Annotated in this window: 38 protein-coding genes and 1 tRNA gene (1 of these 39 running past the window's edge); 16 read left to right on the top strand and 23 right to left on the bottom strand. The window is 62.4% G+C overall.

Translation table 11 applies throughout. The annotated features are described in order from the left end of the window. On the bottom strand, positions 1–464 hold the 5' portion of the coding sequence (locus tag VHD36_07500; protein ID HVU87149.1) for an outer membrane beta-barrel protein. Its footprint begins 1,021 nt before the window's first position; only the first 464 of its 1,485 coding nucleotides appear in the window; it begins with the start codon at positions 462–464; its stop codon lies off the left edge, out of view. A 358-nt stretch (positions 465–822) separates the two neighbouring features. Here VHD36_07500 and VHD36_07495 point away from each other — a divergent pair, with 358 nt between their 5' ends. Then, a complete protein-coding gene (locus tag VHD36_07495; GenBank protein ID HVU87148.1) occupies positions 823–1,671 on the top strand; it encodes a transporter in 849 nt (282 codons plus the stop codon). Positions 1,672–1,942: 271 nt separating this feature from the next. On the opposite strand, the gene VHD36_07490 is transcribed toward VHD36_07495, so the two are convergent. From VHD36_07490 to VHD36_07445, 10 genes are all read right to left on the bottom strand, one after another. Next, positions 1,943–3,331, bottom strand: coding sequence for a DUF1501 domain-containing protein (locus tag VHD36_07490; GenBank protein HVU87147.1), 1,389 nt, complete (start codon positions 3,329–3,331; stop codon positions 1,943–1,945). A 663-nt stretch (positions 3,332–3,994) separates the two neighbouring features. Beyond that, complete coding sequence (locus VHD36_07485) at positions 3,995–6,856, bottom strand: TlpA disulfide reductase family protein (GenBank protein ID HVU87146.1); 2,862 nt, start codon at positions 6,854–6,856, stop codon at positions 3,995–3,997. 1 nt (position 6,857) lies between these two features. Beyond that, a complete protein-coding gene (locus tag VHD36_07480; protein ID HVU87145.1) occupies positions 6,858–7,961 on the bottom strand; it encodes a squalene--hopene cyclase in 1,104 nt (367 codons plus the stop codon). A 31-nt stretch (positions 7,962–7,992) separates the two neighbouring features. After that, complete coding sequence (locus tag VHD36_07475) at positions 7,993–8,847, bottom strand: hypothetical protein (GenBank protein HVU87144.1); 855 nt, start codon at positions 8,845–8,847, stop codon at positions 7,993–7,995. A gap of 29 nt (positions 8,848–8,876) precedes the next feature. Continuing rightward, positions 8,877–9,866: a hypothetical protein gene (locus VHD36_07470; protein ID HVU87143.1), complete on the bottom strand. Its 990-nt coding sequence runs from the start codon at positions 9,864–9,866 to the stop codon at positions 8,877–8,879. A gap of 80 nt (positions 9,867–9,946) precedes the next feature. After that, positions 9,947–13,216 carry a hypothetical protein gene (locus VHD36_07465; GenBank protein HVU87142.1) on the bottom strand — a complete coding sequence of 1,090 codons (3,270 nt, stop codon included), beginning with the start codon at positions 13,214–13,216 and terminating at the stop codon, positions 9,947–9,949. Positions 13,217–13,745: 529 nt separating this feature from the next. Further along, entirely contained in the window at positions 13,746–15,944 is a 2,199-nt protein-coding gene (locus VHD36_07460) for a hypothetical protein (GenBank protein ID HVU87141.1), read from the bottom strand. Continuing rightward, positions 15,941–17,962: a BatA domain-containing protein gene (locus VHD36_07455; GenBank protein HVU87140.1), complete on the bottom strand. Its 2,022-nt coding sequence runs from the start codon at positions 17,960–17,962 to the stop codon at positions 15,941–15,943. The genes VHD36_07460 and VHD36_07455 overlap by 4 nt, the downstream gene beginning before the upstream one ends. Beyond that, positions 17,959–18,870: a DUF58 domain-containing protein gene (locus VHD36_07450; protein HVU87139.1), complete on the bottom strand. Its 912-nt coding sequence runs from the start codon at positions 18,868–18,870 to the stop codon at positions 17,959–17,961. The genes VHD36_07455 and VHD36_07450 overlap by 4 nt, the downstream gene beginning before the upstream one ends. A 75-nt stretch (positions 18,871–18,945) precedes the next feature. Next, complete coding sequence (locus VHD36_07445; GenBank protein ID HVU87138.1) at positions 18,946–19,974, bottom strand: AAA family ATPase; 1,029 nt, start codon at positions 19,972–19,974, stop codon at positions 18,946–18,948. Between the two features lie 262 nt (positions 19,975–20,236). On the opposite strand from VHD36_07445, the gene VHD36_07440 reads away from it, so the two are divergent. After that, the gene (locus VHD36_07440; protein HVU87137.1) at positions 20,237–20,572 is read left to right on the top strand and encodes a hypothetical protein; all 336 of its coding nucleotides are present in this window, start codon (positions 20,237–20,239) and stop codon (positions 20,570–20,572) included. A gap of 128 nt (positions 20,573–20,700) precedes the next feature. Here the strand turns inward: VHD36_07440 and VHD36_07435 are convergent, their stop codons facing one another. The 3 genes from VHD36_07435 to VHD36_07425 all read right to left on the bottom strand — a co-directional run bounded on the left by VHD36_07435 (position 20,701) and on the right by VHD36_07425 (position 24,126). Continuing rightward, a complete protein-coding gene (locus tag VHD36_07435; GenBank protein ID HVU87136.1) occupies positions 20,701–22,902 on the bottom strand; it encodes a hypothetical protein in 2,202 nt (733 codons plus the stop codon). Positions 22,903–23,116: 214 nt separating this feature from the next. Beyond that, positions 23,117–23,797, bottom strand: coding sequence for an SdpI family protein (locus VHD36_07430; protein ID HVU87135.1), 681 nt, complete (start codon positions 23,795–23,797; stop codon positions 23,117–23,119). Continuing rightward, positions 23,797–24,126 (bottom strand): metalloregulator ArsR/SmtB family transcription factor, encoded by a 330-nt coding sequence (locus VHD36_07425; GenBank protein ID HVU87134.1) that lies wholly within the window; start codon positions 24,124–24,126, stop codon positions 23,797–23,799. The genes VHD36_07430 and VHD36_07425 overlap by 1 nt, the downstream gene beginning before the upstream one ends. Positions 24,127–24,454: 328 nt before the next feature. Between VHD36_07425 and VHD36_07420 the strand changes: the two genes are divergently transcribed. From VHD36_07420 to VHD36_07405, 4 genes are all read left to right on the top strand, one after another. Next, positions 24,455–25,318, top strand: coding sequence for a hypothetical protein (locus VHD36_07420; GenBank protein HVU87133.1), 864 nt, complete (start codon positions 24,455–24,457; stop codon positions 25,316–25,318). Positions 25,319–25,415: 97 nt separating this feature from the next. Beyond that, positions 25,416–27,452: a hypothetical protein gene (locus VHD36_07415; GenBank protein HVU87132.1), complete on the top strand. Its 2,037-nt coding sequence runs from the start codon at positions 25,416–25,418 to the stop codon at positions 27,450–27,452. Between the two features lie 115 nt (positions 27,453–27,567). Continuing rightward, positions 27,568–28,095 carry a PaaI family thioesterase gene (locus tag VHD36_07410; GenBank protein HVU87131.1) on the top strand — a complete coding sequence of 176 codons (528 nt, stop codon included), beginning with the start codon at positions 27,568–27,570 and terminating at the stop codon, positions 28,093–28,095. A 1,075-nt stretch (positions 28,096–29,170) separates the two neighbouring features. After that, complete coding sequence (locus VHD36_07405) at positions 29,171–32,368, top strand: efflux RND transporter permease subunit (GenBank protein ID HVU87130.1); 3,198 nt, start codon at positions 29,171–29,173, stop codon at positions 32,366–32,368. Positions 32,369–32,499: 131 nt separating this feature from the next. Here the strand turns inward: VHD36_07405 and VHD36_07400 are convergent, their stop codons facing one another. The 5 genes from VHD36_07400 to VHD36_07380 form a co-directional block, all read right to left on the bottom strand. Beyond that, entirely contained in the window at positions 32,500–33,894 is a 1,395-nt protein-coding gene (locus VHD36_07400; protein HVU87129.1) for a DUF1501 domain-containing protein, read from the bottom strand. A gap of 136 nt (positions 33,895–34,030) precedes the next feature. Continuing rightward, positions 34,031–34,525, bottom strand: a complete 495-nt coding sequence (locus VHD36_07395; GenBank protein ID HVU87128.1) for a hypothetical protein — start codon at positions 34,523–34,525, stop codon at positions 34,031–34,033. Positions 34,526–34,635: 110 nt separating this feature from the next. After that, a complete protein-coding gene (locus VHD36_07390) occupies positions 34,636–37,425 on the bottom strand; it encodes a DUF1553 domain-containing protein (protein HVU87127.1) in 2,790 nt (929 codons plus the stop codon). Between the two features lie 53 nt (positions 37,426–37,478). Next, a complete protein-coding gene (locus VHD36_07385; protein HVU87126.1) occupies positions 37,479–38,606 on the bottom strand; it encodes a mandelate racemase/muconate lactonizing enzyme family protein in 1,128 nt (375 codons plus the stop codon). A 282-nt stretch (positions 38,607–38,888) separates the two neighbouring features. Then, entirely contained in the window at positions 38,889–39,332 is a 444-nt protein-coding gene (locus VHD36_07380; protein HVU87125.1) for a GyrI-like domain-containing protein, read from the bottom strand. A gap of 165 nt (positions 39,333–39,497) precedes the next feature. Here VHD36_07380 and VHD36_07375 point away from each other — a divergent pair, with 165 nt between their 5' ends. The 3 genes from VHD36_07375 to VHD36_07365 all read left to right on the top strand — a co-directional run bounded on the left by VHD36_07375 (position 39,498) and on the right by VHD36_07365 (position 45,212). Next, on the top strand, positions 39,498–39,890 hold the full coding sequence (locus VHD36_07375; GenBank protein ID HVU87124.1) for a hypothetical protein: 393 nt from the start codon (positions 39,498–39,500) through the stop codon (positions 39,888–39,890). A 476-nt stretch (positions 39,891–40,366) separates the two neighbouring features. Further along, positions 40,367–41,950: a citramalate synthase gene (cimA, locus tag VHD36_07370; protein HVU87123.1), complete on the top strand. Its 1,584-nt coding sequence runs from the start codon at positions 40,367–40,369 to the stop codon at positions 41,948–41,950. 187 nt (positions 41,951–42,137) lie between these two features. Further along, positions 42,138–45,212 carry a class I tRNA ligase family protein gene (locus VHD36_07365; GenBank protein ID HVU87122.1) on the top strand — a complete coding sequence of 1,025 codons (3,075 nt, stop codon included), beginning with the start codon at positions 42,138–42,140 and terminating at the stop codon, positions 45,210–45,212. Between the two features lie 211 nt (positions 45,213–45,423). Here VHD36_07365 and VHD36_07360 read toward each other — a convergent pair whose 3' ends face one another. From VHD36_07360 to VHD36_07350, 3 genes are all read right to left on the bottom strand, one after another. Then, entirely contained in the window at positions 45,424–46,950 is a 1,527-nt protein-coding gene (locus tag VHD36_07360) for a nucleoside permease (GenBank protein HVU87121.1), read from the bottom strand. Positions 46,951–47,292: 342 nt separating this feature from the next. Then, the gene (locus VHD36_07355) at positions 47,293–48,219 is read right to left on the bottom strand and encodes an alpha/beta hydrolase (GenBank protein HVU87120.1); all 927 of its coding nucleotides are present in this window, start codon (positions 48,217–48,219) and stop codon (positions 47,293–47,295) included. Between the two features lie 43 nt (positions 48,220–48,262). Further along, the gene (locus VHD36_07350; protein HVU87119.1) at positions 48,263–49,309 is read right to left on the bottom strand and encodes a DUF1559 domain-containing protein; all 1,047 of its coding nucleotides are present in this window, start codon (positions 49,307–49,309) and stop codon (positions 48,263–48,265) included. Between the two features lie 679 nt (positions 49,310–49,988). Here VHD36_07350 and fliW point away from each other — a divergent pair. From fliW to VHD36_07320, 6 genes are all read left to right on the top strand, one after another. Next, on the top strand, positions 49,989–50,423 hold the full coding sequence (fliW, locus tag VHD36_07345; protein ID HVU87118.1) for a flagellar assembly protein FliW: 435 nt from the start codon (positions 49,989–49,991) through the stop codon (positions 50,421–50,423). Positions 50,424–50,724: 301 nt separating this feature from the next. Further along, positions 50,725–50,970: a carbon storage regulator CsrA gene (gene csrA, locus VHD36_07340; protein ID HVU87117.1), complete on the top strand. Its 246-nt coding sequence runs from the start codon at positions 50,725–50,727 to the stop codon at positions 50,968–50,970. Between the two features lie 287 nt (positions 50,971–51,257). Beyond that, positions 51,258–51,533: a hypothetical protein gene (locus VHD36_07335; protein HVU87116.1), complete on the top strand. Its 276-nt coding sequence runs from the start codon at positions 51,258–51,260 to the stop codon at positions 51,531–51,533. A 392-nt stretch (positions 51,534–51,925) separates the two neighbouring features. After that, a complete protein-coding gene (locus tag VHD36_07330; GenBank protein HVU87115.1) occupies positions 51,926–54,013 on the top strand; it encodes a S9 family peptidase in 2,088 nt (695 codons plus the stop codon). Positions 54,014–54,231: 218 nt separating this feature from the next. Further along, on the top strand, positions 54,232–54,729 hold the full coding sequence (locus VHD36_07325; GenBank protein ID HVU87114.1) for a DUF1569 domain-containing protein: 498 nt from the start codon (positions 54,232–54,234) through the stop codon (positions 54,727–54,729). Positions 54,730–54,990: 261 nt separating this feature from the next. Further along, the gene (locus VHD36_07320; protein ID HVU87113.1) at positions 54,991–55,641 is read left to right on the top strand and encodes a PEP-CTERM sorting domain-containing protein; all 651 of its coding nucleotides are present in this window, start codon (positions 54,991–54,993) and stop codon (positions 55,639–55,641) included. A gap of 116 nt (positions 55,642–55,757) precedes the next feature. On the opposite strand, the gene VHD36_07315 is transcribed toward VHD36_07320, so the two are convergent. Further along, complete coding sequence (locus VHD36_07315; GenBank protein ID HVU87112.1) at positions 55,758–56,435, bottom strand: hypothetical protein; 678 nt, start codon at positions 56,433–56,435, stop codon at positions 55,758–55,760. 927 nt (positions 56,436–57,362) lie between these two features. Between VHD36_07315 and VHD36_07310 the strand changes: the two genes are divergently transcribed. Further along, a tRNA-Lys gene (locus VHD36_07310) sits at positions 57,363–57,435 on the top strand. Positions 57,436–57,671: the final 236 nt, after the last annotated feature.

Below are 57,671 nucleotides of genomic sequence, written 5' to 3'. Positions count from 1 at the left end.
GGATTCGACGTGTTGCCGAGGATGCCGCCGTCGATCCAACCGCGAATGCGAATGGGACCGCTTTGTGGCAGTACGCGGTTGTAGGGATCGGTCCATACGGCTTTTAGCCGGCACGTCGGGCACTGGCACCGTGCCGCGCACGCCGGACGAGAACCGACCCGGCAACCACCGCTGCAACTGTCGCTGACCACGCAGCCCTCGTCGCCGTCGTACTCGAGCGCTGCGCGAGCGCCCGAGAGCCCACCAGGGCCGATCATTTCCGGATCGCCGAACTCGTGCGGTTGCGCGGTCGCGCCGTCGACGTGCGGCGGGGCATCGTTTGAAAATTCCGCCGCGCCGGCGACCGGTGGTTCGGGTGGCGCTTCGTCGTCCAGATTCACAATCTGGGCAGGCAGTCGCGCGACGGCGAGAAAGCAGCCGCACGCAAAGACAATCGCGCGCAAGCAGGGCAAATACGACGACATTGCTGAGCCGTCTCCGTGGGTCTGGAGCGCCGAAGTCCGCGAAGTAGTCGGACGCGATCAAGCTGCCGGCCGGCGGCGAGTGTCTTTGCGGGAAGACAGCAGGCCGCCGGCATGACGATCGTGCCGGTTGTAAGGGCAGTATCGGCGGTGACGGTTGTGCCGCTGGAATCGGTGTGACAGAAATTCACTTCGCCTCTTGGCGCGCCACAGCCAGGGGAAAATCGGCAAACTTTGCGGGCACGCCGGCGATGCCAGCAGCCCGGATCATCGCCGGCAAACTCCGAACGGGCCGGCGTCCGCTGGTCGAAGAATCCCTTGGCGAATCGCAGTCTCGTCCGTTTCTCGCAAGGAAGGGTGCGTGCATCGGCTCAATTGCCTGCCGATCAGGAGCTTACTGATCATTGCCGCGGCATGCACGATTCTCGACGGAATCGAGCGCGCGCACGCCCAGGATGCGCGCGGACGCCCCACGACTTTCAACCCGCCCGGCAACGAGTTGGAAACCGACCGCGATTCGTTCACGCCCGCCACGAGCACGGTCGGCACCTCGCGCGTGATCGTCGAATCGAGCTATTCGTTCATCGCCAACCGTAACGTGCCCGATGCCAACAGCGTGCCCGAGCTGCTCGTGCGCACGGGCATCACCGACCGCTTTGAAATCCGGCTGGGCTGGAACTACGAAGCGGGCGGGCCCACCGGGGCTGTCTCGGGCAGTGACCTGGGAGACGAAGATTTCGTCACCGAGAAGGAATCGCGCGTGCTCTACGGCTTCAAGTTCGAGCAGAACCAGCAATCGGGTTGGATTCCCGAAAGCTCCGTGATCCTCGAGGGCTATACGCCGACGTCGGGCCCTTCGACCTTCTCGCGCCTGGTCCTGGCCGAGGTGTTCGGCTGGAACCTTCCCAACGGGTGGCAATGGAATTCTTCGCTGCGCTTTGGGTTGAATGACAACCGCGTCGACAGCTTCAACCAATGGGCTCCCTCGACGGTCTTGAAAATTCCTTTGAACGATCGCTGGGCGGTCCATGCCGAGTACTTCGGCGTCGTCACGTCCGGCAGAGAACCATCAACCAGCCAGCAATACATCAGCTTCGGCGGGCACGTGCTGTTGACGCCGAATTTCGAACTCGGCGGTCGCTTCGGCTTTGGCCTCAACGAGCAGACGGCGAAATTCTTCAACAACATCGGGTTCGGCTGGCGATTCTGAGCAATCCTTGTGGTGCAGCCGTCTCGGCTGCGCCGACGAACGAATGCATCCGCCGATTACACAGATTTCGCGGAGGGAATGAGACGATCTGAATCGCGCGCGATCTTTTCCTGAAATCTGCGTCAATCTGCGAAATCTGCTCAGTAAATCGCCCGGAAGCCAACGTCGAAACATAACCGCCAACGCATATTTTCATGCCTTCGGGTGCCGCTCGGGCGGCATGAACACTGTGGATGACTTCTTCAGCCTTCGCGAATACCGTCTCTCAGCGCTACGCCACGGGATGCAACTCCGCGATCGGCGCGCCGTCATTGAGGATGGGGATCGGGCGGCCGGCGAAATTGGGGATCGCCACGCGCGCGGCATCGATGCCCAGGTGGCGGTACATGGTGGCCAGAAAATCTCCGACGCCGAAGCGGCGGTCTATGACTTCCTCGCCGCGGCGGTCGGTCCCGCCGATGACCTGCCCGGTGCGTATGCCGCCCCCGGCGAAGAGCATGCTGTTAGCATTGGGCCAGTGGTCACGGCCCGGCTGCACGGTTCCCTGCGGGCCGCTCGCTACGCCGCCGCCGCTGCTGGCGACGTACGAGATGCGCGGCGTGCGGCCGAACTCGCCCGTGACCACGACCAGCACGCGGCGGTCCAGCCCACGCTCGTAGATATCTTCGACCAGGGCCGTCACGGCCTGATCGAAGACCGGCAGCCGGAAAGCGAGCGCGTCGAAGACGTGATGGTTCACCGCATGGTCGTCCCAGTTGGCGACGCGGCCGCACAGCGGTCCGTCGAAGGTGGTGGTGATCAATTCCACGCCGGCTTCGACCAGGCGCCGCGCCATCAGGCATTGCTGGCCCCACGCGTTGCGGCCGTAGCGATCGCGGACCCGATCTTCCTCCTGGCTGATGTCGAAGGCGCGCTGCGCCTCCGAGCTGGTCAGCAGGCTGAGGGCTTGCGCCTCGAACGAATCGATCGCCCGCATGTTCGACGAGCTGTCGATCTCGCGCCGCATGCGGTCGAACGACTGGCGCAGCGCCACGCGATTGCTCAAATGGCGGGCGTCGTCCGTGGTGCGGACGCCGATATTCGGAACCGAAAAATCGGGGCGGCTGGGGTCGCCCGTGACGCGAAACGGATCGTACCGCGCGCCCAGGTAGGCCGATCCTGCGATCACGAAGCCGTCGTAGCTCGAGATGCCGTTGACACCGACGAAGTTGGGAATCTTGCGCGCCGGGTCGAAGCGCAAGTAGTTGGCGACCGTGAGAAAGTCAGGGAACTCGGGCTTGGGCTTGTCAGCCGGTGAGGGGTCACCGGTGAGTAATTGCAGCGAACCGGCCGGATGCCCGCCGCCGGTATGGGCCATCGATCGCAAGATCGTGAAGCGATCGGCGATCGCGGCGTGACGAGGCAATAGCTCGCCCAGCCGTAAGCCCGGCACGCGGGTGTCGATCGTGCCGAACGGCCCGCGAAAGTCGGTACTCGCCTCGGGCTTGGGATCGTACGTTTCCAGATGGCTGCCGCCGCCGCGCAGCCAGACGAGAATCAGTGCCGTGCGCGGCTGCGAAGCGTTGGCTGCGCCGGCCGCCGCGCGCAATCGCAACAGCCCCGGCAGCGACAGGCTGCCAAGCCCTGCGAGTCCGAAGCGTAGGAGTTCGCGGCGATTCACTGATTTGGTAGGCGTGCCGGGCGAGTAATGAAAGCGGCGGGGTGTGCTAGCGAGGTCTTTTACGATCGCACAATTCGTGAGCTGGAACAAGTGCGGTGGGTCTCGGGTGATTAATTTGTGCAGCAACAGGGATTTAGCGGAGCGCGTGCATCAAGCCCCCAACCAATCATTGGTGGCGGTGCTTGGGGCCGTTATGGCGCAAACTCCGCTTCTGGGCTTAGCGTGATTGCCGAAACATTTACCGCTTCCGGAAATAGCGCCTCGGCCCTTTCTACATCGTCCCCCGAAGCCCCAAATGGAAGGAACACGTCTCCAATAGCTTCGTCTCCTAACCACACTCTCCACACTGGTATCGTCGCAGCACTGCTCGGCTCGCCCGGCGCATGATCTGCTATCCACGCGGCTGTGTTTGACCTGCCGCCATGTTCAACTAGCCACTGCCGATACGCCCGTCTCTCCCAGATGGGCATCATGGCACACAACCATACGGCAACCAACGTCACCACGACCAACATTGTCCCTGTTCCAAACTGGAACCATCGTCGGCGGGTGGGCCTAGTGATAGGCATCGATCGGTGGGCCGTCATCAAACGGTTACCATTTGAGGCTTTACAGCTAATCGACCGTTGCACTGGTGGGCAGCCACCAGCGGCACCAGGTGTGCTACTTTGCTTCTTTATCTTCCGGCGTCAGCACAGCGCGAAGCGCAGCTCGTAATTGCTCATCAAAATGGTTGCCGGCGCCGACGAAGAGGCGCTGCACCACGCCGTCGCGGCCGACGATCACGGTTTGTGGAATCGCGTTTGCGCCGTATTGCTCGGCGACGCGCCCTTGCCGATCTAGCGCCACAGGCATGTCGAGCTGCAGTTGCGTGAGTGCCGTGCGCACCTGGTCCGGCGTCTCGGCCAGGTTCACGGCCACGAGCTTTACGCCCTGGTCGGCGAATTCGCGCGCCACTTTGTCGACCTGCGGCATCGCCTGCCGGCAGGGTCCGCACCAGGAAGCCCAGAAGTCGAGCACCAGGACGTGGGCCCGGTTCTCGGCCAGGACGAACTTCGTGCCGTCGAGCATGTCGAGCTGGAAGTCGGGGGCCTGTTTACCGACGAGCGCGGAGTCGAGCCCCGACGCTTCGCCTTCTCCTCCTTCGCCGTCGGGGTTGGCGAGCGGTTCGGCCGCGGCCGTCAGTTGCCACTGATGGAAGACAAGCGACGCCGCCTCGGCCTCGATGGCCGTGCCGAACAGCAACTCGTCGATCTGCCCAACGTCGACGTGGCAATTGCCCAAAAGCTCGCTCGTGCCGGAGAGGACCGAGCCCTCGAATCGCGTGGCGAAGAAGGTCAGCCGATTACCGTCCCCTTGTAACGCTTGCACGCGCGTGCCAGGCAGGACGGCCGCGGGCGCCGCGGCTTCGGCCGTGTCGGGGTGCAACCAGATAATCCGCGCAATGCCGGCGCGCGGCACCGTTTTCTTTTCCAACCGCACCTCGACCGCGAGCTCGGTCTCGTTCATCGTCAGCAGCCGGCAACGCAGATAGTCGCCGTCGTCGGAGCGGATCAGGTGCGTCGGCGGATTGTCGCGCTGCATGCGCGGAACCGTTAGCAGCCGCTCCTTCTTCTGCCGGGCGATGCTCGTCGACTTCGCCTCGGGCATCAACTCGATCGCCTGGATTTGTGCGTGCGGTATGAACGTCGCATCGCTGATCGCGGACTTGAACGTGACGCCGTTCTCGTCGATCTGCGTCACCAGGCCCGGAATCGTGTCACCGAAGCGGAGGTGCAATACGGCCTCACCCTTTTTCGGCTTGGGTCCGCCGGTGGGTTGAAGCGCATCGGATTGCGCGGCCTTTTGCCCACCGGCTTGAGCACCCGCCTGGGCCACGACGCCTGCTCGCAAGCCGCCACCAGCTGCCGCGGCGCCCACGGCGCGGGCCGGCTGCACGCCCTTTTGGACAAGTGATTTGGGCGTGGGCCGATCGCGATAAACAACCCGCCCCGAGACGTTGGCCGCCAATGGGCTGCCGGCCTTGGTATTGCGCGGCTGCCAGACCAGCGCATTAGCTGCGCCGTCGCCCGAGTTCGCGAGTGCGCCGCGCAGTGCCAGCCCATCGATTTCCAGGCGTCCTTCGCGGCTCGGTAGCGGCAAATCCTTGGGCGGCTCTTGATCCGACGCATGCCCCACCAGGGCGTACAGCGAATCGAGCGGTGCCGCGATCGATTCTTTGATCCCTGCCGATTGCAGCCAGATCTTGCCCTGTTCGATCTTGATGAGCGTGCCGCTTGCGCGACCGCCGGCGGTGAACAGGGCGCTGATCACTTGCGTGGGATCAACGGGCTTTGCTTCCGGGGCGAGAACGATGTCTTGCACCTGATTCTCGGCCAGTTGCTTGTCACCTTCGTCGGTGTGAACGAGGAATTGTTTTTGAGCGGCGTCGAACGATTCGACGTGGCCGTAGATGACGGTCCCATCGGTAATGTGCAGCCGGGCCTTTTCGGCCGTGACGGCGTGCGGCGCTTCGCCGTTCCAGCGACCGACGCGCAGGCGCTCGACGCGGATATCGCCACTCTTGTTCGTCAATTGCAAGCCGCCGTGAACCTGGGGCTTGCCGCTGGCTACGCGCAGATCGGCCAGCTTCTCGCCAAACGGCGACAACACCATCATGCGGCCGTTCTCCTGATCGATCATGATCTGCAAGTGAATCCGGCCGGGCCCCGGCTCGATGCGCGTCAAGGCCGTGACGTCCGCTTCCCGCTCGGTCTCGCGCCAGGCGACGATCTTGCTGTCCCACACGTCGAGCCGGAACGCGCGAAGCACCGACTTGGGATCCTCGCCCACGCCGAAGGCCAGATCGAAATCGGGCTTGGTCTTCCACGACAACTCGATCTCGTAGCGCGCAAGCGCCGGCGTGCCGAAATCGCGGCGGATCACGGCGCCGATCTCGTCCGAGACCAAATGCCCTCGATCCTCGCGCCAGGCGCTGTTGCTGCCCGACACTTTCCAACCGTCCAGCCCGTTGGGTCCGGCGAAAATCAGCTCGATGGCCTTCATCCGATACAAGCGACGCAACACGCTACGATCGATGTGCAACGGGCCGAGCCCCGCGGCATCGAAGACAAGCTGCTGCTTGTCGAGTTCCAACAGCTCGCCGAAAAAGGCGTCTCCACCCGATAGTTCGACGCCGTATTCGCCGGCCGGCTGGGGAAGATTAGCGTTCACCGGAAAGTGCACGGTCCGCAGCGCCGCGATCGGAAACTCGAGCGGCGCGGCAAACGCGGGCGATGCCCACAGCAGCTTTTCCGGGCCGACCGAATCGGCCAGGTGGCCCGTTGCTGAATCGCGATCTTGCAGGTGCAGCATCGGCTGCCGCTGGGCATTCGCGGCGTCGTCGGCTGCGGCGAGTTGCCCCGTGCCCGCGATGAGCAAGCAGCAGGCCGCCACGACCGCCGGGACAACGCGGCCCGCGCTTCGGCAAAAACGGCGGCGCCGTTGCAACTCGCTCGCCCTTTCCTCAGTGCATCGATTAAGCATTCTATCGCTCGTAAATCGGTAGGAAGCGGTAGTTCACGGCCAGGGCGAGCATCGACAGCGACGTGCCGATCGTCGGCCCGAATTGCCCACGCACGCTGCCGTCGGCGGCTTGCGCGGCTTTCAATTGGCGCACCAGCAGCTTGTTCCATTTCTCCCACGCTTCGACATCCCCCTGGAACAAAGCCTGGGCCTGGTAGTAGCGCGTGTATTCGGCGTACTGGTTGGAATTATTTTCCAGCCGAGAAGTGAGGAATTGCAGCGTCGCCTTGAACTGCGGCAGATCTTTGCGGCGGGCGACGGAATAGACGAGCGTGGCAATCGAGACCCGGGCGAGCGATTCGTCAAAGCCGCCAAAGCCCCCCGCGTACGCGACCTGGCCCGCGTCGGACGTCATCTGCGTGTAGTACTTGATCGCCTTTTCGATCGCTTCATCGGGGATCTCGATGCCGGCGTTGCGCGCGGCCAGGAGGCCCACCAGTACGGCGCCGCTGACCGAGGTGTCGGCATCGCGGCTGTCGGGCGAGTAGCGCCAGCCGCCGACCTGGTTCTTGTTTTGCGAGGTGAGCGCGCCGCGCACGGCCAGTTCCAACGCCTCGCCAATCGAGCGGCGGTTTGATTCCGACCCGGTCCATAGGTTGCGATCGTCGACGGTACCATAGGCCTCGGCCAGGGCCAGCGTGGCAAAGCCGTGATGGTACATGCTGTTGCCCATGATGCCGGTCGACGCGCTTTGCTGGCTGATGATGTTGCGCAGCGCCCGGCGGACACTATTGGCATAGAGACCGAAATTCGGATCCTCGCCCGACGCCAGTAAGACCATCAGTGCCATGCCGGTGATTCCCGGCCCTTGCTGGCCGCCGCCTTGCCAGTCGCCAGCCTCGGTTTGCGAGGTGACGAGATATTGCAGTCCGCGATCGTAAATCTCGCGCACGTCCCGCGGCACGGCCTCGCCGATCTTGATCGTCGGAGGCTGGGCGTGGGCGCTTGACGCGCCGCCAAGGACAAGAACCAAGGCGCCGATAGCCAGCACCACGAGAGATCCCGGATTGCGCACGATCTGGTTTGTCGCGTCGGGCGTGGTAACCTCCTCATCACGGTTTTTCATCGTACGGTCCATTGATGTATCGTCGTAGTTACTATTGCCCGCGGGCTTGGGCGATCGCATCCGCCTCGAGGCGGGTCAGCGATCCCTGCGAAATCAGCATCTGCTCGTATTCCGTTCGCGTCGTATCCAGGCCGTCGACGATTTTCCATTGACGGTCATCCAGCACCTGTCGGAGCTGCGTCCTCGGCAAACTCAAGACGCGATAGAAGGCATAGAACGAATCGCCTCCGACCGGCGACGGTTCGAGCACGGCGCTCGCGGCAGTCTCAAGCGCGTCATTGGCAATCGCCTTGGTAACCAGCCCCGCGATCGCCTCGTGTTGAGCGGTCGTGAGCGGCACGCTTTCCTCGAACCACACGAGGGCGCCCTCGATCGCGGCCTGGCGGCGAAATGCCAGCCGCTCTGCGCGGATCTCCTCGATTCGGGCATGCTGCTCGACATTGATCGTGGATTGCAAGGTCTTCGCAAAAAAGGTCCCCTGGCCCAACAGCTCGCGATAGATCCGCCTCTGAAACCTGGCCGCCTGGCTCCAATTGTCTTGTTGTGGATTCGGGTCATTCGCCGCAGCGACAAAGCATTCGCGCAACCGTTCCGCCTCTTCGAAGATGTGCCGGAGCTCGACGTTGGCGGCGAGACGCAATTTGTCGTGTTGCTCGGCGTTCAAGTCACACACGCGCCTGACTTCGCTCACGATCAGGTCCGTGCGCGATTCGATTTGCGCCCGAGCGGACTGCGCGTTAACGAACCCACCAAAAATCCAATTGTCGAAGGCCGCAGGATCGACCTCGGGAACGTCGGGCTCCTCGTCAACTTGGATAACCAGTTCTGTATCATCGGGCGCAGCGTGAAGCGGCGCCGCGGCCAGGCAAGCGACTGCGAAAGACAATCTCAGTGCCCGCAAAATTCTGGCCGTGCTCATGGCGCCGCGTCCGCAAAAGGATCGTCGAGTACCGGTGCCGCCAGGACGCCCGCGGCCATGGGTCGCACGGGTTTCGCGGGAGGAGTCGAGTTCCGGGTTTGCCAAAGCCCTTCGACAAGGCCCAACGTCAGCGGGACGAATTCTCTCAGACCGGGACCCCACCAGTCGTCGTCGTGGCTCATGTCGAACGGTGCGATATTTGCCATGCCGAATTCCGTCTTCGGAGTGATCTTCCATACTGCCATTTGTTCTTCGCGCAGGCACTTGAGGTGTTCGTCGAGCACGAGAGGAACCCAGGCCGAATTCGCATCGGTCAAACGGTTCCATCCCTCCCACGAGCTCTGCCAGCCTGCGGAGAGGGATGCCATCAAGTCCTGCCGCTGCTCAGTCGAGAGGCAAAGCAGCCGGTCGGCGCACGCGATAAAGCCCATAATCGCCGCGCGTTTACGGCGGGCCGCGCGCTTGCCCGTCTCGGCGGCGAATCGCTCGCCCAGCTGTGGATCAACCGTGTTTCGCACGGCCGCGGCGATGGCCTCGCGAATCAGAATGACGGGCTCGACAGCGACCTGATGCTCAGCATGCGGTTCGTTCTGCCACTTCTTGTATCGCTTGGCCACGTCGTGCAGCGAGATTTCGGCCGCGATCTTGATCTTGCGCCGCTCTTCGACGGTCAGGTCGCCGCAAATCTGCCGCACGAACGCCAGCTCGCAATCGAGCGTTGGCCGGAACTGTGCGGCGTAGTCGATTTGGGCTTGAAGGCACCAAACGGCGAACGCATTTCCGCCCTCGCCATTCACTTCGAGCTGGATCGCGCCGTCCGCGTCTGCTCCCGCGATTCGGTCTTGCAACACCAACTGTTCGTCTGGACCGTTCGGGTCGGCGGTGTAGACGACAATTTCCTCGGCGCTGGCCGTGACATGGATAGCCGCCACAAGGATCAAGAAACCGCACAGCCTCCGTGCCACGGTTCGGCAAGAGGAAAACAAAGGCCCGCTCGTGGCTGCGCATGGTTGCCAAAAGTACCGCATGCCTCTCGCTCCTCCTGCCTCTTGTGCCCCATGGTCCGTCAGTCGGAGCCGGGCTCGCGTTCCAGGCGGTTGAAGTACTCGTCGAGACCGGCGCGGAACTCCTCAGGCAGCGAGGTACCGGCGTCGCCGGTGGATTGCTGCACGCCGCGGTCTTCGCGTACTTCCTTGTCGTTCATACCGTTACCGACCAGGGCCAAGGCCGAGTCGTTCGTGGTTCCCTGTCCGCCGCCGCCGGGGCTTGATCCACCGCCGCCGCCCCCTTTCGGATTGATGCGCTTCGAGCGCAGCAGAAGTTCGATCGCCTCGGTCTCGGCCGCGATGGCCGGGTTGCCGGTTTCGCCATTCATAAGGATGCCCGTCGCTTCGTTCATGACCTTTTCGACCGCGGTGAGAATCTTGATCTCGAGGGCGAAATCCTGCTCGGCGTCGGGCAATTCCTTGATCGCTGCGTTCAACTTGCGCACGCGCTCGGTCAGCCCATCCTGGGTCGTCGAGAGCTTGTAGCACTCCTCCATGTGCTTTTCGGCCTCGATCGCTGCCTTGGCCTGCTGGGCGACGCGCGTCTCTTCGCGGAGGTTCACCTCGGCTTCGAGAATCTTCATCGCTTCCAGGATCATCGCCGGCGGGAGGCAGCCTTTTCCCTTGCAGGCGCATTCGCCGGCGCAGGCGGGATCGACGAGATTGTCGGCCCAGCGGTCGAGCGTATCGGACCAGAATTCGCATTGGGCGATCGACATGCCGGTTTCCAGCCGGACGTCATCACCGAGTTGGCGCAGGCTGCCGACGGCGTCCTGCTCGCGCATCTCGTCAAGCACGATCTTGAAACGCTGCATGCGGCGGCGCTCGAAATAGGCCTGCATGTCGTCCATGATGGTCGAGACTTTCTGGCTGCTGGCCAGCTCGACCTCGGAGAGATCCAACAGGTTCTTGCCGGCGGCGTCGACCGCGCGGCCGCGCATGCCGAAGGTGTCTCCCAGGTGGTCGCCGATCTTTCCGGCCACGACGTACTGCTCGCGGGAGGCGGCTTTCAGGCGTTTGACCAGCGTGCTCCCTTCCAAATTGGCGAGGACCTTGTTCAGCTCGTCGGCAATCTTCTCGAACTCGGCCAACAGGTCCTTCTGCACGACCACGGCCTCGTCGAGCTTTTGCTCCTCGGGCGTTTTCTTTTCGCCGTCCTTGTCGTCTTTCTTGGGCGGCGTGCTGGCCACGGTCGTGACAGGCAGCTTCAGTTTGGGGGGCGATTGTCCCTTGCCTGGCTTACCGGCGTCGTCGTCTTTCGAAGGGGGTTGCTGCGACGATTCGTTATCCACCACCTTGGGCACCATCGGCTGCGGCGTCTGCGGCTTGGGCGGGTCACCGCCAGCTTTGGCGGTGGGCGTGGTGTGTACGTTGCCGGCCACGGGGGGTGATTTGCCTTGCGCGTTGGCCAGCGCCCCTTGCGCTTGCGACGATTGCTTCAACAGGTCGGCCACGTTCGGCATGCGATTGGCCGAGATATCTTTCAAGATTTGCAGCATCTCGCCCAATTTTTCCAAGTGGACGATGCCGAACTCGGGATTGCGCATCGCCTGGCGAACGAGATCCTCGCCGCTATTGACCAGCCCTGTCAGGCGGCGGCCATTATTGCGTTCGGCCGCGGCCTGGCTTTCGATCTGCCGCCGCGTTTCGAGCTTGTCGAGCTCCTCGGGCGCAAGGGCGCGTAACTGCTCGTTGGTGTGGTGCAATTGCAGCTCGCGGTCGCGGACTTCCAGCGATTGACGATGCCACTTGCTCAACTGCTCGGTGAGCCAGATGTAATGCTGCTCGGCCGACAGGACGTAGAAAACGAACGTCGGTGAATAAACCCGCTCGCGGCCGGGGAGGTAATCTTCGGCGTACAAGCGCACGGCCAACGGCTGCGGCTCGATCTCGAGCGATTCGGCACAGAAGGTCGCCGCGATATCGAGGAATTCCTTGTCATGTCCGCCGGCGGCGAGAGCTCGTTCGCCGTGGGCAACTTTGTCGGCGGCGTTCTCGTCGAGCCCTTGCCACTCGATGCCGACGACCTTCACGCCGAAATCATCCATGGCACGGACCTTGAAGGAGAGCGTTTCCGAGGCCAGCACCACCTTTTGCCGCGGCAGCGTGTCGCACGCCAGCGAAGGTTGCGCGTCGTCCTGGGCCGTGATCGCGATCTGGAACGGCTCGCGGCCGGCGAGGCCGAACTTGTCGCGCCACTCGAACGACAGTTGTCGCGACTCGTCGACGTTGACCGGCGCCGTGGCCAATGACGCGCCGGTCGGCGATAGTGCCTCGGCATCGAGCGCGGCGCTGGCCAGGTCGCGGCTGGCCGTGATGGCGAACTGGGCCGTACTGCCGCGGACTAGCGTCAAAGCGCCGCCGCGAACGTCCTTTTCCAACTTCTCGGGGCGGCCGAGATACTCTGGTAGGGTCACCGCGGCGGTTACGCTCGTCAACTCGGGCCGCAGCATCGGCTCGAGGTGGACCGTCTGCCGCGCATCGCCAATGCGCAAGTAAAGCGTGTCAGCCGCGATTTGCGACGGCAAGGAGAATTCATAAGCGCCGTCCTTTAGCTCGGCTTCGACCGGCGGCTGGTTCCCCAATTGCACGGTGCCGGTGGCGGGACGTCGCCTTGAATCCTCACGCAAGCGCACGGAGATCGTGACCGGCTCGCCATGCGCCACCACGAGCGTTTCTGGCAATTCTTCGAGCGCCGTAAACGTGTACCGCGGGATCGGCTCCCAAGGAGCCATGAACCGCGACCAGGCATTGAGCGCGGCCGACGGAAACAATACGAGCAAAAGCACAGCCGCGGCCAGTGGCGTAGCGGCCGCCCACGCCCAGAGGCGATGCCTGGGGTTGGGCACCGCTTCGTGGAAATTGCGTCGCGCGGCGTCGCCGGCCACTTGCTGGACAGCAGCCTCGCACAACGCACGCGATCGATGTTGCTCGAACTCGTTGCGCACCAGCTCGATCACGCCCAGCAGCTGATCACCCAGGCTGGGATAGCGCCGGCTCAAGAGTCGGGCTAGTTGAACAAACTGGCGCTGCCGCCACACCCAGCGGTGCAGATAGACGGGGACGAAAGCGCAGGCCGCTACGGCCACGGCGAAAATCGTGATACGCGCCCCATCGGGCGTGTCGATCAGCCGATCGAGGCCAAAGATCGTGAGGTACGAAACGAGCACGCCGAAGATCGCGCCGCAAGCGGCCTCGATCGATTTGATGATCCACACGCGGCGCCGGTAATCGTAAAGCTGCGTTTCCAACGATCCGGGAAGCTGCAGCCGATTGCTCGTGTGGGGCATGCTCATAAATCCCTCACCTTGGGTTGAGATCCGTCTTGCTGGCGATATCTAGTGTCAGTTGGTGGCGCCCCCCCTCAGGGGCGTCACGCATGTGTAATGGACTGCATCTCGAAGGGCATTCGACATTTTGCCATTTCTAGCGAGCTTAAGGGCGCGAATTCTGGCCCCGAACGGGCCTTGTCGCGTAGCCGTGGACGCAAGTCCACGGAAACTATTCGAAAAAGAATCGTTGTAAGCCCCGAAGGGGCGACATTGTGCATGTCCTGAAATCGATGTCGCCCCTGCGGGGCTTCCGGCGCGTTACGAGACCTTCTCCGTGGGCTTACGCCCACGGCTACATGATTCCGCCCCTGCGGGGCTGGAAGCCGTCTCATGGTTCCGACGTCCGATTGCGCGTGCATATATGTTCGTTGCACGGGGCGAGCTTGTTTCACACCTTCGGCGCATGGCCGGAGATGTTGCGACATGGCGTTCTTGAAATCCCTCAAGGTGTTGTCACTTTGCTTCTGCATCAATTCACTTGCAGTTGCTACACCAGGCCCACGGCTTTGCGGCCGATCCAGAACACGCCCAAAAGCGTGACCAGGATCCCCATCATCACCGGGTGACACCATAGCTGCACGCGTCGCACCGCGGCCGGCGGGTCGGGCAGCTCGGCAAGCGATTGTACGATCTCGTCGAGCCGGCCGGCGCGCACGACCTTGCCACGCGTCACGCGGGCAATCTCTTCCAGCACTTCGGGGCGAGCAGCGCGGCCGATCCGTTCGATTTGCGTCCCTTGCACGAAGAAGGACGCATCGAGCGAAGCGCCGGTTTGCCGGCAAGCGAGCGTCACCTCGTGCCGTCCCGGCTCTTGCGGCGTGTAGCGCGATGCGAAGGCGCCCCATTCGTCGCCCGAGGAGGTAAAGCGCACGACTTCCGATTTGCCAGACGGGGCGACGATGCGCGCCGTGACGTCGCCATGAGTCAACGGCTCACCATTGCGCTCGGCGACGTTGGCCGAGAGCGCGATTGTTTGCCTGACCTGCGGCTGTTCGGGCGAGTAATACATGCGCATCGTCTCCCCCTTCGCCATGTTCCGTTGGTACGCCATCCAGCGCACCACCTGTCCCCAGAACCTGTAATGGTACTTGTCTTCGACCCCTTTTCGCCAGCGCCAAGCGCCGTCGGTCCCCATAAAAAGGACTTTTCCGGCGCCGAAAGTTCTTGTCACCAATAGTGGCAACCGGCCGAATTCATTGGCAGCATCCTTGTGCACGCAAAGAACCTCGGTGCCGGCCTTGGCCCGTTTCACCGCGGCATACCATTGGAAACCGGGCAGGTTTTCCCAGACGTCGGTGTTGTCGTCCGTGGTGTCGGCCAGCTTCGTGAGCAGGCTGCGGCGGCCCGTTTCGGTTAGTTCCAGATTGCTGGGCGTGCGCGAGCCCCAGCCGCCAGGCTGCGCCGGGTCGAGCACCACAGGGCACAGATCGCCCAGCTCGCTATCGACGAGCGAATTTTGCCTGCCTTGCCAGCCGGGCATGAAAACCAGCCCGCTCGCCTGATGCTCGACGATGCCCTTGAGCAGGCGGCAATCCTCGCTCGTCAGTTGCCCTTCTTCCATGCCGACGTCCCCCAGAAAGACGACGTCGAACTTCGATAGTTCGTCGAGCCCCTGCGGAAACTGCTTGATGTAATCCTTATTTCCGCCGCCGACCTTGTTCAGCCCGGGATGAAAGAGCAGACAGGAGAGCTCGACGCCCGGGTCGCGCGACAGGGCATTGCGCAGATAGCGGTATTCCCAACGGGGCACCGATTCCACGAGCAGCACACGCAATTTTTCCTCCCGAATCGATATTGGCGCCGCCAGGTGGTTATTGTCTGCCAACAGCTCCTCGGGCTGCGCCGGCACGTCGAGCGACAGCGTATAGTCGCCCACGGCCGGCGGCTTCCAGATCAGCCAGTCGCTGGTGCGGGCCATGGGGGCGATGCGGACTTCCTTGGTCAGTTGTTCGCCGTCGGACGTCTTCAGCGTGACGGTCGCCAGTTGCTCGCGCGGCAGCGTGCTCTCGATGGTGAACGGGATGCGGACCGACTTGCCGACGATACCGAAGGTCGGGGCATCCAGGCTCAAAAGCTCGACGTCCGGCAGTCGCGACGAACTGCCCACGGGCACAACGAACACCGGCACTTCCTGCAGCCGCAGCGCCGTGGCCGCTTGCACGGGCGGCTGCCCCTCGTTCCAGTCGCCGTCCGAGGCCAGCACGATTCCGCGCAGGTTGCGGTATTTTTCCATCGCATCCACGAGCGGCTGGTAAAGGTTCGTTCCCTGCGCGGTCTCTTTCGGCGAGATGGCCTGCACCTCGACGGCCATGCGCTCGCCGAGCGAGTTCCAGAAGGTATTGTCGACCAGCGGCTGCACCGCTTCACGGCGCGACGAGACCGACGTCGGCGCCGCCGTAGCGCCCGACACGTCGCGCGTATCCATGCTCGTCGAGCCGTCCCACAGTACGGCGATCGTGGGCTTTTCGTCCGGGCGGTATTCTTCGACCCATTCCGGCTGATTGAACAGCACCGCGACGAGCATCACGAGCGCAAGCCTTAACAACTCGAGCAAGCCCACGTCCGCGCGAAAGCCGCTCCGGCGCCAGGCGATAAAGCTGAGCACCGACGTAGCGGCGACGACGAGCAAGCCCGCGAAAATCGACCACGGCAGCCACAAGAATGTCAGCGAATGTGCGGCGGTCATCGTGGGGCCCCCCCGCCTGGAGCCGCCGTCTTAGCCATCACGCCTGGAGCGGGCGCAGCATGAGCAACCTTGGGCAGGCACAAGGCCGCCTCGACCACGAGTGCCACGAGCATCGTTCCCAGGAACGCGCGCCAGATTTCTTGCACGAGCGACCCGACGCTGCCGGCCTCGTCATCGACGCGGGCATAGTTCAGCCCATGGAACAGCTCGCCGACCTGTTCGTCGGCCAGCACCTTGGCGTCGTCCTCGGCCACGGGCCGGTTGATGGCCAACAGCCGATCGCCGTCGCGATAAACACCGCGATGATAGATCATCTCGGTCGACAGCCCCTGGTCGGTATCCGCGATGCGCGCCCAGGAGGCCGCGTTTTCGCCATCGGCCGCTCCGGCGTCAAGCTGGCGCACCTGGGCCAACACCTCGGCGCCCGCGGCCAATAGCCGCTGCACGAAGGCATAAAGCACCACGCCGCTGGTGGCCAGGGACGAATCGACGGGCGAAGGCGTCGTGGCCCAGAAATAGACGCCGCCGCGCTTGGTGGGCGCGCGTGCGACCAGGGCTGCGCCGCCACGCAGCGTCGCCAGCGCCGTCGTTTCGCCGCTGAGGCCGCAATAGCGCATGACTTCCAACTGGCCGACCGGCAGGGCGGCGCCGTTGAGCGTGCGGGCCAGCACGTCTTCATCGCTGCGCCAGGTTTCGATCGGCACGTGATCGGGGTCGGTGACCCAGTCGGTCCAACGCACGCCGAACAATTCTTCATTGCCTGGATTGGCTGGCGGGAAGAAAACGACTTGCCCGCCACGATCGACAAAGGCTTGCACGCTGGCCGCCACGGCTCCGGTGGGAAGCGGCGCCTGCCAGATCAAGAGTGCGGTCTGATCCCAATCGACGCCGGCTAATTGCGACGCGTCGAGCGACTGGCCGCTGCAATCCAGTCCGGGCTCCGGCGCGATCGCGGTGGCCAGCGCCAGCGGGCGCTCGACCCGCGGATCTTCGCAGACGAGCACTGCCCGCCGCGGCGGCGGCCGATCGAAGACGAAATAGTAGTCATCATCGGCGGGGTTGGCGTCGGCCGGGATCGAGATCTTGCCCCAGCCGCGCGTCCGCGACCGCTCGAGCGGAATCTGGTGGTCTTTCAACTCGGTGAGCGGGCTGGAAAGCTCGACGGGTACTACGGACCGGGCGCCCTCGATCTCGAACTGAACGGGCAGCGTCACTTTTTCTTCCACGCCCTCGGCACGCGATAGCTTGAGCGATACCAATAGCTCGGCGCCGTCGTCGGTCTCCAGGCGGCGCGCGTCGGTCACACGAACGGACACGTTCGCCTTCGAGGCCTTGGGGTAAGCCAATAGATGGAAGCGGACACCTTGCGGCATCTCGAGAAAGGCGTTTCGCAAGGTCGACCAGCGATTGCTTTCCGCAGCCCAATCGTTGCTGCGCAGATCCGAGCAGATCCAGATTTCAGTCTGGCCTGTGTGGTTCTCTTGAATGTACCGATAGGCCTCTTGCAGCATGGCCGGGATATCGGCGGGGGCGCTGGCCGGGCCGGTTTCGGGCGCGCTTTCCAGGGCCGATGGCGACGCCAGCTCGCGCGGCTGGCACGTGGCACTATCGATCAAAACCCAGCGGTCGGAGCGCAGCGTTTGCAGAGCGCGTACGAGTTGCCCACGACCGGTTTCGAGCTTCGATTGCCCCGAGGTGCTGCGCTCCTGCATGCTGGGCGACCGATCCAACAGGATGATCGTCGTATCGGCGCGGCCACCCGCGGCGAGGCCCAAGACACCACTGGCCAATGGGCGGCTGACGGCCAGCACCAGGGCCGCGATCGCGCCCATGCGGGCGAGCATGATCAGCCATTGCCGCAGCCGCGAATAGCCGCGCGCCATGCGCCGGGCCGCCAGCAGGAACATCATGGCGGCCCATTCGATGGTCTGAAAGCGCCGCTGGTTCACCAGGTGAATAATGAGCGGCACCGCCACGAGCGGTAGCGCGGCCAAAAGCCATGGCTGTAGAAAGCTCATCGCCGCCCCTTCCCCGCCGCGCGGCTGACCAGGAATCGGGCGAGCACTTGCTCGTAATCGTCGGCCAGAGAGACGCGCTGATAATCGACCGCCGATTCGAGCACCACTTGCTTCAGGTCGGTCAGGTATTCATTGAGCGCTTTCTGGTAGCGGTCGACGATATCCGTGGGGTCGGCGAAGATGGCCGGGCCCCCTTCCATATCCAGAAAGCGCATCGGCCGGCGAAAGTTGAAATCGAATTCCAGGGGGTCGAGCAAATGAAACACGGCCACGTCATGGTGCCGGAAGCGCAGATGCTGAAAGCAACTGTTGAGGACCGCCGGCTCGACGAATAAATCCGAGATAATGATCACCAGCGCCCGCTGCCGGATCGTTTCGGCCAGCTCGTGCAACGTGGCGGCCAACTGCGTGTCGCCGCGAGGGCGCATCCCTTCGAGCATGTCGAGCAGGAGCCGCAAGTGGGCCGGGTTCCGTTTGGGCGGCAGGCTGCGCACGATGTTCTGCGCCACGCACGACAGGCCGACGGCGTCTCCTTGCTGGCAGGCCAGGTAAGCAATCGTGGCGGCCAGGCGGCGAGCGTATTCGATCTTGCTGACGCCCGTCGAGCCAAAGCCCATCGAGCCGCTGGTATCCACGATGAAGCAGCAACGCAGGTTGGTGTCGGCCTCGAACTCCTTGACGTAAAACCGGTCCGAGCGACCGTAGGCGCGCCAATCGAGCCGGCGCAGGTCGTCGCCGGGCACGTACTTGCGATACTCGGCGAATTCGACGCTGGCCCCGCGGTGAGGGCTGGCGTGCCGCCCCGAGACGTTACCTTGCATGGGCCGGCGGGCAAAGAGCGGCATGCCGGCCAATCGCGACAGAACCTGCGCGTCGAGAAAACTGCGCGATTGACGGTCCGAAAGCATACGCCACCGCCCGGTGCATCCTTGGTATTGTGCACCGTCCTTGCCCCGGCTTGCGGGGCGTGCCAGGTCCAGCCCTTACTGTTCCGCCGTGGTCTCTTCGATCAACCGCCTGACGATTTGCTTCGCGTCCAGCCCCTCGGCCTGCGCGGCGAACGTCGTGATCACGCGATGCGTGAGCACGGGCAAGGCCACTTCATGGACGTCTTCCAGGCGCACCATGTAGCTACCGTGCAACGCGGCCCGCGCCTTGGCGCCGAGAATCAAATACTGCACGGCCCGCGGGCCAGCGCCCCAGGCGACGAACGGTTTGATCCAGTCGGGCGCGATTCTGCCGCGCGGCCGGGTCTTGCGCACCAGCCGGGCCGCGTACTGATAAATATGATCCGGCACCGGCACGCGCCGCACCAGGTGCTGATGCTCGATGATCTCGGGCGCGGTCATCACGTGATCCAGGGTCGGCAGCGCGTCGCCCGTGGTGGTGCGGGCGATCAGCACCTCTTCCTCTTCCGAGGGATAATCGAGCTCGACCAGAAACATAAAGCGATCGAGCTGCGCCTCGGGTAGCGGGTACGTCCCCTCCTGTTCCACGGGATTCTGCGTGGCCAGCACGAAGAACGGCGAATCGAGATGGAACGTCTTGCCGACGACCGTCACCTTTTGCTCTTGCATCGCTTCGAGCATGGCGGCCTGGGTCTTGGGCGGGGCACGATTGATCTCGTCGGCCAGCACGATGTTCGCGAATACCGGTCCGTGTACGAAATGAAATTCACGCCGGCCGTCCGCCGCGTCCTGCAAGATGTCGGTGCCGGTGATGTCCATCGGCATCAAGTCGGGCGTGAACTGGATGCGGCTGTAGCGCAGTGACATCGTCTCGGCGACTTTACTTACTAGCAGCGTCTTGGCCAGGCCCGGCACGCCCATCAGCAGGCAATGCCCGCGGGCAAAGAGGCAGATCGAGAGCCGCTCGACAGTGTCGTGCTGGCCGATGATGACGCGGCCAAGTTCGTCGCGCAGCCGACGATAAACTTCGCGCAGCCGATCGATGGCCTGCACGTCATCGTCGTTGAGGGTGGCCGTCGACGGGGATTCGGAGAGCTGTGCCATCTCTGTGTTCCGCGCTAGAGGTGCAGCAGTAGAAACGCGATCGCGTCTATTAACTAACGAACGACGACGGAGGGGCCTCTTAGCTCTTCATCGTAGTCCGGGTGCGGCCAATCTGGCCCAAGACCACGACGGGCGATTCAAAAAGCCACCATACCACAGGACGCACGGCGAGGGAAATTTTCCCAGGAAGGGGCGGGGGGGTAAGTCTGAAATTCGTTTTCCCTGTTTTTTGTGGGTTTATCCGGCCGGGTACCATGGGGGAATGATCGAACTTTTCAGCATGGGCATGATGGCGTTTCCATTCTTCTTCGTGGCTGCACTTTCGCGCGAGCTTGCCAAAGAGAAAGGGGATGCGAGGTATGGCTGGTGGCTCTTCGCCATAACGTCTCTCGTTTTGGGACTGAACGTTCTATACGGATTCGTATCGTCAGCAGCTCTTTTGGAAGAAAAGAGATGGACCGCAGCTAGTTTCGCTCTCGCCGCGATAATCGTGCGAAGCATTCCTATTGTTCTTGTATGCTGGGCGGTCAGAGGCAGGCTCGCGAGACGAACGAGCGACAATCCCGACGATATGCCGCAAAATCAGAATTCAGACTGACCTACTACCCGAGAGAGCTCGGACGCCTTGAATAGCGTGCATCGAGCAAAGGGAAGCTTCGGCGCGCGTGTTTCTTTGGGAGCGAATTACCACGGCAAATCGGCGATCAAACCCCGAAGATAGAACGGTTAGGGGTTTTCTGTCTCGATGCCGTACCGCCGATTCTCGGTCTCCCATTCCGGCTCGGGCAATAACTCCACCGGAGGGCCATCGATCGCCTCCGCAACTTCCTCGTCTGTCAGGCGGTAGACCAGGATCGAATAGCCGATCTCGTCGTCCGGTTCGCGCTGCCGCAGATAGCTCGCCAGCCGCATGAAGCGCGCCGTTTCATACGTGTTGAGCATGGCCTGCCATTGCTGCTCCGGCGCGTAGTCGGTCAATTTCCGACGTCCTTCGGCAGTGGTTGACGACGTTCGATAGACATTGAAACTCCGCCGCAAGTTTCGGTATAGGGACTCATAGCCCTCGTTCCAACGACCGGGCATGAGACACACAACGCCGGGAAGCGTCGTCGCGCTGATCAGGTACGTGCCGCCGGTCAGTGGCTCCGTCACGTGGGGCTGCCACTTGAAAGGAAACGACGGCAATCGTTGCGCGTGAATACCGTAATACTCAGGCGGCGGCGCCCCGTAAAACGCGAAATACAATCGGCGCGGGTCGCTGGTATCGTTTGGATGAGCGTCGAGCCAGGCTTTCGTCTCTTTCAGATCCTGACTCCAGTCGAGCGAGCTGTCGACCAGATGCCGATAGCCGTTCCAGGGGCCGCCCGCCAGCGGATTGAAATACGCGAGATAATGCGGCCAGATCCACAGGCCGTCGCCCACGGCCCACAGCAACGCGCCGACTAGCACGCAGCGCAGCGCGACATTGCCGGCCTCGCTCCGCCTTGCCGATTGTCGAGGGGCAGACGCGCGGACAGGCGGGACGTGACATGCCCACGCTGCTGGGGCAAACCACCAGGCGGCCGCGCCGGCCATAATGAATAGCGCCGGATAGATCGGCAGCAAATGCCGATGCCCGATGTTCAAATGACTGGTAATCGCGAATGCCCAATACACGGCCAGGAGCGCGATGAGCGGCGTGATCTCGTATAAGCGACTGCGGTCCGGACGCGCGCGGGATGCGGCATCGTTACCTGGCGCGGATGCGTCGCTTGTTTTACGCGCAGCGCGGCCGAAGCGCCAGCCGGCCGCGGCGGCCAAAACCAAGATCACAAAGACGGCCAAGGGCGTTTTGTAGGCGAAGCAATAAGGAAAGAAACTCCGCCAGCCTCTGTGACGGTATGCGCCGTTAAGAAACGCGCTGCGCGACGCGGAATTACGCAGGACGTGCGAAAAACCGTAGAGATACGCCTCGGGAAGCAACCGTTGCTCACGCGCCATCTCGATCGACCGGTTCACGGTCGCCGATTTGTTAGTCACCGCCGCCCAATCGATCGAGACCTCGGACGCTCCGAGCGCCGGGTTAAGCATCGCGTAGCGGAAGCCGTACGACGCCCAAATCGACAGGGCTACGCCCAGCACCAATAGCGGCACGATGGCCAAGTAAAGGAAGAACTGGCGAAGCGGTCCACGACACTCGCGCGCCGGTCCCCAGCCAACAAGCTCGGCGGGTCGGCGATTGCACAATCGAACCACGAGCAAGAGTCCGCCGATGGGCACGATCATGGGGGCCGCGAATTTCGAAAGGAACAAGCCGGACAGCGCCAACCACGTCGCCGTCAGTGTCCACGGCGAGACTCGATGCAGTAACCGCCAGAGCGAGGCGACCGCCGCCGTGAAAAATAGCGCGCTGGCCATGTCCGAGGTAATCAGAAATCCATGCGTCAGCATGGGCGGAGAGAACACGAAAATCGTGAGACTCAACAGACCGGCTGCAGGGCCGAACAGTCGCCGCGACCAGCCGCAGATCAACCACGCCAATGACACGCCGAGCAGGGTCATCACCGCCCGGCCGCGCAGCAGCATCTGATCAGCATCGTTGCCGCTTTGGTAGAAGAACTCTTCGGCAAAGTCCCATTGCCGCAACTCACGCCACGCCGCGTTGTCGGTTGAAGGCAATTGATAGCCGGAAAGCCACACCGGCAGCCCCCCCAGGCGCTCGGGCAAGTTGCCGTTTTCGGGCTGAATGCGATAGTCATTCCTTGCCCAATAGCTGACGCCGCCGGTGAGGTGTGCGCCTTCGTCGCCGGTTTGCGATTTTCGTAGCGAAGCACTGAGCCCCAGCGCCACGTAGCAGATCGTTAGCGCCGCGACGACCAGCGCGTAGCCCAGCGAGTCCCGAGCGCGGGGCACGTTGGCGGTATGAATCTCGACGGGACCATCGTGCATTAGGTGCAAGTCCTGAGCACGTCCATGCCTGGACGCTCGAAAGGGTTTACTATGAGCGTCGACTCGTTTCGAATCAACACGAGGCGGCCGGGCGATCAGGAGAACTGCAATGCTGCCGCCCGGGTCTGCAATCTCGGAAGCGGTACCCTAAGATCCCGACCTCGCAGAGGCAAGCTACAGAAGGGACCGATTTTCCCAAAGTGGCGCGCGCGGCTTAGGGCACGACGACCGGCTGCGACTGGTCATGGTCGCGGGACTCTCCCCGCGCTAACGAACGGGAATAGAACATTGCCCACGCGCATAGCAGCAGCAAACCTCCCATGAGAACGACAATTCCTGCCCAGACAGGAAGCAGAAACGCCGCCAGCAATACCGAAATGCCGTGGGCGACCTGCAAGCGCCCGCCGAGGCGGTGTGTTCGTTCCCAGACGTAATCGCTCTTCAAGGTCCAGGGGGTGCGAATGCCCATCACGGAGTTGCGACGGATCTTTCCCATCCAATTGCCAACGATCAATAGCATCATAGCCAACGTCACTAACACCATTCGCAAAAGATAAGACGGGTGGTTACCGCCCAAACAGATCATCGCGGCATTCATGGCGATGATCGTGATCGCAAAGATGATGATCATCCGTCCGTACATGGGGCCTGATCGCTTGAGCGCCCCTGACTGCGAGCTTAGGTATGGCAGGGAGGGTAGCACCGCAAGCGTGATCGTGAACAAGAGCGGTGCCAGGATGCCGAGTTCCCAAGGGGACCCGTAGCGATCGACCTCTCCCTTCCAATTCCAGTGTACCGGCACGCGGTCGGGCGACGTGGCGATCGCCCAGAAGCCCAGCGCCCAATCGCCGAGCCACAACAGGCCCAGCACGATTCCCTGGTTGCGCGTAATCATCAGCTTGTCCCTCTGCGCAGGCGCGGTTTGCCCGTGGCGCGCGTGGCCTTGATTCCGCGGGCGGGGTGCGATGCGGGAAAAAATCGCTCGGAGATAAAGTGCAGCAGGTCTTCGACGACGCTGGTATTGAGCGTGTAGACGACGAACTGCCCTTGCCGTTCGTCACTGATCAGATCGGCGGCTTTCAGCACATTCAGATGAAAACTGAGGGCATTGGGGGCCATGCCGAGCCGATCCGCGAGTTCGCCCGCATTGCGCGGACCGGCAGCGAGCGCCGAGAGTATGTCGCGGCGCGTCGGATCGGCCAGGGCTTTGAAGACGCCTTTCATACGAGTGCGACCACGGCGGTTGATATTTCAGTATTTCAACGGATATTGAAATCATGCCCATCGCGGCGACTCCTGTCAATCCGCCCGAGCGATAAACCTTTGGCAATCACCCGTTCGGAGAAGGGCGCGCAGCGATAGCCAGGGGCCCCAGGTGGGGAAAAACGAAAGAACCGCTCGGCGCAAGCGAATGCTAACTACGTATGCGCAGCCGAACAGCGTTCATGTGAACCCACCGCGACACGCTTTGACATCCATCGCGGCTACGCAACCGCGGCCGCATGCTTTAAAATTTACGTGCGGAAACAATCGTCAGGCGAGGAGATTGCAAATGGCCAGGTCCTCAACGGATGTGGATAGCGGCAATCGGGGCACACGGTTCGGTGATGAGCCGGAACCACACAGCGGCGAACCGCGGCGGCACGTCGTGCGGCAGGCCGCGAAGGCGATTTGGCAGTTCGCGAAATTCATGATCACGCTCCCCTTGGTCGTGGTGCGCGGTCGGCGCACCAACCTGGAAGAGGTCACGGTTTATTCCGCACACCCGAGCTTCTTCTTGTGGTTGCTGATCGTCGTGGGGTTCGTGTCGGCCTCGATCGTCACGCGCGAACCGCAGTGGACCGGCTTTTTCGGCTGGCTCTATGTGTGGGTGCTGCTGTATTTCATGGTGACGTTGTTGTACGACTTCAGCACGCGCAAGCTGGCGCTGTGGGTGCTGATCTTCGGCCTGATCTGGCTGACTTCGAAATATATCGAGGACATCAAGAACGTGATGATCCTCAGCACGGTCTTCGACTACCTGGCCGATCTGCAGCCGAAATTCGATCCCGGCACCGCCACGGTGCTGAGCTGGCTGCTGCTGCTTCCCTGGATCGGGTCGCTGTTGCACATGGCGCTCAACGGTCGGAAACGATTCACGGCCAACGAAATCGGCGAGTTCCACTTCGGCGAAGGAAGCGAGCTGACGGACCGCACGGGCTTGCGCTTCCGCACCAAATACCGCGACGTGCTGGAGACGATCCTCACCTTCGGCGGCGGCGATCTGTTGGCCGTCGACAATCACCAGAACGTCATCAAGCGGTGGGACAACATCCTGGGTCTCTTCTTTCTCTGGAACGATCTCGATCGCATCCTGCACCAGCGTGCGGTGATGGAAACCAACGACGACGATGAGGGCAAGGCGCATTCGTCGTAGCGAGCCGTGGCATTTATGCGGCGATTGCTCGCGCCTTGAGGCGCGATCGCTGCACGGCGGCACCAGCCTGATCCGACGCGCGATTCTGTGCATCACTATGTCCGAGAATTCCCGCCACGGCTCGAACCACGCGTCGAACCCCTGGCCGCTTGTCCTGTGCCTGGTGGGCGTCGACTATTTCAGCACGCTGGCCTACCTGCCGTCGATGGCCGTGCAGGCAGCCGGCCCGTGGGCGCCGATCGCGGCCGCCGGCGTGGTGTTGATCACGTTCGTGCTGGCGTTGCCGGTCTATTGGTACATCGTCGGTCGCGCGCCCGACGGACGCGGCGCCACCGGCGTGCTCGAGGATCTGATTCCCGGCTGGCGCGGCAAGATCGTCGTGCTGACTCTGTTGGGCTTTGCCGCGGGCGACTTCGTCATCACCCGCAGCTTGTCGGTCGCCGACGCCACGGTCCACTTGCTCAACAATCCACACGGGCAGCGTTTACTCGCGCGATTGCCAGCGGGCTTGCGCATCGACGACCACATCTGGTGGCCGCCGTTGGAACGGTTGCTCGTCCGCCTGATTCAGCCGCAGGTCGCGATCACGCTGGGGCTGTCGATCGTCTCGTTTGCCGCCTGGCAGTTGCTCAAGCACGGCCTGACGCGGCGGATTCTGCTGGTCACGGCCGCGGCCGTGGTCGGGTATATGCTGTTAATCTCGGTCGTGATTGGTAGCGCCCTGGCGGAGGTCGCGCGACACCCCGACATCTGGCAAAACTGGACGGCCGAGATCTTTGAAGTCGTGCCCCAGGACTTTGTCGCCGGTGAAGGCGCGTCGTTTACCTGGCTCTGGCCGTGGCTGAGCATGCTCTTGTGGACGTTTCCGCAGATGGCGCTGGGCCTCAGCGGCTTTGAAATGATTCTCTCGGTCGTGCCGCAAGTGAGCGGGGGCGTGGGCACCGAAGAGGAACGCATCGCGCGGCGCGTGCGCCACACGCGCAAGCTGATGCTCATCGCCGCCTCGATCATGGCCGTGTACCTGGTCAGCGCCGTGGCGGTGACGACGTGGTTTGTTCCCTTTTCACAGTTGGAGCATGGCGGCGCGGCCGAGAACCGGGCTCTCGCTTACATCGCCCACGGCTCGCCGTTGGCGACCGGCGCCGCGCTCAATCCGATGTTCGACCATCGCTTCGGCGATTTGTTCGACCTTTCCACCGCGATCATCCTCTGCCTCGCCGGCGCTACGGTGACCATGGGGCTGCAAAACATGTTGCCGCATTACCTGAACCGGCTGGGCATGGAAGTCAGTTGGGCCGGACGGTTGGGCGTGATCTTGCTCGTGCTGAACGCGATCGTCCTTCTGGTCACGGTTGTGTTCCGCGCCAGTCCCTCGTCGCAACAATGGGCCTACGCCACGTCGGTGCTGGTGTTGTTGGCCGGCGCGGCGCTGGCTGCCGCCAAGGATCTGGGCATGCGCGATTGGACCCGGTCCGCGCGGCTGCCGCTCTTGGCCTTGTTCGCGTTGGCGGGCGGGTTCTTTCTCGTGATGACGGGGCTCACCGTGGCGATCAATCAGTCGGGCCTGGCCATTGCCCTGTCGTTCGTCGTAGGGATTCTCGGCAGCTCGATCATTTCCCGCTGGATTCGCAGCACCGAGCCGCGGTTCGAAGGTTTTGAGTTCGCCGACGAAGAGACGCGCGGGCGCTGGAATCAACTGTGCCGATCGGGTCCGAAAGTGCTCGCGCCGCATCGACCAGGCTTGATCTCGCTCACGCAAAAGAGCCTTGAACTGCATCGCGACTACCGCCTCGACCCGGCCATACCGATCATTTTCGTCGAGGTGTTCCTGGGTGACCCGAGCAATTTCTATCAAAGCCCGCTCATGAAGATCGAGCGCGAAGAAGGGCTGGAAGTGATTCGCGTGTCGCGGTGCGTGAGCGTAGCCCACGTGCTGGCGTCGATCTGCCTGGAACTGTGTCGCGACGACGGCGAACCGCCGGAGATCATCTTCGGCTGGTCGAACGAGCCGCCGCTGGCCGCGAACTTGAACTTCCTGCTGCTGGGCGAGGGAAACGTCCCGTGGATGGTGCGCGAACTGGTGCGCAAAGCCAAGCCGGCCGAGGAGCGGCAGCCGAGGATTTTGATCGGGTGACTGCGGCCGTTACCTACTTCGATAAATGCGCGCCATCGCCTTCTTCTGCAGCCGGCCTCTATGAGGCCGGGTCTTTTGGTATCGCTTCCGGGGTCAGAGACCCCGGCTACAGAAGGTGCAATTACCCATCGGTACGGCGCGCTGGTACGCTGATACGTCGTTGCACGAATCAGCATTAGCGTCAGGCACGATTCACCCACACTTCCCCATGTCGCACGAAGAACATTTTCGAAAGCTCGAACGGATGTACGTCCGGGCGCCAGGCAACGACTTTTACGCTCCGCGGCTGTCGATCGCGCACGGCGCGGCGGAGCTTGTGATTCCGATCGACCGGCGTTTTTATCACAGCGGCGGCGGGGCGCACGGCTCGGTCTATTTCAAGGCGCTCGACGACGCCGCATTCTTCGCCGTCAATTCGCTGGTCGAAGACGTGTTTGTTCTAACCGTCACGTTCACGACCTATCTGACCGGCCCGATTTCGGACGGCGCGATGCACGCCCGGGGGCACGTGGTCCACGCGGCCCGCAGCTTCTTCGTGGCCGAAAGCGTGGTCTGCGACAGCGACGGCAAGGAGATCGGCCGCGGCAGCGGCACCTTCACCCGCAGCCGCATCCAGCTCACGCCGGAGATTGGATATTACTGAAGCGCGGATCGCTGATCGATGAGTAATGAACGGGCAGGAGAAGGCAGAAGGCAAAATGATGAATGGGCTCTCGCCCGCTTCGGCGTCCTCGCTGTTCGTTCATCATCCTGCATTCGATTTGGTGGGTACATCCGATTCAGCCCCGCAGGGGCGATATCGAGATTGCGAGGGTCGAACAATTGTCCTATGTCGCCCCTTCAGGGCTTTCGACGTTTCGTTTCGCCGCTAACCGTGGATTGGCACCCACGGCTACACGATATCGCCCCTGCGGGGCTTTTGGCGTCGACGCTCGCCACAGGCGTCTCGCGTGTGCCACTGGTGGCTTGTCCACCAGTGAAGCGCTGAACGCGGAGTGAGGAGCGCGAAGTCGGCTGCCTACTGCCGACCGCCGACTTGTGTCTTTCGACATTTGCAGTTCGACATTGGCCCTTTGCTTACAACCGCGTAACGCCCGCCGGGCTTGCCCGGCTAAATGATCGCAGCTCATTGGCGGCTGGTCGCTGCGGGCCTCCCTTGGTCTACCGCCCACGGGCGACTTTTTTGCAAGCGGTAGTGCATGTATTGGTCCCGCGACGTATACTGATAACGCGTGCCGGCAGGCGCACGTAGGGAAGCCCGGGGGGGATTCCTTTTTTGGGCAATTCAGAGCGCAGGGTGCGCGCTCGGGGGAAGTTCTTGGGGGGGCGCGATGGTGCATGCCCTTTTTTGCGCAGTGGCTGCGCTACGGATGGCTCCCTCCGCGCGCTCGCCTGACCCGAGGGGCGCGCAGGCCCAGGCGCCGGGCAAGCCGCCCGCCGTGGCGTCCGTCCGCCATGCTTACCCATTGGCTTATCCGCGGCTCGATCAGTCGCTTTCGTCATACGGTGTGAGTCCGTCGACTCGCCATGCGGCGTCGCAGCCGAGTTTCCATTTCAACCCGTACACCGGCAGCCATATGCAATAGAGAGTCCCGCGCGGGAGCGCGGCTGCGGTGGGCAGGCCGTAGGAACTCGGAAGCGTTGAGCGCGCATGTCTGCTTTCCAGAGCGATCTGGCCGGCAGACTTACCATACGTTCGAAGACACGTTGGGCGGACGATGTTTTCAAGATTTCTCCATAGACCGGCGTTGGCGATCGTTATCTCGATCATCATCCTCTTCCTGGGCGGATTGTCGATCAAGACGCTGCCCATCTCGCAATTCCCTAACGTCGCGCCGCCGAGCGTCGTGGTCACGGTCGCTTTCCCCGGCGCTAGCGCCATCGTTCTGGTCGATTCGGTCCTGGTCATTTTGGAGCAGGCGATCAACGGCGTACCGGACATGCGCTATTTGATCTCGGCCGGTACCAGCGCCGGCGAGGCGACGATCCTGGTCGTCTTCGAACCCGGCACGGACCCGAACGTCGGCGTCTTGAATGTGCAGAACCGCATCCAAACCGTGAAGCAAAGGCTTCCGCCCATCGTGGAACTGGAGGGTATCGTCGTCCTCCAGTCCATGACGAGCATGCTGATGTATTTGAACGTCTACAGCACGGATCCCAGCCACAACCAGGATTTCCTTTACAACTACGCGTTTGTCAACGTCGTGCCCGAGGTCAAACGGGTGCGGGGCATCGGCAGCGCCAATATCCTTGGTAGCCGTGCCTATGCGGTGCGGGTGTGGCTGAATCTCGATCGAATGCGGGCCTACAACGTGGGCTCCGACGACGTCATGAAGGCGGTCGGCAGGCAGAGCATGATCGGCTCGCCTGGACGACTTGGCCAGGCGACGGGCCGAACGTCGCAAACCATCGAGTACGTGCTGACGTGGGTGGGCCGCTACAACAAGCCGGAGCAGTATGAAGACATCATTTTGAGAGCGAACCCTGATGGCGAGGTACTGCGCCTCAGGGACGTGGCAGAAATCGAACTGGGGCCTGCCTATTACAACATCTACTCGAACATCGACGGCCATCCCTCGGCGGCCATCGTGTTGAAGCAAATCCCCGGCACCAACGCCGCGGCCGTGATCGAGGAGGTCAAGAAAACGCTCGAGCGCATCAAGGAGAGTTCGTTTCCCGCGGGCATGACCTATGAGGTCAGCTATGATGTGTCTACGTTCCTCGAGGCTTCGATCCACCAGGTGTACCACACTCTGTTCGAGGCCTTCGTGCTGGTCTCTCTGGTGGTCTTTCTATTCCTCGGCGATTGGCGTTCCACGCTGATTCCGACCCTGGCGGTTCCGGTATCGCTGATCGGGACCTTCTTCTTCATGCAGTTGCTGGGCCTGTCGATCAACCTGATCACGCTGTTCGCCCTGGTGTTGGCCATCGGTATCGTCGTCGACGACGCGATCGTGGTTGTCGAAGCCGTACACGCCAAGATGCACGACAAACACCTGTCGCCCTATCGGGCCACCAGGGAAGTCATCAATGAAATCAGCGGAGCGATCATTGCCATTACGCTGGTGATGACCGCCGTGTTCGTGCCCGTCACCTTCATGACCGGTCCGGTGGGCACGTTCTACCGCCAGTTCGGCATCACCATGGCCACGAGCATCGTTCTCTCGGGTATCGTGGCCCTGACGCTAACGCCCGTCTTGTGCGCGATGATCCTCAAGCCGCACACGGGCGCGCGAAAGCGTGGGCCGCTGGCCTACTTCCTGTATCTGTTTGACCGTGGCGTGGAGAAAGTTACCGGCGGTTATGCGGCCTTTTTGCGCCCCATCGTTACCCGCCGCATGCTGACGATGGTGGTCATCGGCAGCTTCAGCATCGGTATTTTCCTGGTAAACCGGGGGCTGCCCTCCGGGTTTATCCCGTTGGAAGACCAGGGAATGATTTACGGGGTTCTACAGACGCCGCCAGGCTCGACGCTGGAGTACACCAACGCCAAATCGCGCGACTTGCAGGCCATCGCGAAATCGATCGAGGGCGTCAACTCGGTCTCAGCCTTGGCCGGATACGAAGTTCTGACCGAGGGGCGCGGATCGAACGCGGGGACCTGTCTGATCAATTTGAAGAACTGGTCCGAGCGCCGCATGTCTTCGAAGCAGATCATTCAGGAACTCGAGCATAAATGCCGCAAGATGTCGAACGTGAAGCTCGAGTTCTTCGAGCCGCCCGCGGTGCCGGGCTTTGGGGCGGCCGGCGGCGTTTCGTTCCGTCTTTTGGACAAGACCAACACGATGAACTACAAGCGCCTCGGAGAAGAGGCAGAAAAGTTCCTGGGCGCCTTGAAGGAACGGCCCGAGCTGACGAGCATCTTCACGTTTTTTGCCAATAACTATCCGCAATATGAACTGATCATCAACAACGACGTGGCGATGCAGAAGGGTGTGACGATCAAAGACGCGATGGACAACCTGTCCATCGTGGTCGGCAGCACGTGGGAGCAGGGCTTCATCCGCTTCAACCAGTTTTACAAGGTCTTTGTCCAGGCCTTGCCCGAGTTTCGCCGGTATCCCGAGGATTTCGAGAACATGTTCGTCAAGAACGATAAGGGAGACATGGTCCCTTACTCCTCGTTCATGACGCTCAAGAAGCAGCAGAGTCTGAACGAAGTCGACCGCTATAATCTGTATCCGGCCGCTCCCATTCAGCTTTCGCCGGCGCCCGGCTACAGCACCGGCCAGGCCATCAAGGCGATCCGCGAGGTCGCCGCCGACACGCTGCCCCCGGGCTACGGCATCGGCTGGGAAGCCCTCGCTTATGACGAAGCGGGAAAGGGGAACCTGGCGATCTACATCTTCTTGATCGTGGTCGGCTTTGTCTACCTGGTGTTGGTCGGGCAGTACGAGAGCTTCATCCTGCCGCTGGCCGTGATCATGTCGCTGCCCGTCGGCGTCTTCGGATCCTTCCTGTTCCTGCGAGTCATGGGCCTGGCCAACGACGTCTACGCCCAGATCGGTCTGGTCATGCTCGTCGGTCTGCTGGGCAAGAACGCGATTCTCATCGTTGAATTCGCAGTGCAACGGCACCACGAGGGAGTAAACATCAAGGACGCGGCCATCGAAGGCGGAAAACTGCGCTTCCGGCCCATTATGATGACCTCCTTCGCCTTCATCGCCGGCTTGATTCCGCTCGTCCGCGCCAACGGCCCCGGGGCCATCGGAAACCGCACGATTGGCACCACCGCCGTCGGCGGCATGCTGTTGGGCACGATCATCGGCGTGTTGCTCATTCCCGGTCTGTACTACGTGTTCGCCAGGTTGTCCGGCGATCGCAAGCTGCTGCAAGACGAAAGCGGCACGCCGCTGAGCGAGATGGTCGGACACCAAGGACCCGGAATGCCGATCTATCCTGACGAAGCGGCGTGAGGGTAGCGGGAAGGGAGTGGGCAGTGGGCTGCCGGCAGTGACTATTAGCCGCCGCGCTCGCCCGGCGTTTCGGACAATTGCATTGCGACATTCGTCATTTACTGCCGGCGGCCCTCTGCCGACTCATTCGCTCACGCCAGCAGTTCGCGCACCACGCGGGCCTTCGTCACTTCGTGATCGGTCAGGCTGTCGGCGCGGCCGTCGTGGGGAAAAGTCAGCTCGGCGTGGTCCAGGCCGAGGGCCGCCAGGATCGTCGCGTGCAGGTCGTGGACGTTTACGACGTCGGTCACCGACTTGTAGCCGAAGTCGTCGGTCGCGCCGTGTACATAACCGCGCTTGAAGCCGCCGCCGGCCAGCCACAGGCTGAAGGCGTGGCGGTTGTGGTCGCGGCCGTCGGCCTTTTGCGAAATGGGCAGCCGGCCGAACTCGCCCGTCCACAGCACGATCGTCGAATCCAACAGGCCGCGCTGCTTCAGATCGGCCACGAGCGCCGCCGACGGTTGATCCGTTCGGGCACACAGGCCGCGCAGATTGTCCGAGTTCTTCGAGTGCGTGTCCCACGGCTGCCCGCTCATGAAGACCTGCACGAAGCGGACGCCCTGTTCGACCAGGCGGCGGGCCAAGAGACACCGGCCGGCGTATTCGGCCGTGGCCGGATTGTCGAGGCCGTACATCCGCCGCGTGGCCTCGCTCTCGCGCGACAGGTCCAGGATCTCGGGCACGGCCGTTTGCATGCGGGCGGCGGTTTCGAAGTTCGCGATCCGCGCCTGGAGCTCCGTATAGCCGGGATGCCGGGCCTGGTGCGCCCGATTGAGCGCGTTGAGGAACGTCAGCTCTTCGCGCCGCGCCGCGGCCGTCACGCCCGACGGCGATTCCAGGTGCAAAACGGGCGATCCCTTCGCGCGGAACGGAGTGCCTTGATACAGCGCCGGCAGCCAGCCGCTTTGCCAATTGCGGATGCCGTCGACCGGCAATCCACCGGGATCGGAGAGCACGACGTACGACGGCAGATCGCGGTTTTCGGTGCCCAGCGCGTACGCGACCCAGGAGCCGAGCACCGGCCGGTCGGGCATGATCTTGCCGTTGTGGATCAGCCGCAGCGCCGCCTCGTGATCGACACTTTCGGTGGTCATCGAGCGGACCAACGTCAGCTCGTCGGCCACGCCGGCCGTGTGCGGCAGAATCTCCGAGAGCGGCATGCCGCACTGGCCCGCCGGCGCGAACTTGAAGGGCGACGCGAGCAGGTTCCCCTTTTGCTCATGAAAGTGAACTTCGAGCTCGCCCGGATAGGGCTGACCGTCATGGCGTGTCAGCTCCGGCTTCTCGTCGAACAGGTCCATCTGGCTCGGCCCGCCATGCTGAAACAAGCAGATGACAGCCTTGGCCTTGCCGGCGTTTGCTAGCGCCGTCGATGACGCACGCGCGACGCGCGGCGCGGCAAGCATCTCGGCCAGCGCCAGGCTGCCGAGCGCGCCCGCGTAACGACCAAGAAATGCTCGACGGTTCAGGTGGAAGTGGTTTTGCATGGCTGACTGTCCGTTAAATACATTTCACCACGGAGGCACGGAGACACGGAGGAAACAAACGATGAGTGCGAAGTGATGAGTGACGAACGGGAGTAACTCATTGTTGCTATAAGGATCGCTACGCCTTCGCAGACGATCAAAAGTTGTAATAGTACCTAAGGACAATTTTTCCTTTACGATCGTCAACGGCAAGGATGAACGAATCGCCCTTCTGCCCCGGCGCATAGCGGTCTGAGACGTAATACGTCCAGTCGGATTCGCCTATTAGCCCGACGGGAGCGCGCTGCCGAATTCTGTTTGCAGCCCACTCGTCGGCGCCGATTTGTCGCAAGCTCCAGCGGTCATTTAGAAAATCGAGAAGTCCGGGAACGTCCACAGATTCAAAATAGTACTCGTCGGTGATGTATTGATAAACCGTTGCGCTTTTCAGATCGATGCCGTTGCGTCCCGCGTCATCGACAAGTTCGATGATCCGGCCGGGCCATTGACTCCTGAGGCGAACTGCTTTAGTGGCCGTTGGGGGCGGAGTTTCGCGATATTCTCCGCACCCATAAGCGCCAATAAGAAGTGCCGCGGAAAGGGCCAGTTCAGTTCCGAACGATCTTCCACGGATGTGTGGGGTTGGGGACATGCAAGGCTCGTTCATAACTCAGCACTCATCGCTAAGCGTTTCTCCGGCTCATCATTCTGCAGTTCTTCTCGCCTTCCCTCCGTGTCTCCGTGCCTCCGTGGTGCCGTCCCCTACTCAACATACAAAAACGCGCTACTGGCCAGCAGCATCTGGCAGAAATCGCGCCAAGTGCGCTCAGTCGCGTCGGGCTGGCCGGCGTAGTTCGCGGGTTGGGTCGCCAGGAACTGTTCGGCGGCCGCGGCCTCCTCGGCCGTTGGCGGGCGCGAGTACGTGACAAGGAACGCCTGCGCGACGCGAGCTGCCGGATCGTCGCCGGCAGATTTTTCCAAACGCGCGGCGAGCGCCGCGGCGCGGGCCGTGACGAATTCCGAGTTCAGCAGACTCAGCGATTGCAGTGCGATCGTCGAGGCATTACGCCGCGTGCAGTTGTTCCCCCCTTGCGGTACGTCGAAGACGTCGAGCATGCTGTCGGGCTGGGTCCGGCGGCGTTGCAAATAAATCGAGCGCCGCGCGACGGCGCCGCCCTCGGCGACGACCACTTCGCCGGTGTCGGTGCGCTTGGTCGGCACGTACGGGCCGCCGACGGCCAGATCGAGTTCGCCGCTGGCGCGGAGCATGCAATCGCGGATCGATTCGGCATCGAGCCTTAGGAGCGGAAACCGCCCGAGCAGCAGGTTTTCGGGGTCGGCCGCCCGCACTTCCTCGTTGGCGGCGCTCGATTGCCGGTACGTGGCCGAGTTCAGGATCAGCCGGTGCAGCGCCTTGGTGCTAAAGCCCGACGCGACGAACTCGGTGGCCAGGTAATCGAGCAACTCGGGGTGCGACGGGGGCGCGCCGGTGTAGCCGAAATTGTCGGCCGTGGCCACGATGCCGCGACCGAAATGCTGCTGCCAGATGCGGTTGACCGTCACCCGCGCGACCAGCGGATGCCGAGGATCGGTGAGCCAGCGGGCCAGGGCCGTGCGCCGCCCGCCGGCGGGCGTGGCGGCCCCGACGACTTCGTACGATTGGCCGGCCGCGTTCATCACTTGCGGCACCCCGGGCGCGACTTCGGAGCCGAGAGCCCGATAATCGCCACGCACGAGCAGATGATGCGGCGTCGGCTCGGTTTGCACGTCGGCCAGGATCGACAGCTCGGCCAGCGGCGTGGGAAGCTGCGATTCGAGTGCGTCGATTTGCGTGTTCGCCTGGTCACGTGCCGTGGCAAAGTCGGGGAATTTCTCGGCCAGTGCGTCGTGCGGCAACTCCGTGGCGTCGTTCAGGGCTTTGACGAGCTTCTTCTCGTCGGGGCTGCGCTCCTTCTTGTCGTGCTTCTCGGCCTCGGCCAGCTTCGCCCGCGTTTCTTCGTCGAGGCTGGCCCGATGTTCGGCGGCCAATTGTTCGCGAAAGCTTTTGGCCTTTTCTTCCAGCGCGTCGCGCACGGTTTTGATTTGTTCATTGAGCGTTTTGGTGCGCTCGGCGTGTTCCCGGCGCTCGTCGCTACGGGCGACCGACACGCGACGCTGGTTCGGCTTGCGCCAATCGTCCGGGCAATAGGCCGGCCAGAAGATCGCTTGCAGTTGATAGTATTCGCGCTGCGTGATCGGCTCGAATTTATGGTCGTGGCAGCGGGCACATTGCACGGTCATTCCCAGCAGGCTGGAACCGAGAATCTGCACGGTTCCTTCCAGCACGGTGAAGCGATCGGCACGCTGCTCGTCGGGGTTGCCGTCGCTTTCGCCGGTGCCGTCCGGAGCGTTGCGCAGAAAGTGAGTCGCCACCAGTGGCTCGACCATCGAGGGCGTGACGTCGCCGTCGGGCGTGTAACCGGAAAGCTCGTCGCCGGCGATCTGCTCGCGCAAGAATTGGTCGAATGGCTTATCGGCGCTAACGGCCGCGATCACGTAATCGCGATAACGATAGGCGAGCGGCCGATCGGTGTCGGCGTTGAAGTAGCCATTGCTGTCGGCGTAGCCGGCCGCGTCCAGCCAGTGCTGCCCCCACCGCTCGCCATAACGTGGACTGGCCAGGTAGCGCTCGACCATCCGCTCGTACGCGCCGGCGGCCGTCTCAGGGAGAGAAATGTCCGAGAGATACGTCGCGATCTCCTCGGGCGTAGGCAGCAGGCCGGTCAGGTCGATGGCCACGCGCCGCAATAGCACGAGCGGCGGCGCCTGCGGCGCGAGTTGCCCGCCGCGGCGCTCAAGCTCGGCCAGGATGAATCGATCGACGTCGGTGCGGACTTGTTCGCTGTGCGCGACCGATGGCATGGCGGGACGTGCGGGCGGAACGAAAGCCCAATGGTCGGGGCCGGGCCGCGCGGCCTCTTCGGCGCTCGGCAGACCGGGGGCGCCGGCCGCGATCCACTCCTTTAACAGGGCGCGCTCCTCGGCAGCCAGCGGAGCCTCCGGCGGCATCTCGTTCGCGTCGATGCGCTCCCATAACAGGCTTTTCTCGACATGGCCCGCCTCGACGCTCGCGCCCGATTCGCCCCCGCGGGCGATGCTGCGCGGCGTGCTGAGATTCAAGCCGCTCTCATGCTTCATCGGCCCATGACATTTGACGCAACGGGCACGCAAGAGAGGCAGGATGTCGTGCTTCAGGTCCGGCGGCGCGGCCGCGACGGGAGCGGCAAAAAGAGCCGGCAGCAGGCAGAGGGCAGCGGGCAGTAAACGGAAAAGAGCCGGCAGCAGGCAGAGGGCAGAGGGCAGTAAATGCCAAAGGCCGAATCGATTGCCCTGCGTGCCACTGGTGGCTCGTCCACCAGTGATCGCTCGCTCGGTTCGGCACTGGTGGGCAAGCCACCAGTGGCACCGGAGCAACCTTTGCAAATGTCGAAGCAGGAAAGACGGCAGCAAGCCGAAGGCGGTGGTGTCACCGCACCCGTTCGTCACTCGGGTGTTTTGGTTTTCTTTAGACATTTGAGTTTCGACATTCGTTGTCGGCGGGTGACGTCCGCCGCACAATCACTTGTTTATTTCGCACCCGATTCGGCCACCAGCGTGCGCCGGACGAAATCCTCGTCCAACGTCACGCCCAGCCCGGGCCGGTCCGGGATCGCGATCCACCCATCTTCGGCTTGCACGCGCTCGATTGTCAACTCGTGCCGCAGGGGCGAATCCTCGACGCAATCCTCGTAAATGAAGGCGTCGCGGCAGGTGGCCAGCCAGTGCAGGCCGGCAGCGACCGTGACCGGGCTCGTATAGCAGTGATTGCACAGCCGGGCGCCGATCTCTTCGACACGGTCGCGAATATAAGCGGCGTCAGTAAAGCCGTTGCGGGCCAGGTCGACCTGATAGACGTCCACCGCGCGGCGATCGATCAGCGGGCGGAAGGCTTCGCGGCCGCATTCTTCCTCGCCCGCCGCGATCGGCACGGGCGAGCGATCGCGCAGCCAGGCATAGCCTTCGTAATCCTCGGGCCGGAGCGGCTCTTCGAGCCATTCGATTTTGAAATCGGCAAACGCGTGCGCGCGGCGCAACGCCGTTCGGGCATCCCACACGCAGCCGGCATCGATCAGCACGGTGCCGTCGTCGCCCACGCCGGCGCGGGCGCCGCGCACCAGGTCGATATCAACCGCCTCGGACGGGCCCATCGGTTCCCAGCCGAATTTCACGGCGCGGTAGCCGGCTTCGCGCCAGCGGCGGCCGATGTCGGCGGTTTCCTTGCCGTCGCGGCCGAAGAGAATCGAGGCGTACGCCTTGATGCGGTCGTGCTGCTTGCCCCCCAGCAGCCGATGGATCGGCTCGCCGAAATGCTTTCCTTTCAAGTCCCACAGCGCCATGTCGATGGCGGCCATGGCCGTGACCGTGGCCGAAGTGCGGCCGAAGTACATCGTGCGGCGGAGCATCTTTTGCCACAGCCGCTGCGTTTCCAAGGGATTCTCGCCGATCAGCAATTCGCGCAATCCGCAGGCGATGTTGTGGCTGAACGGAGCGTCGACGATCGCTTTGACAACCTCGGGCGAAGAGTCGGCCTCGCCGATCCCCTCCAGTCCGTTATCGGTGCGAACACGAACGAGGACCGAATCCTGGCTGCTGGCGGTCTTCGCCTGCACGTTCTGGATTCGCAGAATCTGGCAGACGACGTGCGTGATCTTCATGCGATTTGCCGAGGGTTTGCTTACCAGCGATTGGCTTAGGGCGGGCTGCCGGCGGGCTTTGATTGTAGCACACAGAGGAACGATGCGCTGCAATGGTTGATGCCGAAATTCAAACACCTAAAGCCCAAATACGTCCACAGATTACGCAGAAGATGTTAGGACATGATATCAGCCCGAAGCGCCAGCGAGGTATGCCTTGAAGATGAGACGCCGAAAATCCCTCGCTAGCGCTTCGGGCTGGTGTACGATCACTCCTAAAGTCGCAACTAGTGCGACGCTGCCTCACTTCAGCAAATAGAAGACATCCGTGCGGAGTTGCGTGGGGTCGTCGGTCCAGTGGCCGTAGATTTCCCAGTTCGGGCCGGCCAGGCAGTGGCCTTGCGCTTGGCAGGCTTGCGTGATGGCCTGGTGCGCGCCGCCGAGCAAGTGATACGGACCGATGTGCGCCGCCGTGGCGACCCGGCCGGCTGGCGTGGCCGACGCGACCACGCGGCCATCGGAAACGAACGGCTCGTCGACTTCGGCGCCGCATTCGACATTGATTTCGCAGTCGTAGTAAATCGCCACGTGGCGACCGGCCGTTTTTACTTGCGCGGCGCGGAGGAAGTTCCACACCTCGCCGCACGCCCAGGGGATTTTTTTCGAGAGCTCGCTTTGCGCCGCCTGGAAGCGCAGCACGGCCACAGGGCGCGGGGCTAGAGTTTGGACGTGGACGTCGTATTGCATCGCTGCCCTCCGTTGGTGATGCACCGGGGTCACGGACCCCGGCTACAGAATGCGCTTTCGTGATCTGACCTGAAATGAATATAGTGAGGGCGGCGCGCCGCTGCGCCTGTCGCGCCAGTATTTTTCAAATTCCAGGTCGACATCTACTCATACGGAGCAATCGCGATGGCAAGAATCACACGACGGGCCGCCCTGGTCGCGGTCGGCCTCGGAACGGCGTCGCTGACCGCGACGGCGCGCGGCGAATGCTGTGCGCAATTAGGTAATGAACTGGCGGGCAGTGAACTCGCGGGCAGTGAACTGGCTATGAACAACCTGGATGCTCCGCCGCACTGGATGGATAGTGCGATCGCCGACAGTATCGACGCCAAGGCGATCGCCGCGCGAATCGGCGATAGCCGTGATTTTGTCAAGATCGTGGCCAAGGCACTTAAATGGGTGCAGGACAATCCACGCAAGGTCGGCAACGTCGGCCCCACCGACACGCAGCGCGTGCGGATCCAGATCTTGAAGGAGCTGTGCAAATCGCGCGGGCAGAACGTGGACCTGGATAGCTGACGCGCCGAACGTGCGAAGCTCCGGTTCGCGATTCTCATCACCAGCCCGAAGCGCGAGCGAGGCTTTGGTTGCGACGCCCTTGCAAAAGATCCCTCGCTGGCGCTTCGGGCTGGTACTGGACAATATCCAATAACGCCAGGGGCCTGGAACCTTTCCGCCGACCGGCGTGTCGGAATTAGGAGCTGCACACGCCGAACAAGCGGCGATTGACACCCCCTGTTTTGCGGCGTATCTTTTGACTGAATAAGACCTTTGGTCCTGGCAAAGTGCCTCCGATGACAAGCGCGAAGTTGATGAGCGACGGCCGGAATTCCTACGGCGGGGGCGGTTACGCTGCCCGATCGGTCGTCGGCGTTATTATCGCGATTATTCAGGGGGCGCAGGCCTAGGGCGTCGAGGGCGTTTAATCCGCACGATCGCAAGCCCTGAGGCCGCTCGATGGCCGGCAGGGTTTTTTTGTTTTCTGAGGAACAAGCATGCGCCGCATCGAAATCTACGACACTACACTGCGCGATGGCAGCCAGGGCGAGGGGGTCAACTTCTCGCTGCAGGACAAGCTGCTCTTGTCCCAGCGGCTCGACAGCCTGGGCTTCGATTACATCGAAGGGGGTTATCCGCTGTCGAACGACAAGGACGCGCAATATTTCCAGCGCGTCGGCGGACTGAATCTGGCTCACGCCCGGGTGTGCGCGTTCGGCATGACGCGTCGCAAGGGGATCTCGGCCGATCAAGACCCGGGCATGAAGGCCCTGGTCGACTCGGGCGCGAAGATCATCACGATGGTGGGCAAAACGTGGGACTTTCACGTCACCGAGGTATTGTCCGCCACGCTCGATGAAAACGTCGAAATGATCGCCGATAGTATCGCCTACCTGCGCCGCATGGGGCGCGAGGTGATCTACGACGCCGAACATTTTTTCGACGGCTGGAAGGCGAACCCTGACTACGCGCGCCGCACGATCCAGGCCGCGGCCGAGGCGGGTGCCCGAACCGTCGTGCTGTGTGATACCAACGGTGGCAACCTGCCGGAGAAAATCGCCGAGCTGACGCGGGCGGCCCGCGAGTCGCTGAAGGTGCCGGTGGGCATTCACTGCCATAACGATTGCGAACTGGCCGTGGCCAACACGCTGGCGGCCGTCGACGCCGGTGCCGATCACGTGCAGGGAACGATCAATGGCGTGGGGGAGCGGTGCGGCAACGTCGACCTGATCGCGGTGGTGGCGAACCTGGCGCTGAAGAAGTCGGGCTACGAAGTCCTGCGGCCCGAGAGCTTACAGCGGCTGACCGAGCTGTCGCGCTACGCCTATGAGCTGGCGAACATGAACTTTCGCAACGGCCAGCCCTTCGTGGGTTCGAGCGCTTTTGCGCACAAGGGCGGGATGCACGCCCATGCCGTGAATCGCGCGACGGCCAGTTACGAGCACATCACGCCGGAAAAAGTCGGCAATGAACGCCGCATTCTGGTGAGCGAGCTGTCTGGCCGTTCGAACATCCAGGCGCTCACCACGAAGCACAACCTGCAGCACGATCGGGCGCTCGCCGAGAAGATTCTGGACAAAGTCGTGAAGATGGAGAACGCCGGCTACCAGTTCGAAGCGGCCGAAGCGTCGTTCGATTTGCTCGTCCGGCGCTGTGCCGGCACGTTCACGCCGCACTTCGAGCGGTTGAATTTTCACGTGTCGGTCGAGGCCGACGCCGGCGGCGAAGTGACGACCGAGGCCACGGTGAAAATCCGCGTCGGCGATACCGTGCGCCACGAAGTGGCCGAAGGAGACGGCCCGGTCAATGCGCTCGACGCGGCGCTGCGCAAGGCGCTGGCCGCGGCCTATCCGAGTCTCGCCAAAATGCACCTGGTTGATTACAAAGTGCGGGTTATCAACTCCGAAGCGGCCACGGCCGCCGGCGTACGCGTGGTGATCGAAAGCCGCGACGATCACGACGTATGGGGCACGGTGGGCGTGAGCGAGAACATCATCGAGGCCAGTTGGATGGCGCTGGTCGACAGCTTCGAATACAAGCTGTGCAAGGACGAGACGAGAAGTGCAGGAAATGCAAAATGATGAATGGAAGAAGCGCGGAGTGATGAGTGCTAAGTGATGAGCGGAATGCGATGGTAATCGTTGAACGCCCAATGAGATTCTTCAGTTCAGCACTCAGCACTCCTCGTTCATCGCTCGGCAAAACGGATTTAACCCTCCCCCCTCCTACAAGTGTCGGGCCAGACATGCCTGACCGGAGCATTGAACGATGTCGACCACGACGACGGAGCAAGAACTGCCCAAGCAGTATCATCACGCGGGGCCCGAGCAGCGCTGGTACCGGTTTTGGGAAGAGCGCAAGTATTTTCACAGCGAGCCTGACCCCAAGCGCAAGCCCTACGCGATCGTCATCCCGCCGCCGAACGTGACCGGCGCGCTGCACCTGGGCCACGCACTGAACAACACGATCCAGGATATTTTGATCCGCAGCAAGCGGATGCGCGGCTTCAATGCCTTGTACATGCCGGGCACCGATCATGCGGGCATTGCCACGCAGGCCGTGGTCGAGCGACGGCTATTGGAAGAGGAGAAGCTATCGCGGCACGACCTGGGGCGCGAAAAGCTCGTGGCCCGTATCTGGGATTGGAAGAACGAATACGAGCGGCGCATTCTCGGGCAGCTCAAGCGGCTGGGCTGTAGCTGCGATTGGCAGCGAACGCGCTTTACGCTCGACGAAGTGTGCGCCCGGGCCGTGCGGCATACGTTCTTTACCTTCTTCCAGGAAGGCTTGATCTATCGCGGTCGCCGGATGGTGAACTGGGATACGTTCCTGCAAACCGCGGTGAGCGATGACGAAGTGTTTCACGAGGCGGTAGCCGGGCACTTCTGGCATTTGCGCTATCCGGTGATCGATCCGCAGCCCGGCGAGCCGACGCACGTGACCGTGGCCACGACCCGGCCCGAGACGATGCTAGGCGATACGGCCGTGGCGGTGCATCCCGACCCGGCGCGCGCGCTCGACGCGGCCGAAGCCGAGTTGCGGCAAAAGCTGGCCGAGGCCGCCGAGAAGCAACGCCCCGAGATCCAAACGCAGCTCGACGCGCTGGCCGATCGTCGCCGCACGATGCTCGCCGGGCTGGAAAAGCTGCGCGACATGGCGCGGGCTGGTCGCAAAGTGATGTTGCCGCTCATGAATCGCGAGATTCCGCTCGTGGCCGACGAGTGGGCCAAGCCTGAGCTGGGTAGCGGCTGCGTGAAAATTACGCCGGCCCACGATCCGAACGACTACGAGGTGGGTAAGCGGCAATCTTTGCCGATGATCAATGTGTTAAACATCGACGGCACGCTGAACGAAAATGCCGGCCCGTACGCGAAGCTGAAGATTCTCAAAGCGCGCGAGCGCGTCGTGGCCGACATGGAAGCGGCCGGCCTGCTGGCCGAGGTCGAGGATCGCGAGATCGAGCTCGCGCACTCCGACCGTTCAAAGACGCCGATCGAGCCGCTCTTGGCGGATCAATGGTTCGTGCGCATGCAGGACCTCGCGCAGTCGGCGATGGATGCCGTGAGCGACGGCCGCGTGAAGATCGTGCCCGAACGATATAAAAGCGGCTATCTCGACTGGCTGGGGGAGAAGCGCGACTGGCCCATCAGCCGGCAATTGTGGTGGGGGCATCAGATTCCGATCTGGTACGCGCCGGGCGCGAGCGAAGCGGATTTGAAGCGCGCCTTCGCCGGTCGTGATGACGTCGTGTGGCACCGCGATCCGGAGCATGACCGCTGGCTCATCTGCGCACGCGAAGAGGATCTGGCCGAGGACGCGGTGCCGGGCTGCAAACTGACGCGCGAGGCCGACGTGCTCGATACCTGGTTCAGCTCGGCCCTGTGGCCGCACTCGACCTTCGGCTGGCCGGAGAAAACTCCAGAGCTGGCGTACTACTACCCGACAAGCGCGCTAGTGACGAGCCGGGACATCATCACGCTGTGGGTGGCGCGCATGGTGCTCACCGGGCTGCACAACGTCGGAGATGTGCCGTTCCGCGAGGTGTTCATCCATCCGAAGATCCTCGACGGCTATGGCGAAACCATGAGCAAGTCGAAGGGGAACGGCGTCGACCCGGTCGACATCATGGAGAAGTTCGGCGCTGACGCGTTGCGGTTCGGGCTGGCGTACCTCACGACCGAAACGCAGGACGTGCGGATGCCGGTGGAATTCGAATGCCCGCACTGCGGAGCGCTGGTCGAGCAGACGAAGAAGAATCGCGTGCTGCCGCGCGTGCCGTGCAAGCAGTGCGGCAAGGAGTTCGCCACGCAATGGGCCGAAAAGGCGGCCGACGTGGCCCTGCCGCGCGGCGCCGTGGTGAGCGATCGGTTCGAGCTGGCGCGGAATTTCTGCAACAAGCTGTGGAATGCCGCACGGTTCGTGCTGATGAACCTGGAAGGGTATACGCCGGGCAAAGTCGACGACACGCAGCTGGTGACCGAAGATCGATGGATCCTCAGCCGGTTGGCGACCGTGACCGACGGCGTGACCGCGGCGCTGGACGCTTATCACTTTGCCGACGCGACGCGGCTGTTGTATGAATTCGCCTGGGACGAATTCTGCAGCTTTTACCTGGAAATGGTGAAGGCGCGGCTGCAAGATCCGGCCAGCCGCCCGACGGCGCAGCGCGTGCTCGCGCACACGCTCGATAATTTGTTGCGGCTGTTGCACCCGGTAATTCCGTTCATCACCGAGGAGATTTGGCAGTTGTTGAACGAGGCGGCGCCGCTGCGCGGACTTACGAAGCAAGAGCCGCCGGCCGAGAGCGTGATGATCGCGACGTGGCCCGAGGTGGACCGCGCCCGGCAAGATGCGGCGAGCGAAGCCCGTTTCGCGCGGTTTCAAGAAGTGCTCGGCGGCTTGCGCGAGATTCGCAGCCGGCAGAATTTGCCGCCGCGCACCGAGATCCGCTTCTCGTTGCGGTGCGAGCCGGACGTGGCCGCGCTACTCGAGCCGATGGCCGGCTATTTCGAATCGATGGCCAAGGCGCAGGGAACCGAGTGGGGGCCGGCGGTCACCGCGCCCGCCACGAGCGCGAACACCGTGCTCCGCGCCGGAGAGCTGTTCGTGGACCTGGCCGGCTTGATCGACGTCGAAGCCGAAATCGCGCGGAATCAGAAAGAGCGCGAACGGCTGCTCGGCGCGATCGCGACCAAGGAAAAAAAGCTGGCGAATGCCAACTTCGTCGAGCGGGCGCCGGCCGAAGTGGTCGAGGCCGAACGCCGCTCACTGACCGAGCAGCACGAACGCCTGGCAGCCACCGATGCGGCGCTGGCAGCGCTGATCGCCCAGCGCGGGAAGTAACCGAGGAACAGTCTGCACCACGGAGGCACGGAGACACAGAGGGAAGGCAGAATGCAAAATGAGGAATTAAAGAAGCGATGAGCGTTGGGGCGTTCAAATTGGTCAATCGGCCATTGATTCCGTCTCTTTCTTGATTCATCATTCTGCATATTCTGCATTTTTACTTTTGCATTCTCTTCTCCGTGCCTCCGTGTCTCCGTGGTGCACTCCTCTAATCGACCGCTTTCACGCGGTCGTGAAAGCCTAGCCAGAAGAGCAGGCACGTGGCGCCGGCCATGAGGGCGGGCCAGATCCAGATTTTCGACCAATCGTGCGCCTGTGCCGCGCGCCATTGGGCCCGCGTGATGATACCTGTCGAGTTCGGATCGAGCTGGGCGAATGCTGCCCGCAAGGCGGTGCCCGAGTAGGTCACGTCTTGCGCTGGATCGTCGACGTTGGGCCGCTCGACCCACCCGTCGGGTATTTCGTTGAGCTGCAGCTGACCATCGCCATTGGCGTCGTTGGCCGCGGCGAAGTCGGGACCGTGTTTCGATTCCACGTGCTGCTCGCCAAAGATCATCCCGCCCAGCGTGCTCTTCAGATCGAGATACTTCCACACCGAATCGTCGGCGCCGGCGCCGGCCCAGTCGGGCAAGGCCGCGGTGATCGCCTTCCCTTCGGCATTGGTCGCCTCGATCGTCACGGCCGGATACTTCTCGACGATCCAGCCGCTGACGTTCGATCCGACGAACATGCCCAGCCCCAGCGTGATGAAGGCGATCAGACTCTGGGCACTCGCCCGCATGTCGCGGGGAGCCTTTTTGTCGACGTAGATCTGGCTGGCCACGAAGAAAAAGTCGTAGCACACGCCGTGCAGCACCAGGCCCACGAGGACCAGCGAGAAATCGAGCGTGGAGAAGCACAAGTATCGTGCCACCCAGGCCGCCATGCCCACGAGCAGCATGTTCTTGATCCCAAGCCGGACGATGAACCACGGCATGGCCGCCATGAAGAAGACCTCGGAGATCTGCCCGAGGGTTTGCAGCGCCGTCGGCGACGGGCGATCGGTCTCTACCAGGAAGGCGTTGGCGAAGCCGTAATAAAAGGCCAGCGGGATGCAAATCAGGAACGAGCAGAGGGCAAAGATCGTGAACGATGGTTCCTTGAACAAGCCGATCGCGCCCAGCCCCAGGGCGTCGCCCCCCGACGCACCGCGCGGCGGCGTATGCGGCAGCGTCAGGCACAGCAGTCCCAAGAGGACCGAAGCTCCGCCCGCCATTTGAAAGAAGCGCTCATTCTCTTCGCCCAGCAAGATGCCGACGATCAGTCCGGCGGCGATCCAGCCGACGGTGCCGAATACGCGAATGCGCGGAAACTCCTTTTCCGGATCGCCGACGTTGGCCATCGAAATCGAGTTCGTCAATGCCAGGGTCGGCATGTAGCACAGGGCATAAGCGACCATGACCAGAAACAGTCCGTTCGGCGTCTTTTGAAAAGATGCCGCCACCAACAGGGCCCCGCCGACGATGTGCAGCGTGGCCAGGATGCGTTCGGTGGCGAACAGCCGGTCGGCGATGTAGCCAACGAACAGCGGGGCAAAGATCGCGCCGATAGCCGTGGTCGAGTAGACCAGCCCAATGCTCTGCCCGCTGAAGTGCAACGCCTTTCCCATGTAGCCGCCGGCCGAGACGGCCCAGCTGCCCCACACGAAATACTGCAGGAACATCATCGCGGACAAACGCGTGCGGGCGGAAAGCATCGGGCCGGGCTCCAAGACTGAAGGCAATTCTGGAGCGCGCGATTCGTTCGGTGAATATCGGCCTGGATACTCAGGTCCGGCCATGCCCGACAGTCGCGCGCCAAGTCGGCATTCTAGGCAGGCGCGCAGCGAGAAGAAAGGTTCCCGACTCCGGTCTTATCCTCTGTAGCCGGGCTCGGTAGCTTCAGGATGGTTTCACGCGATGGTCATCCGACTAACTCCTCTCCTCTCAGGAGAGAGGTCAGGGTGAGGGGTGGGACGTTGCCTGATCCAAGGCGTTGTTGCTTTGAATGCGTTGACCCTCCCTCGATCCCTCCCTGAAACGGAGGGAGGTTTTTGCGCTTAGTCGGCAGCGTCGCGGATGAATTGCAGGAATATCTGGCCCGTCGTATCGTCGGGCGCGCCCAGGAAGTGATTGGCGCCGAAATGGTCGCGTCCCTCGATCAGTTTCGAGGTCGCGCGGCCGCCGTTTTCCTCGATCAGCTTCGCAAGGCGCTCGGCCGCTTGATGCGAGGCGTTGCCGGGCTCGATCGAGATGAAAAGAAATCGAGGGCCGGCCTTGGCTCCGCTCACGTGGGCAACCGGCGACGCTTGCCGCCACACGTCAGGTGAATCGCCGAAGGCGCTTTTGATGTAGTCGGCGTAAGCGCCGCCTTGCGCGACTTTGTCGACCAGATCATAAGCCCCCCCGCTCCAGGCCACGACGCCGGCCAGGTCCGCGGGCCGCAGGCCGACTTCCGCCAGGTAGCGCGGGTCGAGCGATACCAAGGTCACCAGGTGGCAACCGGCCGAATGCCCCATCAGGAAGATTTTTCGGGGGTCACCGCCGAATTCGCCGGCATGTTTGTGCAGCCAGCCGATCGCGGCAGCGACGTCACTCGCGTGCGCCGGATGCGTCGCGGCGGGCGACAGCCGATAGTTGGTGCTCGCAAACACGATTTTGTGCTCGTTGAAAAACTTGGGCTTGAAACTCACCTCCGATTTATCGTGCCGCGTCCACTCTCCTCCGTGAACGAACAGGACGATCGGTGCGTTTTTGGCTCCTGCCGGCGCATAGATATCAAGCTTCTGCAATTCCTTGTCGCCATAGGCGACGTCGCGCTTGACGACGCTATCGGCGGACACCACGGCATCTTGCGACGGTCGCGGCGGCCGGTCCTTTTTCGGCTCGGTTTGCTGGGCGCCGGCCGAGCTCGCCTGGCAGAAAATGGCGAACAGGCCCACTGTCGCAACGATCATCGCGGGCGAAAGACGCAACGAGAATGGCACGAGTACCTCCGCAGAAAACGAGAGTCTTTGTTTCCGCTGCCGACTAAAGGCTGTTAACGTCGGGAATAGTTTCGCCGGCGCGGGCCGTGATTACGGCAAAAAACACGGCCGGGCTGATCTGCTGGCTGAGCATGTGAACCGAACCGTCACCGAACGTGGCATAGACGCCGACGGTGTGAAAGCTATAGACGCCGCGGTAGTTGCTGCAGTTCACGGAACACGTGCCCCCCTGCATCGAGCCGTCGGCGCTCCACGTGCCCACGTTGAAATTATCATTCTGCGCCCAGGAACCCCAACCGTAATACAGGGGAATATTGTCGGCCGCGTCGACCGAACCAGGCGAGACATAAGACGGGAATCCGGCCGTCGGGATTTGCCGCCCGTTCGACAGATACAGATACGGCCGGCCCGACATCTCGGTCACGATCGCCGTATTCGAAAGGCCATCGGTCACCTGGGCCAAACGGTACAGCGTGGGCGTCGTGCTCTGCGGGCCAAAAGCTCCCGACACATCCGTGGTGGTCGGGACATTCGGATAAGCGGCGAAGTAACCCGCGGGAATGGTGCTCGGGGCTTTCAGCGTCGTTGTTGTCGAGGCGCCCGCGAGGGCAAAGTAGTCCGTCGCACCCACGGTGAACGTCGTCAGCGGGTTCGCGCTCTGTCCGGCAAATGCGGGATCGGTGGCCGTGAAGAGATGATCGAGAGGGCTCGTCGGGCACTCGAGAATGGGAATCCGCTGCGACACCGTATTCGCATTGCTGGCGTCAAACCAAGGCTGCTTGTAGTTGTATTGCGATAACAGGTTCTCCTGCTCGAAATAGGGGAGCAGTTGGGTGATCCAGCCTGGCTGGTTCGACGACGAGTAGAGTAAAGGAAAACCGCCGTGGACTCCGGCGTAATTCTGGCAGGCTAGCCCCAACTGTTTCAGATTGTTGATGCATTGCGTGCGGCGCGCCGCTTCGCGGGCGGCTTGGACGGCAGGCAACAGCAGGGCGATCAAAATGCCGATGATCGCGATTACCACGAGGATTTCGACCAGGGTAAACCCGGCGCGGCGCCTGCTGAGAGTCGTCGATATGGAGCAGCTCACTCGGTCTTCCTTGCTCGTACGCGCGGGGGATATCTGGCTCGACGTTGATCCGGAACGTCAAAGGTCGCGTTATTCCAAGCAAGCGTCATGCCGCGCACGTAACGAATGCGGATACCGAACGGAACTTAGGGCTTGCGAAGAGCTTAGCATCGCAAACGGCATCGGAATCGCGCGACACCGAGCGGATCGCCGACGAAAGTTTCGCCAGGTGCGATCATCATTTCGTCGACTGCGCCTGCAGTGGTTTGATGCGTTGCCCCTCGTTCGATGGTCGTTCCGCCTGACTCCTCTCCCCTCAGGGGAGAGGTCCGCGTGAGGGGTGACGTGTGGGTGAGGGGTGATGCGTTGCCTCATGCCCACGCGTTGATGTTTTGAACGCGTTGACCCTCCCTCGGTCCCTCCCTGAAAGGGAGGGAGGTTTTTGCGTTTTGTGAAAACCGTTTGATGCGGCTGCAAAGGGAGGGAGGTGCTCTTCGACCCTGACGATTCTAACGGCGCGGCGCCGCATGCTCGGCATACTCGCTATGCGCGTCCGCCAAGGTTCCCCAAATCCAATCATCTGAACAGCCGCCGCCACTTTTCCTATTCACTCAGAACGAGTGCGGCCGATCATGCCTATGTGCGTTTTCTCTCGCGAGTGAGAGGAAGCTGGATGCACGATTTCCACGGAGGGTGTGCGATGCTAGTCCGTACGACTCGTTTTGCCAACGTTGAGGTGCCGGCCGAGGATCTGATCCGTTTTCCGGAAGGGATGCTCGGGCTGGACGATTGTCACTCCTGGGTGCTCTTGGCCGACGCTCAGAACGAAGCGATTGGCTGGTTGCAAAGCACGACGCGCCCCAGCGTTGCGCTGGCCGTGGTCAGCCCGCGGCGCTTCGTGCCCGACTATCAGCTGCGCGTGTTTCGACGTGAACTTGCTTCACTCGAATTGGCGCGGCCGGAAGACGCCCAAGTGCTGTCGATCATGTCCAAGAACGAACGCGGCATCACGCTGAACCTGAAAGCGCCGATCCTGATGAACCTGGAGAAGCGCCTGGGACGGCAAGTGATCGCCAACGGCGAGATGCCTTTGCAATACGAGCTGACGACGACCGCATTGCGAAAGACCGCCTAAGAAAACCGAGTTTCGTCCGGATCGCGATTCCGACACCCGGCTGGATCATGTCGAGCCGCGCGCTCGGGCATGCCAGGCCTGCCCGACAAGCAATCGCGAGACGACGAGGCGCCAGACGCACAACGGGCAACTGACAAGACGCGCGGTGAAGCGACGAAGTCCCCCCGATTTCGCCGCGTCTCACTGGACGTCCGTTAGGCGCAGGGAATAACAATACGGACCTTTGCCGGGAACGACATCGCGGAGGGCGGGCTGCCACCACCGCCCCCACCGAAGGTCGCAACAAAGGAAGGAGCCACAGGTGCTAGTCCTGTCGAGACAACGCGACGAAAGCATCATGATCGGTGATAACATTGTCATCACCGTCGTCGATATACGCGGCGATAAAGTGCGTTTGGGCATCAGCGCCCCCACCGAGATCCCCGTCCACCGGCAAGAGGTGTACGAGGCGATCCAGCGCGAGAACCTTCGCGCCAGCCAGCTCGACCCCAAAGACACGCGCGGCATCGGCAAGCCGAATAAATCCCCCGACTCGCCGACCCGCTAGGCCCATAACGGCGCCGGCTGATCGGTCGGCTGCCAGCTGATGCTGGGTGTCCCCTCGGCGGCTCGGCCGCCAATGCCCGGCGATAACATAGTCATTTTCGCGCCCAAAACGCGGCGCTCGCCCCCTCAGGTCGAGCGCCGCGTTTTTATTTCTGGGGCGCCGCTGTGCGAGCCTGAACTCGCCTTGCCTGTTCACGACCTCCTTTCGTACGATCCTCGGTAGCACGCTCATCGGCCGACCTGTATCGGGCCATGGCGGACGAGCCCATCGCACGGAGGGAGCCCAGCATGGCGCCGAGAACCGCTCTACGCTTTTTCGTCGCGGCCGTGATACTCGCACTCGCTGCCCGCACGAGCACGGCCGTCGCCGCCGAGGAACCGTCTGCACCAACGGGCAAACTCTATTGCCAGGTGACCGACGCGCGCAGCTCCTTCTCAGGGTTGGCCTACGCCGTCGAGCGGGATGACATCTCTCGCATCTTTGTCGTGCCCGTCGAGGGAGGCACCGCGCGCGCCATCAGCCCCGCCGACAAGCACTGTTTCATGCCGGCCTGGTCGCGGTAGCTTACATTGCCGACGGGCCGACGCCCGCGACATCGCGAGGCGTGCGGGCCGCATGGCGGGATAGTGGGTAATTAGTGTGTGCAGGCTTTCACCCGCGTGCCGCGAGTCCCCTCTCCCTTCGGGAGAGGGCCGGAGTGAGGGGATCGGCAATCGGCTTCGGCCTTAAATGCCCTCACCCTAACCCTCTCGCGAAGGGAGAGGGGACGTTTTTATGTGTCCATGCATCACACGCTAAATCACCCCACTGTCGGCGACAGCGCGAACTGGCAACTCGCGGCTGCTTGCGTATAACGTACGGGCAGGCGGTGCGGTGCCCGGGCGCCTCACACCGCCGGTCGATCGCGCGTTCGACGGTTGCACGCCGCTTATTCTCGCTTCAGGAATACAACACGATGCACAACTCTCGCAGGCCGCTCGGATTGCTGTTGATTCTTCTGGCCGTCGTCGAGGCCGGGTACGCGACCGCTGCCGAGACCAAGACGCGGCCCATGACCGTCCGCGATTTGTTTCAGTTCAAGCGGCTCTCGGATCCGCAGATCAGCCCTGATGGCAAGCAAGTGGCGTACGTCGTGGGCGCAGTGGACTTGGAGGCGAATTCGAGCTCGTCGACGATCTGGCTCGCCCCAACGGCCGGCGGCGCGCCGCGGCAACTGACGACCACGACCAAGAAAGACCGCCATCCGCGCTTCAGCCCTGATGGCAAAAGCATTCTGTTTGAATCGAACCGCTCGGGCGACAACCAATTGTGGATCATCGACCTGGCGGGCGGCGAAGCGCGGCAGTTGACCACGATCGCGACCGAGGCTTCGACCGGCATCTTTTCGCCTGATGGCAAGCTGATCGCCTTCGTATCGGCCGTTTATCCCGAGTTCTCCGACAAGCCGTACGCCGAGAGCAACGCGGCGAACAAGAAGAAGGCTGAGGAGATCGCCAAAAGCCCCGTCAAGGCGCGGACGTTCACGCGGCTGTTCTATCGGCACTGGGACTCGTGGGTCGAGGACAAGCGGCAGCACCTGTTCGTGATGCCGGCCGCCGGCGGCGAGCCGCGCGACATGACGCCGGGCGATCGCGACGCGTACCCGACGTCGACGACGTTTTCCGTCGGGGATGATTTCACGTTCAGCCCGGATAGCAAGTCGTTGGTCTACACGGCTCCGCCCGAGCGCGACGAGGCGTGGAGCACCAACTACGACATCTGGCGCGTGCCGGTCGGTGGCGGCAAGGCCGAGAATCTCACCGCCGCGAACCCGGCCGCCGACAGCTATCCGCGCTACTCGCCCGACGGCAAGCAATTGGCCTACCGCGCGCAGAAAGTGCCGGGCTTCGAAGCGGATCAGTGGGAGTTGAGCGTGATGCCTGCGCAGGGCGCCGGCGCGCAGCCGCGCGTGTTGACGAAAGATTTTGATTCGTCGGTCGATCAATTCCTGTGGGCGGCCGATGGTGCGAGCCTGTTCTTTCTGGCCGATCAGCGCGGCATGACGACGATTTCGCGCGTTTCGGCGGCCGAGGGGCGGGTCACGCCATTCCTCGATGGTCGGACGTACGGCGCGCTGAGCCGCTCGAGTGACGGCAAAATGATGGCCTGCACCGGCGCGTCGATGCGCACGCCGCCCGAGATTCTGGCGGTCGATGCCAATAAGCAGGCGAAGAACATCAGCCAGGCCAACACCGAGTTGCTCGCGCAGCTCGACCTGCCCAAGCCGGAGAGCGTGGAGGTCAAAGGCGCGGGCGGGACGCCGATGCAGATGTGGATCTTGAAGCCGCCCGGATTCGATCCGGGCAAGAAATGGCCGCTGGTGTATCTCGTACACGGCGGTCCGCAGGGCGCCTGGGAAGACGCCTGGAGCTTTCGTTGGAACCCCGAAGTGTGGGCCGCGCAGGGTTACGTGATCGCATTGCCGAATCCACGCGGCAGCACCGGCTTTGGCCAGCAATACACCAACGAGATCAGCGGAGACTGGGGCGGCAAGTGTTTTGACGACCTGATGGCGGGCGTGGCTTACATGGAGAAGCAGCCTTATATCGATACCGCGCGCATGGCCGCGGCCGGCGCCTCGTTCGGCGGCTATATGATGAACTGGTTCGAGGGGCATACCGATAAGTTCAAGACGCTGATCACCCATTGCGGCGTCTACAATTTCGACGCCATGTACGCCACGACCGACGAACTATGGTTCGACGAATTCGAACATGGCGGCGCGCCGTGGAAGAACCGCGAGTCGTACGAAAAGTTCTCGCCGCATCGCTTCGCGCAGAATTTCAAGACCCCCATGCTCATCATTCACAACGATCTCGACTTCCGCGTGCCGATCAGCGAAGGGCACCAACTGTTCACCACGCTGCAGCGGCTGGGCGTGCCGTCGAAGATGATCAACTTCCCCGACGAAGGGCATTGGGTCCTGAAACCGGCCAACAGCCTGTACTGGCACGAGCAGATCTTTGATTGGCTGAAGCAGTACGTGGCGCCGGGCGGGAAATAGCCTTTGCGCCTTGCAGTCGAGGTCATGCAATTCTCTTGTGAGCGGGCTCCTGGTGCGCGAGAGCGCACCCTACGGTCCCGACCTCGCTACAGAAACCCCTTCCGCCGCTGCGCTCCGCTGGTTTCCTTGCGTCGCGCGACGGGTATAATCCGGAACGACCATTTCGGCGTGGCGGCCGGTGTCTCGCTTCCAGTTCGGGCTTATGGGAGGTCTTTCGTATGGCTACGACCACAGCTCCGAGTCCGGTCGATACGGCGCACGTTCACGGCCGCCGCAGAGTTCAGTATCAATCGCACGACGAAGTGCTGGCCGAGTGCGAGCGCTTTGCCGCCAATGGCTATCGCCAGTTGGGCAACTGGTCGCTGGGGCAAGTGGCCAAGCATCTGGCAAACGCCATGTCGACCGCGCTTGACGGCTTTCCCGGCCGTGTCGCCTTGCCGATGCGGCTAGCGGCGCAGCTGCTCTTCAAGAAGAAGGTGATCAAGGGACCGATGCGACCCGGGTTCAAGCTGCCGCCAAAATTCGCGGCGGCGCTCATTCCCGATACCACCGGCGATGCGGAGGGGATCGAGGCGCTGCGTACCGCGGTGCGCCGCTGGAAGAGCGAGCCGCAACGTCATCCGCACGGATTCTTCGGCAAGCTCACGCCCGCCGAATGGGACAAGCTGATGCTGAACCACTCGGCCATGCACATGAGCTTCATCGTGCCGAAGTAATGGCGCGCGCGTCTTGCGCTCGATCGTCCGCGGCCGTGCCACCTGACGTCACGGCCGAGCCTGCTGCTGGGAATGTTGCAGGCGTCGTAGGCTACAAGGACGCTCGAGCCTGCATGGGATATCCGATGCACATTCCGGACGAACACTAGCTTTCGTGCTGAGTGAGTAGCGGATTAGCGTGCTGCCGTTGGAGCAGCCGCGTTTTTTCACAGGAGTGACCTTCACGAACCAGGAGCACCTCCAGCCTCGGGAGTAACTAAGATGGGCAGACTAGTTACGTTCGCGATCACGATCGCGGTTTTCTTGTCGACGCACACATATGCGGGCGCCGGCGTCGTTGACCAGGTGTGGGAGCCGCCGCAATATCGTTTCGGTGCGGCATTTTATTCGGGCCAAAGTTTGGCACAGACCTTCACGGTCGGTCAGACGGGCATCCTGGATCGCGTCGAAGTTACCGTGTCGCGGACACCGACCACGAACAAACCGCTCGTCGTGGAAATTCATGGCACCTTCAACGGTGCGCCCTCCCTGGGTGTTCTCGCGAGCTACTCGCTCGATGCGGCCTCCCTGCCGACCACGCTGTATACGACGACGTTTACCGGTAAGGACCTCGGCGCGCAAGCCTTCCACGTCTTCGCCGGAGAACAATTGGCGATCGTGCTCAGCTCGCAGACAGGCAACTATCCGGACTGGTACCTGTGGACCACGTCGGACTCAGCCGCCACGCCGCCGGCTCCGCAATATCCCGGTGGTATGAGTTGGGCTTCGTCGTCGTTCAATCAGTGGGGATGGTCTGCGGCGCAGGACGCCGGGTTTCGCACGTTTGTGTCGGTGCCTGAGCCGCCGACCTTGGCGCTGGCCGCGATTGGCGGTGTGGCGTTGCTTAAGATGCGCCGGCGAAAGTGGCGATAACCCGCAAGTCTCTCTGCGCTAGGCCGGGAACATCGAGCAGTTCCGCAAGCGTCTGAGAAGCTTAGATGATATCAGTTCCAGCAAAACCATGCTGTTACGCTCTACTGCGTAAGGGGCTATCCCAATCTTTTGTTCGATTTGCGATGGCGTATGGCCCCACATAGCCCGACGAGTGCAGCCAGTGCGGTCCAACTGACTAAGGAAGTTGGCTCGGGCACGGGAGCGCCAATGAGAAAGGTCTGACTGTCGTTGATCTGGCCGCCGGTAGGATTGTCGAACACGGCCGCTGCGGCGACATAACCTGGCACGGCGCTGTTCGCCCCGCCAAGGGTTCCAGGCTGTGCGAAGTTCGCCGCCGAGAAAGTGGCGCCGTTTTTCGCAGTGATGTTGAAGACCGCAGTGCCGTTATTGCCCAATAGCGCGGTGGCGAAACTCAAGTTGATGTCGTATCGGTTGGCGCCATCAGCTTGTTGATCGCTGGCATTGTGGAGGGTAACGGTGGCGTTAGCACCGCTGACGTAGCTTACGTTCAAATCCGAGGAGGCCGTGTAGCCGTTCGAAGCTGATAAGTATTCGAGCCAGAAGTTCCCAACGTAGTAACTCGGGAGGTTGTATCCCTGATTTCCCAAGTTGCTTGTCAGCGTTAATTGCACGGCATTTGGCCCGGTGTCAGCGATGGTGGCCGTTAGATAGAGCGCATTGTTCGTGGGATTGATGGACGCACCGTGTGTGAAAACCACGCTCAGGTTTTCCGTGATCAGGCCGGCATTTGCGGCGCCGCCAACGAACGCCATGACGTAGCCGAAAACGGTAAGACCTGCCAAGTGCGTCCTCACCCGTCTATTGCCACATAGCATAGCTTTTACCCCCCACTCGCCATGATTGGATGTAACATGCCAGGGCCAACTGCGAAGGCGATAACCGCAGCGCCTGTCCACCCACTAGGCTATTGGCGCGGACAAGCACGATCCTGACAGTGTGTTGCGGCCGGTCGATGTTCCCATTGAGACTCCCCATCTGCACAGCAAAGCGCCCAACCTCGACGTGCCAGGCCGAGAACCGGTCCATGCCTTCGCGGACTGCTCGCGAATGATCGGAGCAGATTCAGGATAGCGGCTTTCAGGATAGGTATAGGCCCGGCCGTCGACGTCGCTGTGAACTCAATACCCGCCGCTACTGAAGGTGACCGTCACCTCGGAGTCGCGGCGCTTGCATTTTGGCCGACTTGCCCCCCATGTTGTGGGCCGTCGGAGAGTTCTTTCGATGGCGACGTTGGATGTCATGGTGTCTTTAAGCTCCCCGCGACGTATTTGTTGCGGGTTTTTCGACTCATCCCTATGGTGGTCCTTTGCCCTACGTGGAACAGAAAGGGGCCGGGCGTTGCAGAGGAATGAATATGAGAGGCGCATCGCCCTTGCGGCGATCGTGCTGGTGGTGGCAATTTGCGCTGTCAGTGTTCTCGCGATAATGTTGATGTGAATTCCCCGCGCGGCAGGCGCCGGGACTGGGCGTTGTGAACGACTACTTCGCGAACCGCTTGATCTCTTCAGCAGTCGGGAACAATGACGCGCACCGCGTTCGATGCTTCACCGCAAGCTTCCACGGACATTTGCGCCAAGCTCAATACAAAAGCTGAGCGGTCGTTTTCCTGCCGAACTTCGCGTAGGAAGCGGGCGGCTTTTCCCAACCTCGCCAAGCGGCTAAACTGATAGGTCCCTCGCGAGGCTGTAGCTCAGTCGGTAGAGCAACGGACTTTTAATCCGTAGGTCTCGGGTTCGAGCCCCGACAGCCTCATTTTTCTTTCCGCGTCGCAACCATCTTTGTCGTCAACGGCTTGCTGCGATCCCGACGCGGACTCGGCCTGGCCCATGACCGGCCATATTTTGTAATTCAGTAGTGCCAAGTCACGTGTTAAGGTCCGGTTTCAACGCAAGGTGTTGAGCCGTCGTGGAGTACGGCGACGATTTGGTGGACGATCCAATCCAGCATGCGTTTGAAGCGTAGTCGTTCGAGGTGCAACGTCGGGTGGT

It is taken from the genome of Pirellulales bacterium (assembly GCA_035546535.1).
Classification (GTDB): Bacteria; Planctomycetota; Planctomycetia; order Pirellulales; family JACPPG01; genus JACPPG01.
This window is presented reverse-complemented; position numbering and strand designations above follow the sequence as displayed.

What these genes read in the sequence shown, in the direction of transcription:
- VHD36_07395 (HVU87128.1), bottom strand. Translation starts at nt 34,525, where the DNA reads ATGTCCCCAACCCCACACATCCGTGGAAGATCGTTCGGAACTGAACTG.
- VHD36_07335 (HVU87116.1), top strand. Translation starts at nt 51,258, where the DNA reads ATGGCGCCGAGAACCGCTCTACGCTTTTTCGTCGCGGCCGTGATACTC.
- VHD36_07445 (HVU87138.1), bottom strand. Translation starts at nt 19,974, where the DNA reads ATGGCACAGCTCTCCGAATCCCCGTCGACGGCCACCCTCAACGACGAT.
- VHD36_07425 (HVU87134.1), bottom strand. Translation starts at nt 24,126, where the DNA reads ATGAAAGGCGTCTTCAAAGCCCTGGCCGATCCGACGCGCCGCGACATA.
- VHD36_07480 (HVU87145.1), bottom strand. Translation starts at nt 7,961, where the DNA reads ATGAAAAACCGTGATGAGGAGGTTACCACGCCCGACGCGACAAACCAG.
- VHD36_07390 (HVU87127.1), bottom strand. Translation starts at nt 37,425, where the DNA reads ATGTCTAAAGAAAACCAAAACACCCGAGTGACGAACGGGTGCGGTGAC.
- VHD36_07465 (HVU87142.1), bottom strand. Translation starts at nt 13,216, where the DNA reads ATGCCCCACACGAGCAATCGGCTGCAGCTTCCCGGATCGTTGGAAACG.
- VHD36_07365 (HVU87122.1), top strand. Translation starts at nt 42,138, where the DNA reads ATGTCGACCACGACGACGGAGCAAGAACTGCCCAAGCAGTATCATCAC.
- VHD36_07415 (HVU87132.1), top strand. Translation starts at nt 25,416, where the DNA reads ATGTCCGAGAATTCCCGCCACGGCTCGAACCACGCGTCGAACCCCTGG.
- VHD36_07320 (HVU87113.1), top strand. Translation starts at nt 54,991, where the DNA reads ATGGGCAGACTAGTTACGTTCGCGATCACGATCGCGGTTTTCTTGTCG.
- VHD36_07460 (HVU87141.1), bottom strand. Translation starts at nt 15,944, where the DNA reads ATGACCGCCGCACATTCGCTGACATTCTTGTGGCTGCCGTGGTCGATT.
- VHD36_07450 (HVU87139.1), bottom strand. Translation starts at nt 18,870, where the DNA reads ATGCTTTCGGACCGTCAATCGCGCAGTTTTCTCGACGCGCAGGTTCTG.
- VHD36_07375 (HVU87124.1), top strand. Translation starts at nt 39,498, where the DNA reads ATGGCAAGAATCACACGACGGGCCGCCCTGGTCGCGGTCGGCCTCGGA.
- VHD36_07385 (HVU87126.1), bottom strand. Translation starts at nt 38,606, where the DNA reads ATGAAGATCACGCACGTCGTCTGCCAGATTCTGCGAATCCAGAACGTG.
- VHD36_07405 (HVU87130.1), top strand. Translation starts at nt 29,171, where the DNA reads ATGTTTTCAAGATTTCTCCATAGACCGGCGTTGGCGATCGTTATCTCG.
- VHD36_07325 (HVU87114.1), top strand. Translation starts at nt 54,232, where the DNA reads ATGGCTACGACCACAGCTCCGAGTCCGGTCGATACGGCGCACGTTCAC.
- cimA (HVU87123.1), top strand. Translation starts at nt 40,367, where the DNA reads ATGCGCCGCATCGAAATCTACGACACTACACTGCGCGATGGCAGCCAG.
- VHD36_07420 (HVU87133.1), top strand. Translation starts at nt 24,455, where the DNA reads ATGGCCAGGTCCTCAACGGATGTGGATAGCGGCAATCGGGGCACACGG.
- fliW (HVU87118.1), top strand. Translation starts at nt 49,989, where the DNA reads ATGCTAGTCCGTACGACTCGTTTTGCCAACGTTGAGGTGCCGGCCGAG.
- VHD36_07315 (HVU87112.1), bottom strand. Translation starts at nt 56,435, where the DNA reads ATGGCGTTCGTTGGCGGCGCCGCAAATGCCGGCCTGATCACGGAAAAC.
- VHD36_07400 (HVU87129.1), bottom strand. Translation starts at nt 33,894, where the DNA reads ATGCAAAACCACTTCCACCTGAACCGTCGAGCATTTCTTGGTCGTTAC.
- VHD36_07440 (HVU87137.1), top strand. Translation starts at nt 20,237, where the DNA reads ATGATCGAACTTTTCAGCATGGGCATGATGGCGTTTCCATTCTTCTTC.
- VHD36_07380 (HVU87125.1), bottom strand. Translation starts at nt 39,332, where the DNA reads ATGCAATACGACGTCCACGTCCAAACTCTAGCCCCGCGCCCTGTGGCC.
- VHD36_07330 (HVU87115.1), top strand. Translation starts at nt 51,926, where the DNA reads ATGCACAACTCTCGCAGGCCGCTCGGATTGCTGTTGATTCTTCTGGCC.
- VHD36_07435 (HVU87136.1), bottom strand. Translation starts at nt 22,902, where the DNA reads ATGCACGATGGTCCCGTCGAGATTCATACCGCCAACGTGCCCCGCGCT.
- VHD36_07485 (HVU87146.1), bottom strand. Translation starts at nt 6,856, where the DNA reads ATGCTTAATCGATGCACTGAGGAAAGGGCGAGCGAGTTGCAACGGCGC.
- VHD36_07430 (HVU87135.1), bottom strand. Translation starts at nt 23,797, where the DNA reads ATGATTACGCGCAACCAGGGAATCGTGCTGGGCCTGTTGTGGCTCGGC.
- VHD36_07360 (HVU87121.1), bottom strand. Translation starts at nt 46,950, where the DNA reads ATGCTTTCCGCCCGCACGCGTTTGTCCGCGATGATGTTCCTGCAGTAT.
- VHD36_07455 (HVU87140.1), bottom strand. Translation starts at nt 17,962, where the DNA reads ATGAGCTTTCTACAGCCATGGCTTTTGGCCGCGCTACCGCTCGTGGCG.